Raw genomic sequence first — 56,920 nt, forward strand, 5'->3', positions numbered from 1 at the left:
AGGACTTCGGCGATGTCCGCCATGCCCATAGGGGCCCCCGGGTGGCCGGAATTTGCTTTTTGTACGGCGTCCATGCTGAGTGCGCGGATGGCGTTGGCAAGCTCTTTACGAGAAGACATGTTTTACTCCAGGTCGGATAAAAAAAGCAGTCAAGTTCCCTATTTTCTCAGACTCCACATCACAACGGCAATCCCTAATGCCAAATGAGAGCGAGTTCACCACTTATTAGCACGATTGGACGCTTTTTCGGAATAACACTATTCTCGCCTTAGCTGGCGTACACTAGGCTCTTGCGACAAGATTTCCTCAAAGCAAAATGACTCTTTTACCTTGTTACCTTCACAGGAAGATGGCGTTATGAAGATCCGTACCTCTTTGATTGCGTTGGGCATTGCCACCTTGGCAACCGGCTGTCAAAACCTGAATACCGAAACCTTGATGCAGTCCGGCGCGCAGGCGTTCCAGGCGGCGACCCTGAGCAACGACGACGTTAAGGCCCTGAGTGATAAATCCTGCGCCGAGATGGACAGCAAGGCACAAATCGCGCCGGCCGGCAGCACCTACGCCAAGCGTCTCAACAAAATCGCTGCGGCGCTGGGCGACAACATCAACGGCACCCCGGCCAACTACAAGGTCTACGTGACCAAAGACGTCAACGCCTGGGCGATGGCCAACGGCTGTATCCGCGTCTACAGCGGCCTGATGGACATGATGAACGACAACGAAGTGGAAGGCGTGCTGGGCCACGAAATGGGCCACGTGGCCCTGGGCCACACCCGTAAAGCGATGCAGGTGGCTTACGGTACCGTGGCGCTGCGCACCGCGGCGTCCTCCGCCGGCGGCGTCATCGGCTCGCTGTCGCAGTCGCAGCTGGCGGACATCGGCGAGAAACTGGTCAGCGCCCAGTTCTCGCAGAAGCAGGAAAGCGAAGCGGATGATTACTCGTTCGATCTGCTGAAAAAGCGCGGCATCGATCCGAACGGCCTGGCCACCAGCTTCGAAAAATTGGCCCAAATGGAAGCCGGCCGTCAGAGCAGCATGTTCGACGATCACCCGTCTTCCCAAGCGCGCGCGCAGCACATTCGCGATCGCATCGCGGCAGAGAAGTAACAACGAGAACGCCCGGCAACCGCCGGGCGTTTTTTATCGTCTCAATACAGGGTTTTCTGCGGCGGCCCGGCGAAGGTCAGCGGCCCGACCTGCTTCATGTCCACCTCGACCACCGACGGCCCCGGGTAGTTGATCGCCTCGGCCAATACGCCGTTGAACTGCGCCGCCGCCTCGACCTTCCAGGCTTTCAGCCCCATCGCTTCGGCTATTTGAGTAAAGGCCGGCGTATGCAGCTCGTTGTAATACTGGCGCCCGGCGAAATACTTGTCCTGAATGCCGCGCATCACGCCATAACCGCCGTCGTTCATGATCAGCAGGGTGATGTTCACCTGTTCCTGCGCCATGGTCGCCAGTTCCCCCAGGCCCAGCGCCAAACCGCCATCGCCCACCAGCCCCACCACCTTGCGCTGCGGGTTGGCGATCGCGGTGCCGATCGCCATCGGCAGCCCCATGCCGATAGCACCGGCCAGCGAGTGAATGTTGCACAGCGGCGAGATCGCGCGGAACAAACGGCTGCCCCAGACGCTGCCGGAAACGGTGATATCGCGCACCAGCAATCCGTCCTGCGGCAACGCGGCGTCGATGGCGTCGTTGAGTTTGGCGTATTCGCCGGACTGTTGACGCAACGCGCTCTCCGCCTGCTGCACCGCCCCCGCGATCTCGGCATCCCACTCGGCGTTAACCTTCTCGCCGGGGCTCAGCCGCGCCGCCAGCGCCGTCAGCAGCGCCGCACAGTCGCCGTTGATCTGCTCATCGGCCAGGTAGTTGCGGTTGGCCGCCGCCGGATCGATGTCAATCTGCACCAGCGGGCGCGGCAGCGGCAGCGTCCAGGTGCGGGTTTCATTACTGCGCAGGCGCGAACCAGCCACCAGCGTCAGGTCGCACTGCGTCAGGATCGCCTCGATGCTCGGCGAGTTGTGGAACGCCCGCAGGCTGCGCGGATGGCTGTCCGGCAGAATGCCGCGCCCGTGGGTGCTGGAGATCACCGCCACGCCGGCGTCCGCCAGCTTACGCACCGCGTCGCCGCAGGCCAAGGCGCCACCGCCTAACCACAGCAGCGGACGCTTGGCCTGTTTCAGCCGCTGATGCAGCCGCTCCACCGCCGCATCGTCCGCCTTCGGCAGCGGCGCCGGCGCCAACGCTTCGGTCAGCACCGAACGGGAAACCAGGCTACTTTGAATATCGATCGGGATCTCGACCGCCACCGGGCCACAGGGCACGGTTTGCGCATCCAGGATCGCCCGCTGGATCACCGCCACCGCCTGCTCCGGCGAATTGACCCGGTAAGCGCGCTTGGAGCAGGCGCGCAGGAAACCGAGCTGATCGCGGGTTTCATGAATAAAACCGGCGTCGGCGTCCAGATAGGCTTTTTCCACCTGGCCGGTGATATGCAGCAGCGGCGTGTTGGCGTTGAGCGCCTCAATCATCGCCCCCACCGCGTTGCCCGCGCCGGCGCCGGTGCTGGTCAACGCCACGCCCAGGCCGGAGAAGCGCCCGTGCGCGTCGGCCATGGTGACCGCGCCCGCTTCGCCGCGCGCCGGCACGAAGCGAATTTTATCGCGCTGCCCCACCGCATCGGCGATCGGCAGATTATGAATCGAAATGATGCCGTACATCGCCGACACCGCGTACTGTTCCAGAGTCCGGGCTATCGCCTCGCCAACCGTGATTTTATCGCTCATCATCTGCCTTCTTAGGGTAGTCGTTATTAGGGTTATGCGTAGAGGTGTCGGCCTAGTCGCTCCAGCGGTTCACCTGATGGCTCAGCGCCAGATACACGCTTTTCTGCTGCATGTAGGCCTTGATGCCGTTCAGGCCCTTTTCGCGGCCCAGCCCGCTTTCCTTGAAACCGCCGAACGGTGTAGAAATCGAGAACGTTTTGTAGGTATTGACCCAGACGGTGCCGGTTTCCAGCCGCTCCGCCAGCGCCATCGCCCGCGGGAAATCGCGGCTCCAGATGCCGGCCGCCAGGCCGTACACCGAGTCGTTGGCCTGTTCGATCAGCTGTTGCTCATCGTCAAACGGCAGCGCCACCAGCACCGGGCCGAAGATCTCTTCCTGGCAGACGCGGGCGTCATTGTTCAAGCCTTCAATAATGGTCGGCAGGTAATAGCTACCGCTCGCCAGTTGCGGATCGGCCGGCGCTTCGCCGCCGATGATCACCCGGCCACCCTCCTGCCGCGCCAGCGCCACGTAGTCCGCCACGCTTTGCCGATGTTTGGCGCTGATCAGCGGGCCGAGATGCACGCCCGGCACCAGCGGGTTGCCGATACGCAGCCCCGCCGTCAGTTCGGTCAAGCGCGCCAGCAGCGGCTGATACAGCGAACGATGCACGAACAGCCGCGAACCGGCGATGCACGCCTGGCCGGCGGAGCTGAAAATGCCGTAGCAGATGCCGCGCGCCGCCTGCTCCAGATCGGCGTCCTCCAGCACGATGGTCGGCGATTTCCCCCCCAATTCCAGCGAGGTGGGGATCAGCTTGTCGGCGGCGATGTGCGCCAAATGGCGCCCGGTACTGGTCCCGCCGGTAAAGGCGATCTTTTTCACCAGCGGGTGGCGCACCAACGCCTCGCCGATCACCGAACCTTTGCCCGGCAGCACGCTGAGCAGCCCGGCCGGCAGGCCCGCCTGTTCGAACAGTTCGGCCAGCTTCAGCGCCATCAGCGGCGTCGCTTCGGCCGGTTTGAGCACCACCGCGTTGCCCGCCGCCAGCGCCGGCGCTACCTTCTGCATTTCACTGGCGATCGGCGAGTTCCACGGCGTAATGGCGGCGATCACCCCCATCGGTTGATACTGGCTGAGCGTCATCACCTCGGCGCTGCGCGGGGTCGGCAGCTCACCTTCCAACACCTCGCAGGCGGCCGCGAAGTAGCGCGCGGTCGCCGCCGCGCTGGCCACCAGCCCGCGGGTCTCCGCCAGCGGCTTGCCGTTGTCGCGGGTCTGCAGCTCGGCCAGCTGTTCCTGCTGCGCCAGGATCAGGTTGCTGACGCGGTAGAGGATCGAGGCGCGTTGGTGCGGCACCAACCCACGCCACTCCGGCGCGCGCCAGGCGCGTTCCGCTGCCTCCACCGCCTCATTCACGTCCTCGACGTTAGCGGCACGCAGCCGCGCGTTGACGCTGCCGTCAGCCGGGAATACCGAAGCCATCTCTTCGCCACGCCCTTCGCGCCAGCGTCCGGCGACAAAAATATTCAATCGTTCCATGCTCCGCTCCTGCCGTTCAGGCAATAAAACCGCCGTCCACCAGACGGCGGCAGGCTTGTACCGCGCTCAGCGCCGCCAGGGTTGATGTTTTGGGATTGCTCGCCAGCGGGGTGCCGCTCAGCTCGATGTGAAACTCGCCAAAATCGCCGCACACCTGCAGGCGATGGGTATTGCGTCGGGTGGCGGGATCGACCTGCAGGCGTACCCGGGTGGCGTCCATCCCCAGGCCGTTGAGCGCAATGGTGGCCGCCACGTTGGCATTAGCCGGGAACAAACGCGCCGCTTCACGCGCCGACCCTTCAAAAAACACCTGCGCTTCACTCACCGCATCGAGATCGATCAACTGTTCCGCCGGGCTGCCGCGCCAGCTGGCCGGGCTTTTACTGGCCTGATAGGTCACGCTCTCCAGCCCGCCTTCGCGCGCCGACGCCAGCCCGTCCATCCCCGCCACCGCGCCGGACAGCACGATCAGTTGCCCGTGATGGCGGCGGCAAACCTGCTGCAGCCGCTGTTGCAATGCGGCGTCCGCCAGCGCGCCGGTCGAGATCAGCGCCAGCGGCCAGCCGCGCTGCAGCACCGCTTCGCCAAACTCCGCCACCGCCTGCTGGCTGGCGCACTCCAGCACCAGATCCGGCCGCTGCGAACACTGCCCAGGATGGGCCAGCGCCTGCACCCGCCCGCCAAAAGCCTCGGCGATCGCCGCATGATGAGCTGCGCGCGCCAGGATCCAACCGACCTCCACGCCTTCCGGCAAACGGGCGATCACTTCCTTCGCCATCGCGCCGTAGCCAATCATCATGATCTTCTTCATCTTTTTCGGCCCCTGCTACACATGGCGGTTAAAGCCGCCGGAAACGTCCAGCGCCGCGCCGGTGGTAAAAGAAGCCAGCGGCGAAGCGAGGAACAGCAGCGCCTGCGCCGGCTCCTGCGGCTTGCCCAGGCGCTTCATCGGGATGCCGCGCCGTTCGGCGATCGCCGCCGTCCACTGCTCCCAACTTTGATCTTTATCGCTGCGCTCTTCGAAACGGCGGCGCCACTGGCCCGACTCCACCATCCCCAGCAAGATCGAGTTAACGCGAATACCTTTGTCCACCAGCTCTTTCGATAGCGTCAGCGTCATGTTGAGCAGCGCGGCACGCGCCGCCGAGGTGGCGATCATGTGTTCTTCCGGCTGCAGCGCCAGCAGCGAGTTCACGCAGGTGATAGACGCGATCGCCGATCGTTCCAGCGCCGGTAAGAACGCCTGCACCGGGTTGATCACGCCGAACAGCTTCAGCTCGGCCTCATGCAGCCAGGCCTCGCGCGGCGTCTGGTCAAAATGGGCGACGAAGCCCTGACCGGCGTTGTTGATCAGCAGATCCACGCCGCCGAAACGCGCCGTCACCTGAGCGGCGAACTGCGCCACCTGCTGCGCATCCAGCACGTCGCAGCGCAGCGCCAGGATCTCCGCCTGCGGGAAGTCCGCGCGCAGGCTGGCCTCCGCGCCGGCCAGTTTGTCCGGATCGCGGCCGCAGAACGCCACCTTCGCCCCTTCGGCCAGCAGCAGCTTCAGAGTTTCGAAACCGATGCCCGACGAGCCGCCGGTCACCACCGCCACCCGATCCTCAAGCTGAAAATTCATCGTTGGATTGCTCCCGTAAAATCCCGCAGATAGCGGTTGAAACACGCCGGCGCGTCGAGGTAGCTGGCATGACCGGCGGCGGCGATCAGACGCAGCGTCGCGTCTTGCTCACGCGCCAGCTCGGCCGCCTTCTCCGGCGGCGTAATGCGATCCTGTTCACCGCACCACACTTCCAGCGGGCCGCGATAGCGCGCCAGATAGCGACCGATGTCGTCGTTGGCCAGCATCCAGGCGGCACTCAGAAAACCGTCGGGATCGAGCTGTTGCATGCCGTTGCGCACCCAGGCAATGTCCTGCGGATCCGCCTCTTCATGCAGCAAGGCCGCCGCCCGCTGCTCGCCGTAGCCCACCGGCCCCAGCGTCTCTATCATCTGTTGGCGCTGGCCGTATACCTGCCGGCGTTTTTCCTCCGGCGCCGTGGCATAGCCCTGCGCCGGATCCGCCAACACCAGCCCACATAGCCCGTCCGGATAGCCGGCGGCGTAGGCGCTGCCGATCAGCGCCCCCAGCGAATGGCCGACGATCAGGGGCTGCGCCAGCTGCAGCTCAGCAATCAGCGCCGCCAACGCCGCCGCATAACCGGCGGCATCGGCCTGCGGGTCCGCCAACGGCAGGCTGCCGCCGTAGCCCGGCGCGTCCCACGCCAACAGACGGTGACCGTCCGTCAGGCCGCTGTCGTTAAACTGCTTGATCCACGAGGCGGACCCGGAACTGATGCCGTGCAGCAACACCACCGGCCGCCCCTGCCCGGTCTCGCGCCAGCTCAGGGTGTACGCCCCGCAGCGCGCCAGTTGGCGTTGCGCCAGGCCGTTCATCAGTTGCGCTTCACTTTGGACAGCGGGTGATCCGCCGGATAGGTCGGGATCTCCGGCTTGGCGGTGCCGAGCATCACGCACATCAGCGCCTCTTCCTCGCCGTGGTTGAACAGGCCGCGGTACACGCCCGCCGGCACCGAGATCAGATCGCGCTCTTTCAGCCTGGTTTCGTAATACTCTTCCCCATCCTGGATCATCAGCGTGATGCTGCCTTTCAGCATGAAGAACACTTCTTCCACGTCGTCGTGCAGGTGCAACGGGCCCTCGCACTTCGACGGCAGCACCATGGTGGAAAAGGTGAAGTTGCCCGCCGGAATGGTGTTGGCGTCGCTGGCCACGCCGGTGGCGCCGGTGCCGATATAGCGCATCTGCGCGCGGCGGTATTTCGGGTCAAAGTCGGCCTGGAATTTCAGCGCGTTCCAGTCGTATTTGCGGCCCTCGAAACGGGCGATGCGCGACTCTACCCAGTTTTCCATCGACAGATCCTGCGGCTTGACGCCGGCTTTGTTCTCAACCTGAGACATGTTGTCACTCCTCTGTTGAATCAAATGGTTATCCCCTTCGTCTTTCACGCTGTGGCGTTGTTGGCTGCATTCGTTCACACCAGTCACTTACCGCAGTAAGCTCCTGGAGACTCACGAACTTGCCGCCTAGCCACAGCATGAAATCCATTGGGCTTAGCAATTGTTAATTCAGTACTTTCTCAGCAACGGCAGCAGAATGAGGCAGCCGACGAACGCCATCACCACCAGGAACAGCAGGCCGTTATCCATATTGCCGGTGGCGGCGATCAACGCCCCCATCAGCACCGGCGCCAGCGCGCCGGCAAAATTGCCCAGTCCGTTGAAAATGCCGCCGGCGGTGGCGCTGACCTTGCTGCTGGTCGCCTTCGCCAACAGCGCGAAAATATTCGGCGCGCCGGCGCCCCACATAAAGGTGCTGAAGGCCATGGCCGCAATCACGCTGTAGGTGCCCTGCAGGTGCAGCACCACCGCCAGGCCGAGGCCCGCGCCGCACAGCGACAGGAAGCAGGCCAGCGCGCGCCGATCCAGCTTGTCCGACAGCCAGGCGCCCAGCACTTCGCCGAGCAGCATGGCGATGAACGGCAGCGAAGAGAGGTAACCGGCATGCTCCAGATGAATGCCTTTGCCCTTGATCAGGTAGCTCGGCAACCAGCCGTTCATGCCCCACAGGTAGGTCAGGAAGGCGATATTGAACAGGCAAATCATCCAGAAATGCGGGCTGCGCAGCAGCTCGCGGCGGTGCTGTTTGCGTTCGGACACCGCCGGCTTGGCCGCCGCCGCCGGGCGCGAGACGTTCAGGTGGCGCATGCCGAACAGCACCAGCAACATCACCGGCAGCGTCAGAAACGCCATAAAGAAGAAGGTGGTCTGCCAGTCGAAGGTATTGAGGATGTACAGGGTGACCGGGAAGCCGAGCGCGGCCCCGAGCGGCGTGCCGAGCAGCCACAGCATGGTGGCGCGCGCCTGCAGCTGCGGCGGAAAGGCCTGACGAATAATGGCGTAGGCCATCGGCAGCAGCGGCCCTTCGGCGATGCCGAGCAGAATGCGCAGCGTCATCATGGCGTGATAGGAACGCACCAGCCCCATCAATACCATCAGCACGCCCCACACCACCATCATGCCAATCAATACTTTTACCGGGTTAAGCCGATCGCCGATGCCGCTGAGCAGCATCGAGGAGATGCCGTAGGAGAACAGAAACGCGCTCATCAGCAAGCCCAGCCGCGCCGGGTCAAAGCCGATCCCTAACGCCTGCTGAAACTCGGCGTCGGAAAACAGCGCCGCGATGCTGATCTTGTCGAAAAACGCCAGCAGCACGCAGGCGAACAGCGCGATCGGCACCGACCAGCGCACCCGTTGCTGCGGATTTTCGGCAACGGCTTCCCCCGCCCGTCCAGCGCGGGCGTCAATGTCTTGCGTAGTCATAAAACGCTCCCGAGGTTCGGGCGTTATTTCAACGCCATCAAAGAAAACTCCGCATCCGCCAGCTGCTGCGGATCCAGCACCCGGCCGCTCGCCAACCAGCGTTTGCCGAGCTTGATGGTGCGCGCGTCGTTGAACGCCACCATCTGCACCAGCTGCCGATCGGCGTTCAGCGTGAAGAACACCTGCGACTGCAGCGTGCGGCGCACCACATGGTGCACGCCGCCGCTCGGCACGCCGAGGATCTGGATATTGACGTCATATTGATCCGACCACAGCCAGGCCACGTCGTCATACGGAGCGGCAAAGGCGTCGAGCATCGCGCAGGCGGTGCTGATGGCCTGATTTTGCGCGTAGGCCCAGGACTGCAGGCACAGGCCAAGCGTCGGGTGGCGCGCCACGTCGCCGGCGGCGAAGATCGCCGGATGGCTGGTACGCCCTTGGCCGTCGACCACGATGCCGGACTCGATCGCCAGCCCGGCGCTGCGCGCCAGTTCGAGATTCAGCTCGACGCCGATCCCCACCACCACCAGATCGAAGGCCTGCGGATCGCTGACTTCGCTGCCGATCCAGGCGGCGCCGTCGCGATCTTCCAGCGAGATCTCGCCGCAGCCACACAGCACCGTGACGCCCTGCCGGCGATGCAGTTCGAGCAACGCCTGCGAGACATCGGCGCCGACGCTGCGCATGCATAGCGCGGGCTGGCGTTCAAACACCGTCACCTCGGCGCCGAGACGGCGCGCAGAAGCGGCGATCTCCAGCCCGATCCAACCGCCGCCGACGATCGCCAGACGGCGGCAACCTTGCAGGCCCTGCCGCAACCGGGCCGCATCGTCCCAGGAACGCAGCGTCATCACGCGCGGATGCTGCGCCCAGGCGGCGCCCGGCACACGCGGCCGCCCGCCGGTGGCGATCAGCAGCTGCTCGAACTGCAGCCGTTGCCCGTCGCTGAGCGTGACGATTTGCTGTTCAGCGTCGATGGACTCGGCGCGCAACGGGCGACGCCAGTCGATGTTCAGCTCCGCCACCGCCTGTTCGCTGAACAGTCGACTGAGGGGAGCCGCGGCATCCAGCAGCGCCGCTTTCGACAGCGGCGGCCGCTCGTAAAAATCGTAGGGCTCGTCGCTGACCACCGTCAGCCGGCCGCTGTAACCGCGGTCGCGCAGCGTCTTGGCCGCCCAGCCGCCGGCCTGGCCGCCGCCGACGATGACAATGCCCGTCTGTTCTGGCCGGTTCATAACGCTTGCGCCTTTTTATGCTGGCGGCGCGTGTCGTGATCGATGCCGCCCTCTACCGCCCATTCGGTGAAGGAGACCAGCGAATGCTCCAGCTCGCGCGGCTGCCAGTTTTCCGTCAGATAATCGTCGTTGGTGTAATACTCGAACGCACCGCCGGTCGGGCTGTTGACGTACCAGAAATAGGCCGAGGAAATAGGGTGGCGGCCGGGGCCGATAAAGGTGCTCCACTGCTCTTTGTTCATGGCGATGCCGCCGCCGATCACTTCATGGATATCGCGCACGGTGAACGCCACATGGTTCAGGCCGCGTGGGCGGTTAGGCAGCTTCAGCAGGAACAGGTTATGGTGGCCGCCGCGCGCCTGGGTGCGCAGGAAGACGGCGCGATCGATATAGCGATCGGAAACCTGGAAATCCAACAGCTCGCGATAGAAACGCTCGGTCGCCGCCAGATCTTCAACGAAGAACACTACGTGGCCAATATTGATCGGTTGCGCCTGCGAATAGACCGGGCTGGGTTGATCGATGCGGCGCACGTCGCCCCATTGGTTGATCGGCGTGACCGGCACCTCAACCGCCTGCTGGCGGCTGACGACGAAGCGCAGCGTCATGCCGTTGGGATCGAGGCATTCCAGCTCTTCTCCCACCTGACGGAAGCCGGGCATCAACGCCAAACGCGGCTGCAGGCGCGCCAGATCGGCGGGTGAGCCCACGCCCCAGGTCATGCGGCGCAGGGTAGAACCGCCTTCAAACGCCGCAGGCAGCGCCGCGCTTTGCAACGGGTACAGGACAACCTGCGCCCCGCTCAGGGTGGTGAATTCGCGCTGCGGTTCGCCCCAATGTTGCGTGGCGGGCTGCAGGCCGAAGTCTTGCATGAATTTTTCGCAGGTTGGCAGATTTTCGACGCCAAATTCCAGTTTTTCGATTCCGATTACGCTCATTGTTCAGCCTCACGTTCTCGCTGCATACGGTTTTCAGGCATGAGTGAACCCCGGCCCCTGTTTGCTGTGGGCCTTATCCCTGCCTGAGTGAAAGAGTCGGTCCTGTCGGTTAGCCGACGTTGGCCTGCGGCGGCGCGCCGAGGAAGCCAGAAATTTTCTCCGCCGCGTCGCGCACTTCCATGCGCAGCCGCTCGCGATCCGCTTTCGGGATCTCATCGGACGGCACCATGATGCTGACCACCGCCTCGACCCGCTGCTCGCGGTTGAAGATCGGGTAGACGATCGAGGAGATGCCGTGGCGGAAGAACGATTCGCCGATCACATAGCCGCGCGCCTTGTCTTGCTGCACCATCTGCCACAGCGTTTCGCGATCCGCCGGGGTGCCCGGCGCGTTGCCCGGCAGCTGCGCGTCCGGATAGAGTTGTTCGAACTCGCTGCGGGTGGCGCTGGTCAACAACATGCGGCCGAGCGAGGTTTGGTGCACCGGCAAGCGGGTGCCGACGCTGACCTGATTGATCTGTGAACCGGCGGCGCTGACGCGGGCGATATAGATCACGTCGCGCCCGTCGCGGATCGCCAGATGGCTGCTGCACTGGCTGCGATCGCGCAACTGCTCGATCACCGGCTGGCCGGCCTGCGCGACGTCCAGCGACGCGATGTATTCAAAACCGAGACGCAGCACCTTGATGCCGAGCGCAAAGGTGTTGGTGCGCGGATTGCGCTCCAGGAAGCCCAGGTGCTCGAGCGTCTGCACCACGCGGTAGGCGGTGGCCTTCGGCATATCGACCAGGCGATGCAACTCGGCGAAGGTCATTTCCTTATGCTGCTCGCCAAACGCCAGCAGCAACTGCAACCCGCGATCCAGTCCCGGGATCAGATACTTACATGCTTGCTCGTCCGCCATCTCTCGCTCCTGCGCTGTGCGCCAGCCCTGCGGGCCTCAGTTGAATACGAAGCCGCCGTTGACCGGCAGCAGTTGGCCGGTGACGAAATCCGCCAGCGACGACAGCAGATAAAGTACCGTACCGTTCACATCGTCCGGGTGCTGCGCCCCGGCCAGCGCGCGCCCCTGCTCGTACAGCTGATGGCGCTCGGCGGGCACATACTCAGTGGCTTCCACTCGCGTCAGGCCCGGCGCGATGGCGTTGACGCAGATACCCTGCGGGCCCAGCTCGCGCGCCATCGATCGGGTCATCGCGATCACCGCGCCTTTACTGGCGACATAGGCCATCAGGCGCGGCGCGCCCCACAGCGCGGTGTCCGACGCCACGTTGACGATCTTGGCGTGCGGATTGCGCGCCAGCAGCGGCACCGCCGCCTGGCTCACCAGCCAGGTGCCGCGCACGTTGACTTGCATCACGCGATCCCACAGATCGATATCGTATTCCATCATGGTTTTACCGCCGACGCCGGTCGCCAGCGCCGCGTTGTTCACCAGACCGTCGATCCCGCCGCCAGCGGCGATCTTCTCGAACGCCAAGCGGATCGAATCCGGTGAGGCCAGATCGATCGTCTGCGTTTCCACCCGAGCGCCCTGCTCGCGCAGCGCGGCGCCGCTCGCCGCCAGCTCATCCGCCAAGATGTCGCACATCACCACCTGCGCGCCGGCGGCGGCGATGGCGGCGGCAAAGCTGTAGCCCAGGCCGCGCGCCGCACCGGTGACCACGATGCGCTTGCCGTCCAGCAAGCCGTTCACTGCGCCGCCTCCCGCTCGCGCAGCGTCGCCAGCTGTTTCTGCGCCTCTTTCTGCATCAGGCGGCGCAGGCGAGAAAGACCGACGTCGTGCTGGTACAGGTATTCGCGGCCGCGGGCGTTAGGCGCCATGTTCTCGAGCACGATGCGATCCTGCTCGAGCACGTCCCAATGCAACGATTCCAGGCGATTACGGTACATGAAGCGCCACATGTCGCGCTGCCAGTCTTTGACCTTACGGATGCGCCAGAAGAACACCCGGCAGTGATCCTTGTCTTCCGGCACCACCATGCCGATGATCCAGAAGTGACCACCCGGCCCAAAGCGCTTCTTGTACGGGATCGACAGGCGCATCCAATACGCGCCGCTGCTGCCGAATTCCACCCAGTCGAAGTTAACCCCGATCTGTCCGTTCTTTTTGAAGATAAACCCGCTGTCGGTCGGCTCCAGCCCCATATCCGCCTTGCGATCCCCTTCCGCCATCGAGTGTGAGGAAGAGTGCAGGTAGGTGCCGTGCATCGGATCCATCACGTTTTCCAATGCGTACTGGTAGTTGCAGTCCCAGCTGGCGGTACACAGAAAATTACTGTACGACGCTTCGTCCGCCAGCTCTTGCGGGAAAGTCAGCACCGCCGGCGCTTCATCCGCCGTCACGCCGAAATAGAGAAACACTGCGCCGTAGGCTTCTTTGGCCGGGTAAGACCGCAGGCATTTTTGCCCCACCAGCGGGCAGCGATCCACCGCCGGCACGTCTTTCACCGTTCCGTCGCCGCCGACTTCCACCCCGTGATACCAGCAGGCGATACGATCGCCGAGGTTCCACCCCATGGAAAGCCGCGCGCCGCGGTGCGGGCAGCGATCTTCCAACGCGTGGATCTGGCCTTCACCGTCGCGCCACACCACGATTTGCTGCTCGAGACGGGTGATGCCGACCGGGTTGTTGCCCACTTCCCAACTGGCCAGCACCGGATACCACATGCCGCGCAATCCCTGGTCAAGATAGTCCTGCAGGCTCTGTTCGGAGGATGTTGTGTTTGCTGTCATTGTCTTCTCCCGGATGTGGCTCAGAAACCGTTAACGTGAAGGAATTCGCGGAACGTCGCCTCATTCCACGGTTGGCCGCTGCGATCGAACAGGCGGCGCTGATTCAACGCGCTGACGATCTGCTCCAGCTCTTCCGCCCCCTGATCGAAGATCGTTTCCAGCGCCGCCACCAGCGCGGTTTCGAAACCGTCCGGCACCCGGGCGCGGTTTTGCCAGATGACATTGCGGAACTGGCCCGGCTGATGGATTTGGCCGTTGCCGCCTTCGCGGGCCGGCGTCACCTGTTGGGTGTCCGGCAGCCAGGGATTGAAATCGGTGATGTGCTGCATGATTACTCCTCCGCGATAAAGGTGATCTGGATTTGGTTGTCGACCACCCGGGTGGGATAGGTTTGCAGATCGCGGCCGCCTGGCTCGCGCAGGCACTGGCCGGTGCGCACGTCAAACAGCGCTTCGTGCAGCGGGCACTCAACCTTACCGTCGTCTACAAACCCCTGGCTGAGCAAGGCATAAGCATGCGGGCAGACGTCTTCCAGCGCGTAGTAGTTACCGTCGAGCAGGTACACCCCGATCTCTTTTCCTTCCACTTTGCCGGAGAAAGGAAAATCTTCTTTCACCTGAGACACTTCGCACACATTCTTCCAGCTCATTGCTTTTATCCTCTATCTGATTGTTTCATATATGAAACTCAGTTTCTTATTTAATACAGCCACTATAAGTCTGGCGAAACTTTCGTCAAGCGAGCGGAACGGCAAATGTTAATGAAAGGTTGTTTAAAAATGACAAATGCGGGAGGGATCACGAAATCATGCACCGATATGAAAAACCTATGTCAGTTGTGCGCTCTTCCGCTAATTTATGGCAAAAAATGCGTTGATCCCGGCAGCGCATTGCGCGTAAAAGTGTTTTCTCACTGTCTTTTACACTCAATTTAATAACAATTAATTTACATTGATCAGCCTCGTCCCCCGCGTTTGCGCGTAATGGCCTCCGCGGGCGAGTTTACTGCTGCCTGAATTCGTCAACCGCTCGCACTGAGGAACGCGCCGTGCAACAACGTCAACGCTGGTTTGGGGTGATCGCCCTGCTGTTTCTGATCGTTATCGCCTATGCGGATCGGGTTAATATCGCCGTGATGTTGGTCAATCCCGACTTCCTGCAACACTTTCAACTCGGCGGCGACCGCGCCCATCAGGGCACGCTGATGACGGTGTTTTTACTCGGTTACGGCCTGTCCGCCATGTTGCTGACGCCGTTTCTGGAAACGCTGATGGGCTACCGCCGCGCGCTGACGCTGAGCGTGGTGCTGTGGGCGCTGCTCACCGCCGCCTCGCCGCTGGCGGGATCGCTGATGCTGCTGTGCGTAGTGCGCGCGCTGCTTGGCGTCAGCGAGGGGCCGCTGTTCTCGCTGAAGACCATGTACATCAGCGATCATTTCGCCGCCGACGAGCGCGGCAAGCCCAACGCGGTCAGCACGCTGGGCGTTTCATTGGGGCTGGTGCTCGGCTTTCCGCTGGTGAGTTTTCTGATGGCGCATTTCGGCTGGGTGATGTCGTTTCACCTGCTGGCGCTGCTCAACCTGCTGCTGGGGCTGGCGCTGGTGCGGCGGTTCGTTCATCCCCTCGCCCTGTCTTCACCCTCGCGCCCTGCTGCTCCGCAACCGGTGCTGAGCCGCGTCAGGCACACCTTTACGCTGGCCTGGCGCACGCCGATGCTCGGCTGGATCCTGCTGATCGAGATCGCCACGCTCAGCTATCTGTGGGGCTCCAGCTCCTGGTTGCCGGCGTATCTGACCGATGAAAAGGGGTTCTCCATCAAGCAGATGGGCTGGATGGCCGCGCTGCCTTTCATCGTCAGCATCGCCTCCAAATACCTCGGCGGCGTGTTGCTCGATCGTATCCGCCCTTATCAAGCGCCGCTGATCTTCGTCTGCGGCGGCGCAGCGACCGCGCTGTGCATCTATGGCGTGATGAACAGCCATCAGCTTGGCTGGATCGCCTTCTTCCTGCTGGCGGCCAATGCCTGTTGGGGCGCGCAGGGCGCGGCGATCCCTACCCTGCTGCAACATTATGCGCGGCCGGAGGCGGTCGGCAGCGCCTATGGGCTGATCAACGGCATCGGCAATCTATTCTCGGCGTTTGTGCCGATGGCGATGGGCATGGTGATGGCCAGCCAGGGCAAGGTGTCCTCGGGCTTTGCGGTACTGATTGCCTCACAGCTGCTGACGCTGCTGGCGGGCGGCGCGCTGTTTAGCCGCATGTTGCTGGCGCGCCAGGTGAAACGGGCATAAATCCGTTTCACCGTGTTCTACGGCGGCAAACCGAAAGCGTTGAGAGGGTGCTCATGGATCTGGACGCCAACAACCAGCAGACGGGGGCCCCCCCGTCGCCGGGTTGCCTTACCGTTCGGATTCGTAAGCCAAAATGGCCGCAACCTCCGTAGTGCCCGATCGGATCCGCAGCTCGCACAGCGTGCTGCGAGTTATCCATGCCAGTGATATTACCGTGGCACAAATAACCACCAGTTTTAACAGGCTCCGTTTGTTCGGCATCATGCCTTCTTCTCCTTGCCTCGCGGCGGGTAAGAGGCTAACTTAACGTTGCTGGCGTTAGAGTAGGCCTCGGGTTGATGAATATCGACTCGGGGCTTTTCTCTTTGTACCTTTCACGCAGGCTCTAGATACAAAGATCCAGAGCACCCGCGCGCAGTATATTCATCCTCCCCGTTATCCCGATTCCTTTTTACTGACTCCGTTTCATTTCTGCGCAAAATTGCGCAAAGGCGTTGCAACAGACTGAAAATCGCCGCACGGATGGCGAAAAATGAAATAAAAAAAGCGCCCCCCATACGATGAGAGCCGCTTTTTCAGCGAGGCGTGGCCAAGCGTCAGGCGTGTTTCTTGGCCGCCTGCAGGTACAGCATCTCCAGACCCAACGTCGCCGCGGCCAGCGCGGTGATCTCGGACTGGTCATAGGCCGGCGCCACTTCCACTACGTCCATGCCGACGATGTTCAGCGACTGCATGCCGCGTACCAGTTTCAGCGCGCGATCGGAAGTCAGGCCGCCGATCACCGGCGTGCCGGTGCCCGGTGCGAACGCCGGATCCAGGCAGTCGATGTCGAAGGTCAGGTACACCGGCATATCGCCGACGATGCCCTTGATCTGGGTCAGCAGGTCGTCCACGCTGCGATCGTTCACCTGCGCGGCGTCCAGCACGGTAAAGCCGTTGTCGTGATCGAACTCGGTGCGAATGCCGATCTGCACCGAGTGGTGCGGATCGATCAGACCTTCGTTCGGCGCATGATAGAACATGGTGCCATGGTCGAACTTGCTGCCGTTGGCGTAGGTATCGGTATGGGCGTCGAAGTGCACCAGCGCCAGCTTGCCGAAATGCTTGGCGTGCGCGCGCAGCAGCGGCAGGGTGACAAAGTGGTCGCCGCCGAACGATAGCATGCGCTTACCGGCTTTCAGCAGTTTCTCCGCGTGCGCCTGCAGCTTGTCGCTCATGTCCTGCGCATCGCCGAAGTTGAACACGATGTCGCCGCAGTCAACCACGTTCAGGCGATCGCGCAGATCGAAGCTCCACGGCCAACGGTTGCCTTCCCAGGCCAGGTTGGTGGACACCTGACGGATGGCCGCCGGGCCATGGCGGCCGCCGGCGCGACCGGAGGTCGCCATGTCAAACGGAATGCCGGTGATGACCCACTCTGCATCGCTGTCGTAAGGCATGAAGTTCAGCGGAAAGCGCAGGAAACCAAAGGCGTTGGACACTAATGAATTATCGGACTGATGGCCTAAGGTGCTCATAGTAAACCCTCGTAGTTCAACAAGTTGCCGGGCGCAGACGCCGGGCCGTTACAAAAAAAAATCCCTCCCGCGTCGTTAGCCCGACGAGAAAGGGATTTATTCGATGTGTGTTTCGGTGCTACCGATACGGCAGATTATGGCCGCATTTTGTTCATGCTTCAAGGGGGTCAACAGCGCCCCCCTGAAGAGGGCGGTTACTCGTCTTCCAGATACGTATAACCGTACAGACCGGCCTCAAACTCTTCCAGGAACTGCGCCTGCAGCTCGCTGTCCAGATCGGTTTCTTTGACCTGATCGCGGAACTTGGACAGCAGCGCGCTCGGATCGAGCTGCACATACTCCAGCATGTCCGCCACGGTATCGCCCTCGTCGGACAGCTCGGTCTCGACGCTGCCGTCCGGGAACACGTACACATCAACCGAGGCGGTGTCGCCGAACAGGTTGTGCATGTTGCCAAGGATCTCCTGGTACGCGCCGACCATGAAGAAGCCCAACGCCGGCGGGTTCTCCGGATCGTACGGCGGCATCGGCATGGTGGTCGCCACGCCGTCGCCGTCGACGTAATGATCGATGGTGCCGTCGGAGTCGCAGGTGATGTCGAGCAGTACCGCACGGCCTTCCGGCGGCTTATCCAGCCCTTCCAGCGGCAGCACCGGGAACAGCTGGTCGATGCCCCATGCATCCGGCATCGACTGGAACAGCGAGAAGTTGACGTAGAACTTGTCCGCCATGCGCTCTTGCAGTTCGTCGATGATAGGACGGTGCGCGCGGTTGCTCGGATCGAGCTGCTGCTGGATCTTGTTGCAGATGTTCAGATACAGCTGCTCGGCCCAGGCGCGCTTGGTCAGGTCCAGCATGCCGTGCGCGTATTGGGTATGCACGTCGTGCAGATCCATCTGGCTGTCGTGCAGCCATTCGCGCAGCGAGCGGCGGTTCTCCGGCTCGTTCATTTCCAGCCAGGTTTCCCACATGCTTTCCAGCGCGCGCGGCGCGTCGGCTTCCGGCGGCTGCGGTTCGCTGAACTCGTTGCGCTCGACGCCAATCACGTTGGAGACCAGCACCGTGTGGTGCGCGGTCACGGCGCGACCGGACTCGGTGATCACCGTCGGGTGCGGCAGGCCGTGTTCGTTACAGGCGTCGCCGATGCCCCAAATCACGTTGTTGGCATATTCGTTCAGGCCGTAGTTGACCGAGCAATCGGACTGCGAACGGGTGCCTTCGTAGTCGACGCCCAAGCCGCCGCCCACGTCGAAGCACTGAATGTTGACGCCCAACTTGTGCAGCTCAACGTAGAAGCGCGCCGATTCGCGCACGCCGGTGGCGATGTCGCGAATATTGGCCAGCTGCGAACCCAAATGGAAGTGCAGCAGCTGCAGGCTGTCGAGGCGGCCCGCTTCACGCAGGGTCTCCACCAGCTTCAGCACCTGCACCGCCGCCAGACCGAACTTGGATTTTTCGCCGCCACTCGACTGCCATTTGCCGGAGCCTTGCGATGCCAGACGCGCACGCACGCCCAGGCGCGGTATGACGTTCAGCCGCTCGGCCTCTTCCAGCACCAGGTTGATCTCGGACATCTTCTCGATCACCAGGTACACCTTGTGCCCCAGCTTTTCCCCGATCAGCGCCAGACGAATATATTCACGATCTTTATAACCATTACAGACGATCACCGAGCGGGTCATGCCGGCATGCGCCAGCACCGCCATCAGTTCGGCCTTGGAGCCGGCTTCCAGCCCCAGCGGTTCGCCGGAGTTCACCAGCGATTCAATCACGCGGCGGTGTTGGTTCACCTTGATCGGATACACCAGGAAATAACCGCCCTGGTAGCCGAAGGATTCACGCGCGCGTTTGAACGCGGCGTTGATAGAGCGCAGGCGATGCTGAAGGATCTGCGGGAAGCAGAACAGCGCCGGCAGACGTTGGCCGTCTTGCTGGCGCGTTTTCACCAGTTCTGCCAGATCGACGCGCGCCTGCGGGACATCCGGATCCGGGCACACGCTGATATGGCCCAGCTCGTTGACGTCATAGTAATTGTTGCCCCAGTAGGCGACGTTATAAGTACGCAGCATCTTGCTGGCATTACGATCATTCATGGCAACCTCCTGCATGGAGCGCAAAGATAAAGACTCGCCCGCAACCGGCGGACGGTGAATCAACAGATCATCAGACATGGTTCGCCTCACATTCCCTACTGACGAAACCGTCAGCCACTATCGCAGCTACAACCCGCGAGAACAACCCAACAAGCCGCGCCGGCGGCAGCGAAGAGAACTGCCGTTCGCGGTCAGCGATCGGTTTATCACTCATATAATTGTAAGACACCCTGTTCAAACCTCGTGAATCGGGCCAAGAAACATCCCACAGGAAGGCTGCAGGCTACCCTTGTTCAGTTCTTCAGACGACCGTTAGCCGGCCCGAGAATCCTGAGTAGCGGCCAAGTGTTTATCGCACCTGGTAAGTGACAGAGAGACAAGACGGGAAATAGCAGAAGAATGTGCGCCAGAACGGCACTGCTGTTGAGAACCAACAACCGGTAGACAACGGATCATTAATCCAACCACCTCCACGCGCGCCGTTCGGAGTGAACGACCCAGCCTCTAAATATAGTGTAAGAACGTGACCGTTCGATGAAGCGGCGAACGCCCGCGACGGATAATAGCGCAACGCTGGCGAATGCAAAGCGGAAGTTTATCGCTCCTTCCCCCACGCCAGACCGCCGTACTGTGCAGCAAATGAACCGCGCGCGCAGTTTATACCGGTAAGCAGGTGAAAAAGCAAAATGAAAATTCGCCGAAAACTGTTTCAAGCGATGAAAATGGCGCCAACCCGTTTGCGCAAAAGAGCGAAAGCGCAAAAAATTACTGGCAATCTGGCTAAACCCTGACCTAAAATAGACGTCCAGATGTTAATCCATCTATACTGGTTAACTGATAAACTGCTTAACGGCTTTGCCTGAGGGGCGTTGCAGGATGCATCTCGCGCCATCAGCGGAAGACCCTTCGCTTCGATGCCGGATCTCCAGCGCTGTGCAGTAATTTCTAACCCGTCTTATGCAAGGTAAAGAACACAATGGCTAAACACCTCTTCACGTCCGAATCCGTCTCCGAAGGACATCCCGATAAAATCGCCGACCAGATCTCCGATGCCGTCCTCGACGCCATCCTGGAACAAGATCCGAAAGCGCGCGTCGCCTGCGAAACTTACGTGAAAACCGGTATGGTGCTGGTCGGCGGTGAAATCACCACCAGTGCCTGGGTCGATATCGAAGAGATTACCCGCAAGACCGTGCGCGAGATCGGCTACGTTCATTCGGACATGGGCTTTGACGCCAACTCCTGTGCAGTCTTGAGCGCCATCGGCAAACAATCCCCGGACATCAATCAGGGCGTTGACCGTACCGATCCTCTCGAGCAGGGCGCCGGCGATCAGGGCTTGATGTTTGGCTACGCCACCAACGAAACCGACGTGCTGATGCCTGCACCGGTCACCTACGCGCACCGTCTGGTGCAGCGCCAGTCCGAAGTGCGCAAAAACGGCACCCTGCCGTGGCTGCGCCCGGATGCGAAGAGCCAGGTGACCTTCCAGTACGACGACGGCAAAATCGTCGGCATCGACGCCGTGGTGCTGTCCACCCAGCACTCAGAAGACATCTCGCTGAAAGATCTGCAAGAAGCGGTGATGGAAGAGATCATCAAGCCGGTACTGCCGGCGGAATGGCTGACGGCGGGCACCAAATACCACATCAACCCGACCGGCCGTTTCGTTATCGGCGGCCCGATGGGCGACTGCGGCCTGACCGGCCGTAAGATCATCGTCGACACCTACGGCGGCATGGCTCGCCACGGCGGCGGCGCCTTCTCCGGTAAGGATCCGTCCAAGGTTGACCGTTCCGCGGCTTACGCGGCGCGCTACGTGGCGAAAAACATCGTTGCCGCCGGCCTGGCCGATCGCTGCGAGATTCAGGTGTCTTACGCTATCGGCGTAGCGGAACCGACCTCCATCATGGTGGAAACCTTCGGTACCGAGAAAGTGCCAACCGAACAGCTGACGCTGCTGGTGCGCGAATTCTTCGATCTGCGCCCATACGGCCTGATCCAGATGATGGATCTGCTGCAGCCGATCTACCGCGAAACTGCCGCCTACGGCCACTTCGGCCGCGAGCACTTCCCGTGGGAAGCGACCGACAAAGCCGCACTGCTGCGCGATGCCGCCGGCCTGAAATAAGCCCCGACATCAACATGAAAACGGCGAGCCTGGGCTCGCCGTTTTTTTTGAGCAGATGGGTGCTCCTGGATCAACGCATCGACTGCCGGCCAGCGGAGGCAAAGCCCCCGCCGCCGGGTTGCCTTACCGTTCGGATTCGTAAGCCAAAATGGCCGCAACCTCCGTAGTGCCCGATCGGATACGCAGCTCACACAGCGTGCTGCGGGTTATCCATGCCAGTGATATTACCGTGGCACAAATAACCACCAATTTTAACAGGCTCCGTTTGTTCGGCATCATGCCTTCTTCTCCTTGCCTCGCGGCGGGTAAGAGGCTAACTTAACGTTGTCGTGCGTTAGAGTAGGCCTCGGGTTGATGGATATCGACTCGGGGCTTTTCTCTTTGTATCTTTCACGCAGGCTCCAGAGACAAAGATCCAGAGCACCCGCCCGCAGTATATTCACCTCCCCCTCTCTTCCCGCGTTCCTTTTCACGTTAAATGTCTTTCTTGCGTAGCGGCACGCAACGCCTTGCAAGGCGTTGAAAAAAGGCCCAGCAACGCTGGGCCTTTGATGGCGGAGAAAGCAAAGTAGGGCTGAAGCTTACGACGTCTGCTTACGCAACAGATAAACGAAGTACGGCGCACCGATAAAGGTCGCCAATAACCCGGCGGGGATCTGATACGGGAACAGCAGCATACGCCCGCACCAGTCGGCAAACACCATCAGCAAGCCGCCCAGCAGCGCGGCGATCACCATCTGCGGCAGCGCGCGGCGGAAGCCCAGCATACGCGCCATATGCGGCGCCATCAGCCCGACAAAGCTCAGCGGCCCGACGGTCAGGGTCGCCATGGCGGTCAGGGTGGCAGCCAGCAACAAAATGGTCAACCGCGCCGGCGTCAGCGCAATGCCCACCGAGCGGGCGGTGGCGCCGCCGAGCGGCAGGATGGTCAACCAACGGCGGCACAGCGGCGCCAATACCATCAGGCCGGCGGCCACCAGAGCGGTACGCAGCGCCTGCGCCGGCTCCACCGAATAGGTCGAACCGGAGAGCCAGGTCAGCAAGCCCCCCATACGCGGATCGCCGCTGGCCAACAGCAGGAAGATGACGGTAGTAAAGGCGGTGCTGAGCGCGATACCGGCGAGCAGCATGCGTTCCGTCGAGAAACCGCCGCGGCCTGCGGCGATCATGATGATCAGCAGCGTAGCGGCCGCTCCCAAACTGCCGGCGGGCAGCAGCCAAACGAAGGCGTCGCCCGGCACCATAAACAGCATCATCACGACGCCAAAAGCGGCGCCGGAGCTGATCCCCAACACTTCCGGGCTGGCCATCGGGTTGCCGGTCAATTTCTGGATCAACGTGCCGGCGACCGCCAGCATCATGCCCGCCGCCAGCGCCGACAGCACCCGCGGCCAGCGCCACGGCAGCAGGGAATCCAGCTCCGCACCCAGGCTCCAGTGCCAACCGCCGGCATTTTTGCCCAGCATCAGCGCCAGCGTCAGACCGATCAGCAATACGAGGCCACCCAGCAGGATCCAGCCGGACAGATTCCCGCGCTCGGCAGGCACCTTGTCGCCAAGGTTCATCGGCGGCGGCGTGGTGGCGCTGCGCAAACGCGGCAACAGCCACAGCAGCAGCGGTGCGCCGAACAGCGCAGTGGCCGCGCCGGTCGGGATCTCACGCCACACCTGCGTCACCCCGAGCATCACCTGATCGGTCAGCCACAGCAGCAGCGCCCCCAGCAACGGCGCCAACATCATGCGGTGCGCCAGGCGGCGCGCGCCCAGCATCTTCGCCATCAGCGGCGCAAACAGGCCGATAAAGCCGATAATGCCCACCGCACTCACCAACATGGCGCTGAAGATAATGGCCAGCCCCAAGGCGCAGAAGCGCGCCATCGATAGCCCCAACCCCAGGTTGCGCGCCACGCCGTCGTCCAGCCCCAGCAGCGTCAGCGGGCGCAGCAACAGCGCCGCCAGCAGGCCTGCCACCAGCAAACGCGGCAGGAGGAACTGTACGGCGCTCCAATCCTGTTGGTTCAGCGCACCGGTGCCCCACAGGAACATGCCCTGCAGCTGATCGTAATGAAACAGCGCCAACAAGCTGTTGACCGCGCCGCAGTACAGCCCCAACACCAGCCCGGCCAGAATCAGCGTCACCGGCGACATCCGCTTGCCCCAGGCGACGCCGAACACCAGCCCGCCCACCACAATCGCACCCACCATAGCGGCCAGCTGGCGGGTAAATTCGCCCCCCGGCAGCACCCACAGCGTGGCGATGGTCAGGCCGAGCTGCGCACCGGCGGCCACGCCGAGCGTCGACGGTTCCGCCAACGGATTGCGCAACACCTGCTGGAACAGCACGCCGACCAACCCCAGGCCGGCGCCGGCCAACAGCGACACCGTCAACCGAGGCAGCAGGCTGTAATGGAACAGCATTTGCCGCACGTCGTCGATGTCCGGCGCGCTGAGCGCCCGCGCCCATTGCGCCGGCGGCAGCTGCTGCGTCAGGTTGTATATCGTCAGGCCACCTGCCGCCGCCAGCAACAGCAGGATCAGCGTCAGCGGCAATTTCCGGATGCCCGCATTCATGACGCACTCTCCTGAGCCTGTGCCAACAGGCGGCAAAACCGCATCGTCGACAGCGTAGCACCGTAGAACCACACCGCCGGCACCTGCCACAGCTGGTTTTGCCGCACGAAGGGCAATGACTGCCACAGTGGCGTCGCGCTGACCTTGTCCATCATCGCCTGATTGCCGTGATCGAGATAGATGACTCGGGCGTTACGCACCGTGGCCAACCGTTCAATCCCCACCACCGCCGTGCCCCAAAAGTCGGTTGGCTCCTGCCAGGCATTGCGGATGCCCAGTTGGTCCATCGCTTCCTGGAACAGGCTTTTCTGGCCGATGATCAACGCATGGCGCGTGTCTATCAGGGAAAACAGCAGCAACGGTTGGCGGGTGTAGCTTTGCAGGCGCTGACGGGCGTCCTGCATAAAGCGGTCGAACTGCGCCAGGTGGTTTACCGCCCGGCTTTCTATGCCCAACCGCTGGCCCAGCGCCAGCAGCGACTGGCGGGCGACGGTCAGCGGTTTGCCGCTGCCGTCGTTGAAGCCGAAGCTCATGGTTGGCGCGATGGGTTGGATTTTTCGCGGCGTCGGGCCATAGCCCTGCGACAGCAACACCAGCGAAGGCTGGAGCTGCTGCAGCAGTTCGAGATTCGGTTCGGTGCGCTGGCCGACGTCGACCACCTTCGCCGGCAGCTTCGGCTCCGCCACCCACAGGTTGTAGTTATGCACATCGGCCACCGCCAGCGGCGTCACGCCCAATGCCAACAGCAGCTCGATCGGCAGCCATTCCAGCGCCGCAACGCGCGCGATATCCGGCGGCGCCTCCGCCGCCCGCCCGGGCAACGAACCCAACAGCGGCGACAGCGCGAGCGCCATCAACAAACGGCGGCGCAGCGGATCGTGAGAAGAAGTGAATGCAGAGGACATCAGTAGACAAAACTCACCGGCGCGCCGCCGCTCGGATGCGGCAACGTGCCCATAGGAATACCGTAAATTTGCTCCAGCACCGGCCCCTGCATCAGCTCCAGCGGGCCGCCCTGGGCGATCATTTCACCGCCGCGCAGTGCCACCAAATGGTCGCAGTAGCGCGCCGCCATGTTGATGTCGTGCAGTACGGCGATCACCGTGAGATCGCGTTCGCGGCTCAAGCGCTGGATCAGCGCCAGCACCTCGACCTGGTGCGCGATATCCAGCGCCGACGTCGGTTCGTCAAGCAGCAGGCAGCGGCTGTCCTGCGCCACCATCATCGCTAACCAGGCGCGTTGGCGCTCGCCGCCGGACAGGCTGTCCACCAGCCGATTGGCGAACGGCTTCAAGCCCACCAGCGCGATGGCCTCTTCCACCTGTTGACGATCGTTGGCGCCAAAACGCCCCAGCGCGCCATGCCACGGATAACGGCCGACGGCCACCAGCTCGCGCACCGTCATGCCTTCCGCCGCCGGCAACTGCTGCGGCAGGTAGGCCACCTGGCGGGCGAAGGATTTGCTGTCCCACTGCGCCAACGGCTGCCGATTGAGCAAGACCTGGCCGCCGCTGGGCGCATGGTGCCGCCCGAGCAGTTTCAACAGGGTGGATTTACCGGAACCGTTATGGCCGATCAGGCCGCAGACTTTGCCCTGGGGAAAACTGAGCGACAGCGGTTGCAGCAGCACCCGGCCGGGGACGGCGAAGCTGGCGTTATCCAGCGCAAAGGCCGCGCCGGGATTAAGAAGTTTGTCCTGCATAGATCCTGCTTTGTCCGGGGCGACGCGGCGCCGCCCCGGCTATCCGGTTAGAAACGGAAGGTTGCGGTGGCGACCACCTGGCGTTCTGCGCCCCAGAAACAACCATATGTAGCAAAGCAACTGGACACATATTGCTTATCAAACAGGTTGTTCACGTTAAGAGCGATCGAAGAACCCGGCAAGTTAAAACGAGCCAAGTCATACTTAAGTACGGTATTCCACACGGTAGAAGCCGGTACTTTAAAAGTATTGGCTTCATCACCGAATGATGACCCCGTATAACGAACACCCGCACCAAAGGTTAGACCGCTCAACGCCGTCTCATGGAAAGTATAATCTCCCCACAGAGATGCCATATGTTTAGGAATGATAGCTGGCGTATTACCTTTATTCGTGGTGTCCTCGGTATACTCTGCATTGGTATAAGTATATGAAGCCAATAGGTTAACGTTGGCATTCAATGCAGCTTTGCCTTCCAACTCAAGGCCCCGTGAACGAATTTTCCCCGTTTGCTGCTGATACCAGCCTTCATTGGCGTGTTGAACGTCCGTTACCAGATTGTTCGACTTAGTCAGTTGATAGATCGCGATGGTTGCAGAAACTGGTTTATCTTTAGGCATGAACTTCAAGCCAGCTTCATATTGCTCCCCTTTGGATGGAACAAAAGCTTTACCGCCATATGCAGCTCCCACGTTTGGCTCGAAGGACTGTGCATAGCTGACATATGGAGAAATGCCATTATCGAATAGATAGTTAAGACCAATACGGTTTGTAGACTGGTGATCTTTTTGCTTACTGTAACTGTCTGCGACACGATCTTCGACCGTACTTTTGGCCCAATCGTAACGAGTGCCGGCTGTCAGAACCCAATTATTCCATTCGGCCTGCTCTTGCATGTAAATACCGATTTGCTGTTGCCCATCGACTTTACTAGTACGATTCAATGCACCTTTTGTATAATTACCGAATTGTGGGTTGGCAAGGTTAAGCGTACTTGCAACACCCCAACCGCCCTCAATATCATTGCTCATGCGCATGAAATCTACGCCACTCAGTAACGTATGTTCCACCTGGCCTGTAGCGAACTTAGCCTGAGCTTGAGTATCCACACTGAAGTTGTTCAGCCGCTCATTAGAAACGATATAGTTACGGTTTAAAGTAACGTTATCGGCTGCAACTCCATTACCATAGACATTATTTTGATTGGTATGCAGTTGCATATACCGTAAGTTTTGACGCACAGTCCAAGTATCATTTAAGTCATGATAGAAACTGTAACCAAACATTCGCGTCTGGCGGGAATAAAAGTTGCTCTTCTCACCCTCATTGAAATTAGTGGGCAGCTTGCCATAAGGTGCAGGTTGCACCGTTCCTTGCATTGGCAGCCAACCGTAGTAGCCCATATTAGGATCGTTTTGCAGGTAAGAATATAAGGTTAAATTAGTATGATCATCTGGCTGCCAACTGAATGATGGTGCAACAGCATAGCGTTTGACTTTAGCCATGTCCTGCTGGTCATTAGCATCTTTCGCCAATCCAGTCAGACGGAACGCATATTTGCCCTCTTCATCTAACGCATCGCTGAAGTCGAAACCAGTTTGGAACAGGCTGTCAGTGCCCATTTTAAACTGCACTTCACGAATAGGCTCATTCGTTGGACGCTTACTCACTAGAGAAACGATTCCGCCAGGGCTGCTCTTACCATACAACACAGAAGAAGGGCCACGTAAAACTTCTGCACGCTCCAGGAAATAGGGATCAATAGAGGCTTCGTTAAAGTAGTCCCCCTGCAGCTTCAATCCATCCAGATATTCATTCTGGTTAACTGAACCAAAACCGCGAATGTAGACTGCATCATATACGTTGGAACTACCGCGGCTACCGACCATCACCCCAGGTGTGTACCCCAGAGCTTCCTTGACGGAGGTTGGCTGTAAAATGTCCATCTGCTCACGTGTCACAACCGACACTGACTGCGGTGTTTTTACCAACTGCGTATCGGTTTTGGTGCCGGTGGCGCTGTGTTTGGCGACATAGGTGCCGACCGGCCCCCAGGCGCTTTCCTGCTGGGCGGTGTTGCTACCGCCCACAACGGTAATCGTGTCTTCCTTGGCGGCCGGCTTGGCGTCGGCGGAAAAAGCCGGCATCGCCAGCGTGCCCAACGCCGCAGCGACGGTGATCGCTAACGCGCTGACGGGGGTGCGGCCCTGCTTGGCCGCGGATGATGAAAGACGCTTGGTCGGCATAGTTGATTTCTCTGATGAATAATTAAATGACGAATGTAAACGATAATAATTATTATAAGCGTCGCATTTTATGCAGAAGCCAAATTAAACTGCAAGCCGAATTCATAGGGCAAATAGGTTAAGGATTAGGCGCTTAGCCATGTAGTTAACAGGGAAATAAAACGAGCGGAAAAACAAAAAAGCCCGCAACCACGGTTACGGGCCTAATAACAAAGAAAAAATTTTCACCGGGGCCGACGCCCCGGTAGCGATTACTGACCGAACATATCCTTGATCCAGCCGGCGACGCCATCGCCATCTTTTTGCTCACCCGCCGCCGGTTGCTGCTGTTGCTGCACCGCCGCCTGGCTGGCCTGGCACAATCCCTGCGGATTGTCGGTCCAGACCGGGATGGTGCGCCAGCTGCCGCCGCCGCAGATAAAGTTGCCGGCAGAGTCGATGCTCATCTGGTTTATGCCTTCCGGCGGCTGCAGCATCAGCGGCAGCGGCGTCTGGTTTTCCAGATAGCGGCGATACAGGGTCAACGCGCCGTTGGCGCCGGTCAGCTTGGCCGGGCCGTTGTTGTCGCGCCCCACCCAGGCGATCGCCACTTCCTTGCCGTCGATGCCAGCGAACCAGCTGTCGCGCAGATCGTTGGTGGTACCGGTTTTCGCCGCCAGGTTGTAGTTCGGGAACTTCACCGACAGCGAGCGGGAGGTCCCGCGCGCCACGCCCTGCTGCATCGCGTACAGCGTCAGGTAAGCGGCCTGCGCCGGCACCATGCGCTCCGCCTGCGGGAAGCTCTGGTACAGCACCGTGCCGTCTTCGGCGATCACCGAACGCACCGCCGACAGCGGCGCACGGTTACCGCCGCTGGCGATGGTCTGGTACTCCTGCGCGACTTCCATCGGCGTCAGGCCGATCGCCCCCAGCAGCATCGAAGGCACCGGATTGATCTCCGCTTTCGGGATCCCCAGGCGTTGCAGCGTGGCGCTGATCTGATCCAGCCCGACCGACAGGCCGAGGTTCACCGTCGGCACGTTCAGCGAGTTGGCCAACGCATCCACCAGCATCACCTGACCGCGGAATTTACGGTCATAGTTGTTCGGCTGCCAGACGGCGCCGTTCGGCTGTTTCAGCGACAGCGGCGCATCCGCCAGCCAGGTGTTGAGGCGGTATTTATCCGGTTCGGACAGCGCGGTCAGGTACGTCGGCGGCTTGGCCAGCGAGCCGACCAGGCGTCGCGCCTGCATGGCGCGGTTGAAGCCGGCGAACTGCGGGTTGGCGCCGCCGACCATGGCGCGTACTTCACCGCTGAAGCGATCGACGATCACCATCGCCGCTTCCAGATCCTGCAGGTGACGCGCAGCGCGCAGCGCCGGGATGCCGTCTTCGACCGCTTTTTCCGCCGCGTCTTGCGACACCGGATCCAGCGTGGTGAAGATCTTCACGCCGGACAGGTCATTGACCTTATCGCCCAGCTTGGTTTGCAGTTCCTGACGCACCATCTGCATAAACGCCGGCTGTGGCGTAATGACGCCGCCTTTCGGCTGCACGCCCAGCGGACGCGCGCTCAGCATGTCATACAGCTCGCCGTCGATCACGCCCTGGTTCTGCAACAGTTTGAGCACCAGGTTGCGGCGCTCCAGCGCCAGTTTCGGGTTGCGCCACGGGTTATACAGCGACGCGCCCTTGACCATGCCGACCAGCAACGCCTGCTGATCGAGGCTCAGCTCGTCCACCGGACGGCCGAAGTAATACAGGCTGGCCAGCGGGAAGCCGCGGATCTGGTCGCTACCGCTCTGGCCGAGGTACACCTCGTTCAGATACAGCTCCAGGATGCGGTCTTTGCTGTAACGGTAATCCACCAACAGCGCCATATAGGCTTCGTTGGCCTTACGCCACAGCGAACGTTCGTTGGTCAGGAACAGGTTCTTCACCAGCTGCTGCGTCAGGGTACTGCCGCCCTGCACCGCACGACCGGCGGTCAGGTTGGCCAGCACCGCGCGGCCGATGGAGTACGGGCTGATGCCGTCATGCTCATAGAAATGGCGGTCTTCCGTGGCGATCAGCGTGTCTACCAACAGATCCGGGAAACCGGAACGCGGCACGAACAGGCGCTGTTCACCGTTAGGCGACTGCAGCATGGTGATAAGACGCGGATCGAGGCGGAAGAAGCCGAAGCTGCGGCCGCTGTCCAGATTTTCGATCTTCGCCAGGCGGTTGTTCTGGAAATCGAGGCGGGCGCGGATCTGCCCTTCTTTACCATCCGGGAAGTCGAACGGGCGGCGCAGCATTTCGATGCTGTTGGCCTGCACGGTAAACTCGCCCGGGCGCGTCATGCGGCTGACCTGGCGATACTGCATGCCTTCCAGCAGGTTGACCATCTCCTTCTTGCTGTACGGCATACCCGGTTCCAGGTTGACCATGCGGCCGTACACCGCCGCCGGCAGTTGCCAGACTTTACCGTCGATGCGGCTGCGGATCTGCGAGTCCAGGTAGACGCCATAGATTGCCAACAGAACGGCGATCACCAGGATCAGTTTGATAAACAGGCCGAGCCAACGGCGTTTTTTACGCGGCGGAGTCGCTTTTACCTTACGCGGCATGCGTTCCTCCTCCTCTTCATACTCATCATCGTCATACTCGTCTTCTTCGTAATCGTCATAATCGTCGTCTCGGCGACGGCGCGGCGGCTTGCGCGACGCGGTGCTTTTTGGTTGTTTTCCTTTGCGCCCGATGGGCTCGCGGTCATCCCCAGCCATGGCTGTTGTTCTCCGAGCTTGCCGACACTGCCGGCCATGATTAGTCGCTTAATCTGTGCCTACGCCGCAGCGCTGACCAGAAGAAACATCTGAATTCCAAACCTTAAATGATCGCGACCTACTGATATTTCTTCGTTCGGCGCGTCGGTACCGCCGTGGCCGGATCGTCCGGCCAAACGTGTTTAGGGTAGCGGCCCTTCATCTCTTTTTGCACCTCGCGATAGGCGCCTTGCCAGAAGGCCGCCAGATCGCCGGTGATTTGCAACGGCCGGTGCGCCGGTGAGAGTAACTCAAGCACCACCGGGATGCGACCCTCCGCCAACATCGGGCTGCGCTGCTCGCCGAACACCTCCTGCAAACGCACCGCCAGCGCCGGCGGTTTACCCGCCTCATAACGGATCGGTAAGCGGCTGCCGGTCGGCACAGTGTAATGAGTGGGTAGCGCATTATCCAGCCGCTGCTTTTGCTGCCAGTCCAGCAGACGGGACAGCGCCTCGGCGATGTTGACCTGCTTCAATCCGCGCAGATCGCGCACGCCGTTCAGCGACGGCAACAGCCACTGCTCCAGCGCCGCCAGCAGCGGCTCTTCATCCATCGCCGGCCACTCCGCCTCCGGCAGCCAGGCTTGCGCGCACTGCAGGCGCACCCGCAATTGTTCAGCGGCCCCCTCCCAGTTGAGCACCGCCAACCCCTGTGCGCGCACCCAGTCGAGCAGCGCCTGCTGCAGCTCTTCGTCCGCCGGTTTGGCCAGCGGCTGAGCGCGCAGCGTCAGACGACCGATCTGCTGGCGCTTCCAGGCGCGCAGCGTGCCCTTCTCTTCATCCCATTCCACCGCCGTGCGCTGCGTGACGATCGCCGGCAGCTGCGCCGCCAGGGCTTCGATGTCCGCCGGCAGCGCCAGCAGGATACGCGCATCGGGGCTGTTGTGGCTCTGCAACAGGCTGGGAACAATAAGCCAGGGGGCGCGCGACAGCGCCTCGTCCTGGTTCATCGCCGCGCCCAGGCCGTTGGCCAGCAGGTAGCGGCCGTCCTGGCCACGGCGCTGGGCGATGCGATCGGTAAACGCCTGCGCCAACAGGCGCGGCGCCAGATCGACGTCGACTTGCCCCGCACGTTGCGGCAGGCGTTTGGTCAACTGCGCGGCGCGCTGCCGCCAGTTCGGTTGCGGGCGGCTCAGCCAGTAGCCGATATCCATCTGCCCGCCGCGCGGCGGTTCTTCCAGCAATGCCGCCAGCAACGCCGCCGTCGCCAGGCCGTCGGCGCTCAGTGCCGCCCCGGCGACCAGCATCGCCGCCAGCCGCGGCTCGCACCCCAGCGCGGCCATCTGGCGCCCCGGCGCGGTAAGTTTGCCGCCGTCATCCGTGGCTCCCAGCCGGTGCAACAGTGCCCTGGCCGCTGCCAATGCCGCCGCCGGAGGCGCATCAAGCCAGGTCAGCTGCGCCGGATCATGGCACCCCCACTGCAACAGCTCGAGCCAGAAGCCGGTGAGATCGCTCTGTAAAATTTCCGGTTCGGCATGTTCCGCCGCGCGCTCCGCCTGTTCTTTGGCGAACAGATGCCAGCAAATGCCCGGCTCCAGGCGCCCGGCGCGCCCGGCACGCTGCACCATTGAGGCCTGACTGATGCGCTGCGTCGCCAGCCGCGTCAAACCGTTGCGCACGTCGTAACGCGCCACGCGTTCCAGGCCGCTGTCCACCACCAGCCGGATACCCTCGATCGTCAGGCTGGTTTCGGCGATGTTGGTCGCCAGCACCACCTTGCGGCGGCCAGGTGCCGCCGGCTGAATCGCTTTTTGCTGTTGCGCCAAAGGCAGGGCACCATACAGCGGGCAAAGATCGGTATCGCTCGCCACCTCGCCGGTCAATCGCTCCAGCACCCGATTGATCTCCGCTACGCCCGGCAGGAACAACAGCAAAGACCCCGGCTGTTCGGCCAGCAGACGCTTCACCGCCGCCGCTACGCCATCCTCCAGCCGCTGATGGCTGGCCAACGGCTGATATAAACGTTCAACCGGAAAGCTGCGTCCCTCTGACACCACCACCGGTGCCTGCGGCAACAGCTGCGTCATACGGACGTTGTCCAGCGTGGCCGACATGATCAGCAGTTTCAGATCGTCGCGTAGCCCTTGCTGCACGTCGAGCAGCAGCGCCAGCGCCAAATCGGCCTGCAGACTGCGTTCGTGAAATTCATCGAGGATCACCAGCGACACGCCCTGCAGCTCGGCATCCTGCTGCAGCATGCGGGTGAGAATGCCTTCCGTCACCACTTCCAGCCGGGTCTGCGGCCCGCTTTTACTTTCGGCGCGCATGCGGTAGCCCACGGTCTGGCCTGGCTCCTCCCCCAGTTGCTGTGCCAGGCGGTAAGCGACGTTTTTCGCCGCCAGCCGCCGCGGCTCCAGCATGATAATGCGCCCCGGCAATCCGGCCTTAGCCAGGATCTGCAGCGGCAACCAGGTGGATTTACCAGCGCCGGTCGGGGCGTGCAACAGCACCTGAGGAGCGGACTGCAGCGCAGCCAGCAACTCATCAAGCACCGCGCTGACGGGCAATGAAGACACTGAACTCTCCGTGGTGGTTAACGTTAAACGGCGTACAGTGTAGCATTAGCTTTGCCCCCGTAGCCTTTCAAACTGCGGCGTCGTTAGCTATAGTACGGAGCTCATCCATGCGCCCCGCTTCGCGCGAGACCGTTGCAAACCGCATTCAAGTCTGTTCCTGACGGATTTGTCATTATTTACCGAGCCCCCATGTCCAATTCGCGCCGCCTGTTTTTCGCCCTGTCTTTGCCTGATGCCCTGCAACAGCAGGTGATCCGCTGGCGCGCCGAGGCGTTTGCGCCGGAGGCCGGCCGACCGGTGGCGGCGGCCAATTTGCACCTGACGCTGGCGTTTCTTGGCGAGGTCACCGCGCAGAAAGAGCTGGCGCTGCGCAAACTGGCCGGCCGCATCGTTCAACCCGGCTTCAGCATGCGGCTCGACGATCTCGGCCATTGGCCGCGCCCCGGCGTAGTCTGGCTCGGCACCCGCCGCGCACCGCGCGGGCTGCTGCAGCTGGCCGAGCTGCTGCGTTCGCAGGCCGCCCGCAGCGGCTGCCACCAAAGCGCGCTGCCGTTCCATCCGCACATCACGCTGTTGCGCGCCGCCACCCAGCCGGTGGCCATCCCGCCGGCGACGCCGGGCTGGGCGTTCAGCGCCGACGCCTTTTCCTTATATGAGTCGGTGTTCGAAAACGGCCGCACCCGCTATCAACACCTCGAACAGTGGCCGCTGGCCAAGCAGGCATCCGCATGATTTTCTCTCCACCGCTGCGTTCCGCCACGCTGATCAAACGTTACAAGCGCTTTCTGGCGGACGTGATCACCCCGGAAGGGGAAACCTTTACGCTGCACTGCGCCAATACCGGCGCCATGACCGGCTGCGCCACGCCCGGCGATACCGTTTGGTACTCCACCTCGGACAACCCCAAACGTAAATACGCCCACAGCTGGGAGCTGACCCATACCCAACAGGGACACTGGATCTGCGTCAACACCCTGCGCGCCAACGCGCTGGTGCGCGAGGCGATTGAACACAATTTAATCAATGAATTATCCGGTTACAGTAAAATTAGTGGCGAAGTGAAATACGGCGGTGAAAACAGCCGTATCGATTTGTTATTACAGGCAGAAAATCGGGTTAACTGCTATATTGAAGTTAAGTCAGTCACATTACTGCAACAACAACGTGGTTACTTTCCTGATGCGGTAACGCTCAGAGGGCAAAAGCACCTGCGTGAGTTGCTCAGCGTGGTTGAAAGCGGGCAACGGGCGGTGTTGTTCTTTGCCGTGTTACACAGCGGTATTGAGCAGGTCGCACCGGCACATCATATAGATGAGCGCTATGCGGCGCTGTTGGCACAGGTCCGGCAGTTGGGAGTGGAAGTGGTTTGCTATGGGGCAAAATTATCACCTGACGGTATTTATCTCTGCGATAAGCTGCCGTTTTTTATCGATTAGCGCAGTCGGGTCCCTATAAATAGACAACCGGCCAGCACGATCGCCAAATACGCCCTCCTTCACACGATTGTCAAGCGGGCGACAGGAATAATTGCCAACCTACCTTCCTTCTGTTATTTATAGCGGCCTGTTTTTCCCCCGCATTGGGGATTCGATAGTGCGTGTGTATGTAGGAGAAGCAACATGCAAGAAGGGCAAAACCGTAAAACCTCGTCCTTGAGCATTCTCGCCATCGCTGGGGTGGAGCCGTACCAAGAGAAGCCGGGCGAAGAGTACATGAACGACGCCCAGTTGTCGCATTTCAAGCGCATTCTTGAAGCGTGGCGCAACCAGCTCAGGGACGAAGTGGACCGTACTGTATCGCATATGCAAGAAGAGGCAGCCAACTTCCCTGATCCGGCCGACCGCGCTACCCAGGAAGAAGAGTTCAGCCTTGAACTGCGTAACCGTGACCGTGAACGCAAACTGATCAAAAAGATCGAGAAAACGCTGAAGAAAGTGGAAGACGATGATTTCGGCTACTGCGAATCTTGTGGCGTGGAGATCGGCATTCGTCGCCTCGAAGCGCGTCCGACCGCCGATCTGTGCATCGACTGCAAGACACTGGCTGAGATCCGCGAAAAGCAGATGGCCGGCTAATACCGTTGTTACCGCTGCGGCGTGCGCACCTGCGTGCGCCGCACAGAGAAAAGGGAACCTCTCCCCTCTGATATGCAAGAAAGTCATTATGTGGGGCGCTTTGCCCCATCGCCTTCCGGGGATCTGCATTTCGGTTCGCTGATTGCCGCTCTGGGAAGCTACCTTCAGGCTCGCGCCCAACGCGGGCAGTGGCTGGTTCGCATCGAAGATATCGACCCGCCGCGCGAAGTCCCCGGCGCCGCCGCTCGCATCCTGTCCGCGCTGGAACATTATGGTCTCCACTGGGACGGCCAGGTTATCTATCAATCCCAACGTCACGACGCCTATCGCGCCGCGCTGGATCTGTTGCAGCGCCAGGGGCTCAGCTATTACTGCACCTGCACCCGCAGCCGCATCCAGCACATCGGCGGATTGTACGACGGCCACTGCCGCGATTTGCAGCTCGGCCCGCAGGGTGCCGCCATCCGCTTGCGTCAGACCGCCCCCGTTTACCGGTTCCACGATCGCCTGCAGGGAGAATTGCACGCCGATCCGGCGCTGGCGGGGGAAGACTTTATCATTCGCCGCCGCGACGGGCTGTTCGCTTACAATCTGGCGGTGGTGATCGACGACCATTTTCAGGGCGTGACCGAGATTGTCCGCGGCGCCGATCTGATCGAACCGACGGTGCGCCAAATTGCCCTTTACCGCCAGCTGCAGGCGCCGGTGCCCACTTATGTGCATCTGCCGCTGGCGCTGGGTGCCAACGGCATCAAGCTGTCGAAGCAAAACCATGCGCCGGCATTGCCCGCTGGCGATCCGCGGCCGGTGCTGATCGCCGCGCTGAAATTTCTGCGCCAACCGCTGCCGGAAAGCTGGCAAGATCTTGACCTGCCATTATTATTGAGCTGGGCGATCGAACACTGGCGGTTGGAAAACGTGCCGCGTCAGGAGGCTATCCCTCTGGATGAAAACACGCCGGCATTCTCAAAGGAGCCATGGTGAGCTATGATTAGCCGCTATTTTTTGTTAGCTCCATTTTTATCAGTCACTATCGAGGTGTACCATTTTTACCCGAGTAGCCAACTTCTGTCGTAAGGTACTGACCCGCGATGACAAGCTGCCCCGCGACGACGCGGCGGCCGGCGATAAAAACGTAGTCCGCGAAGAGCGTGCCGCGGCGCCAAGCCGCCCTGCGCCGCAGCCGCGCGCCGCCGATAACGGCAGCAACGCCCCTGCCCGCCGCTCAACGCCGCGCAAGCGTCCGCCTTTTCCTATCGCCGAGAGCAACGACTCGATGACCGTGATCCCGCGCGAACAGCACTCGATCTCCCGTAAAGACATCAGCGAAAATGCGCTGAAAGTGCTTTATCGCCTGAACAAGTCCGGCTACGAGGCCTATCTGGTCGGCGGAGGGGTGCGCGATCTGTTGCTCGGCAAAAAGCCGAAAGACTTCGACATCACCACCAACGCCACGCCGGAGCAAGTGCGCAAGCTGTTCCGCAACTGCCGCCTGGTCGGCCGCCGTTTCCGCTTGGCGCACGTGATGTTCGGGCCGGAGATCATCGAAGTGGCCACCTTCCGCGGTCACCACGAACAGAATCAGGAATCCGACAAGAACTCGTCTCAGCAGGCGCAAAACGGCATGCTGCTGCGCGACAACATCTTCGGTTCGATCGAGGAGGACGCCCAGCGCCGTGATTTCACCATCAACAGCCTGTACTACGGCGTGGCGGATTTCACCCTGCGCGATTACGTCGGCGGCCTGAACGATCTGAAGCAAGGCGTGATCCGCCTGATTGGCGATCCAGAAACCCGCTACCGCGAAGATCCGGTGCGCATGCTGCGCGCGGTGCGCTTCGCCGCCAAGCTGGATATGCGCATCAGCGAAGAGACCGCCGAGCCGATCCCGCGCCTGGCCTCGCTGCTGCACGAGATCCCGCCGGCGCGCCTGTTCGAAGAATCCCTCAAGCTGCTGCAGGCGGGTTACGGTTTCCAGACCTACCTGAAGCTGTGCGAATACCAGCTGTTCCAACCGCTGTTCCCGCTGATCGCCCGCAACTTCACGCCGAACCACGATACGCCGATGGAGCGCATTCTGGCGCAGGTGCTGAAGAACACCGATCACCGTCTGCAGAACGACATGCGCGTCAACCCAGCCTTCCTGTTTGCCGCCATGCTGTGGTACCCGCTGCTGGAGCACGCGCAGAAGCTGGCGCAGGAAAGCGGCCTGGCGTACTACGACGCCTTCGCGCTGGCGATGAACGACGTACTCGACGAGCAGTGCCGCTCGCTGGCGATCCCGAAACGCATCACCACGCTGGTGCGCGATATCTGGCAGCTGCAGCTGCGCCTGTCCCGCCGTCAGGGCAAACGCGCGCACAAACTGATGGAACATCCGAAATTCCGCGCCGCCTATGATTTGCTGGCGCTGCGTGCGGAAGTGGAAGACAATCAGGAGATGCTGCGTCTGGCCGAGTGGTGGGGTGAGTTCCAAGACGCCACGCCGGCGCGGCAGAAAGCCATGCTGAGCACCCTGGGTGACGATCCGGCGCCGCGCCGCGCGCGTCAACGCCGTCCTCGTCGCCGGGCACCGCGTAAAGAAGGGGCATAATGATCCGCGTTTATATCGCGCTGGGCAGCAACCTGGCGCAGCCGCTGCAACAGGTTAACGCCGCGCTGGAGGCGCTGGAGCATCTCCCGCGCACCCGGCTGGTCACCTGTTCTTCGTTTTACCGCACCAAGCCGCTGGGGCCGCAAAACCAGCCGGACTTTCTCAACGCGGTGGTGGCGCTGGATACCCTGTTGCCGCCCGAACAGCTGCTCGACCATACCCAGGCGATTGAACGCAATCAGGGGCGCGTGCGCAAGGATGAACGCTGGGGGCCGCGCACGCTCGATTTGGACATCATGCTGTACGGCGACAAGGTGATCCATACCGATCGCCTGACCGTACCGCATTACGGCCTGAAAGAGCGCGAATTCATGCTCTACCCGCTGGCGGAAATCGCCCCCGACCTGATTTTCCCTGATGGCGAACCGCTCGCCAGCTGCCTCAAGCGCGTGCCGGAAAACGGCATGGCGCTGTGGCACTCGCCAAAACCGAAATCCTGACCTACCTACAGCGCCAACCGCGCAACGAATCCCCCCGCCGAGCGATTGGCGAAACTGATCTGTAAACCATGCAAGCCGGCAATACGCTGCACGATAGATAACCCCAGCCCGCTGCCGGTTTGTTCCTGTCCCGGCGGGCGATAGAAACGTTCTCCCAGCCGCGCCAGATGCTCCGCGGTCACCCCCGGGCCGTCATCCTCTACCGTCAGCGAACGTTCGCTCAGCGTCACGGTGACGACGCCGCCCTGCGGGGTATAGCGCACCGCGTTGTCCAGCAAGTTGCGCAATAGCAGCGACAACAGCAAGGTTTCCCCCTGACGCGGCGGTGGCGTTCCCCGATGTTCATAGCGCAGCGTCACACCCGCCGCATGGGCTTGCCGATCCTGTTCCGCCAGGGTCATCGTCACCAGATCGTTCCAGTCGATAGGCGCCAGCTCGGCCAGATCCGACAGCGAATCCAGCCGCGACAGCGTCAGCAGTTGATCCACCAGCCGGGTCGCGCGATCGATGCCGACCGTCAGATTGTCCAGCGCGTGCTCGCGCATCGGCGCATCATCCCCCGCCAACTGCACCACTTCGGTCTGCACCCGCAATGCCGCCAATGGGCTGCGCAATTCGTGCGCGGCATCGGAGGTGAAGCGTCGCTCTCGCACCAGCAAAGCGTTGATGCGAGCGAACAGCGCATTGAGCGCATCCACCAGCGGGCGCACCTCGGTCGGCACCTGGCGCGCATCCAGCGGCGTGGCGTCATCGGGTGCACGCCGACGCAAACCGGCGGCCACCGCACGCAGCGGCCGCAGCTCGCGCCCAACCATCAGCGCGATCAGCAGCATCAGCACCGGCAGCGTCGCCAGCCAGGGCACCAGCTGGCCCGTCACCATGCCCAGCGCCATATCGCGCCGGTAATCCCACTCCTGCCCCACGACAATGCGATAGCGCCCGTCGGGGCTGGTCAACCATACCAGGCGCCAGCTGTCATCATCGCCTTTGCGCTCACCGTCGGTAAAACCTTCACGCTCCCCGTCAAACAGGAAATCAGCGCCGTTCTCACCGTCGTTGAGCAGCATCTTGCCGTCGCGATCGAAGATGGCGAACGCCAGCGCGTCGTCGTCCTGCTCGCCGCGCTTGCCATGATGCACCAGCTTCTTGGTTTTCGGCAGGCTGCGCGCACTTTCATCGGCCAGCAGATCGCCGAGGTTGGCGGTCGCCAGCCGTTTGGCGAACAGCATCTGTTGGGTGTCGAACACTTCGTTGATGGTGTTGCGCGACATCACCCAGGCCACCACGCTGGCGGTGCTCCAGGTCAGCAGCGCCAGCAGGCTGAAGATCAGGATCAGGCGCAGCCGCAGGCTGAGACGCTTCACGGCGCATCCCCCAGCGTATAACCCACGCCGTGGATGGTACGGATGAAGCCGTTGCCCAGCTTGCGCCGCAGGTGGTGAATATGTACCTCCACCGCGTTGCTGCTCACCTCGTCATCCCAGTTGTACAGCTTCTCCTGGATCAACGGCCGCGCCAGCACCCGCCCCTTGTTGTGCAGAAACAGCTCCAGTACCGCCAATTCGCGCGGCGTCAGCGTCACCGGCTCGCCGTTGCAGCTCACGCTGCGGGTGGCGCTGTCGAACACCACGTTGCCGTGCGTCAGCTGTGGCATCAGTTGGCCGTGGCGACGGCGGATCAGCGCCTGCAGGCGCGCCGCCACTTCGGCCAGCGCGAACGGCTTGCACAGGTAATCGTCGGCGCCGCTTTGCAGCCCGCTAACCCGCTGCTCCAGCGCGTCGCGGGCGGTGAGGATCAGGACCGGCACGTCCTGCCCGGCCTGGCGCCATTGGCGCAGCAGATCCAGGCCGTCGAGGCCCGGCAGGCTGAGATCGAGGATCACCGCGTCGTACGGCGCACTGTCCAGCGCATTTTTGCCGACGGCGCCGTCGGTGAACCAGTCCAGATTGAAGCCGAGTTTGGTCAGCCCGGCCTTGATGCCGTCACCGATCAGTTTGTCATCTTCGATCAACAGAATTCGCATGAGTATCCCTTTTGAGTCTTGGCGCCATTGCACCACAAGGTTCTTAAGAACCGCTTAAGCATGGCGATCCGCGCTACCCACCCCGATCGGGTTACAGTAGAATGGCTGCACTTTTTTGCAGCCTGGGCCTGCGTAAGCCGCACGGCCCGTTTCAGGAGACGTTGTGATGAAACCCACCACCGTGACCCATTTGCGCCAGTGGAAACAGGAGCAGCGCAAGTTTGCTACCCTTACCGCCTACGATGCCAGCTTTGCCAAACTGTTTGAAGAGCAAGGCATCAAAGTCCTGTTGGTGGGCGATTCGCTGGGCATGACGCTGCAGGGCCACGACTCCACGCTGCCGGTCACCGTCGCCGACGTGGCCTACCACACGCGCGCCGTGCGCCGCGGCGCGCCGGCCTGCCTGCTGCTGGCCGATCTGCCGTTCATGAGTTACGCCACCCCGGAACAGACCTTCGCCAACGCCGCCGAGCTGATGCGCGCCGGCGCCAACATGGTGAAACTGGAAGGCGGCAGTTGGCTGTGCGACACGGTGAAAATGCTCGCCGAGCGCGCGGTACCGGTGTGCGGCCACCTGGGCCTGACGCCGCAGTCGGTCAACGTGTTCGGCGGCTATAAGGTGCAAGGGCGCGACGAACTGGCCGCCAAACAGCTGTTGCAGGACGCGCAGAATCTGGAACTGGCCGGCATTCAACTGCTGGTGCTGGAATGCGTGCCGACCGAGCTGGCGCGCCAGATCACCGAAGCGCTGTCCATTCCGGTCATCGGCATCGGCGCCGGCAACGGCACCGACGGCCAGATCCTGGTGATGCACGACGCCTTCGGCATCACCGGCGGCCACACGCCGAAGTTCGCCAAGAACTTCCTGGCGCAGAGCGGCGATATCCGCACGGCGGTACAGCACTACATTCAGGAAGTGGAGCAAGGCCTCTACCCGGCGGCTGAACACTCTTTTAACTAAGCGATGGTTCCAGGAGTCACCCAATGATTATTATCGAAACCCTGCCGATGCTGCGTCAGCAGATCCGCCGCTGGCGCCAGGAAGGCAAACGCATCGCGCTGGTGCCGACCATGGGCAACCTGCACGACGGCCACATGACGCTGGTCGATGAAGCGCGCGCCCGCGCCGACGTGGTGGTGGTGAGCATCTTCGTCAACCCGATGCAGTTCGATCGGCCGGACGATCTGGCGCGCTACCCGCGCACGCTGCAGGAAGACAGCGAGAAGCTGACCCGCCGCGGCGTCGATCTGGTGTTCGCGCCGGCCCCGGCCGCGGTCTATCCGCAGGGGCTGGAGCAGCAGACCTACGTCGACGTGCCCGGCATCTCCAGCATCCTGGAAGGCGCAAGCCGGCCGGGCCACTTCCGCGGCGTTTCCACCATCGTCAGCAAGCTGTTCAACCTGGTGCAGCCTGATTTGGCCTGCTTCGGCGAGAAGGATTACCAACAGCTGGCGCTGATCCGCAAAATGGTGGCGGACATGGGTTACGACATCGATATCGTCGGCGTGCCGACCGTGCGCGCCAAAGACGGCCTGGCCCTCAGCTCGCGTAACGGTTACCTGACCGCCGAAGAGCGCAAGATCGCGCCGCAGCTGAGCAAGATCATGAACGCGCTGGCGCAGCAGTTGGCCAATGGCGAACGCCATGTTGAAACGCTGTTGGAGCAGACCGCCGAGCAACTGCGCGCCGCCGGCTTTACGCCGGATGAGCTGTTTATTCGCGACGCCGATAGCCTGCAGCCGCTGACGGTAGATAGCCAGCGGGCGGTGGTGCTGATGGCCGCCTGGCTGGGCAAGGCGCGTCTTATCGACAACCAGCAGGTTGACCTGACGCTATAAGCCGTTTTTTATACTGTCGTCACCATGAAGCCTTGGCCATTGGTAGACAATGGCGGAGCAATCGGTGACGATAGAGATTGCAGGGATGCAGGAGAGATGTTCAACCCCAGCGCCTGTGAAGGCCGATATTCAGTTAGGTAAAGCTATGATACGTACTATGCTGCAAGGCAAGCTGCATCGCGTCAAAGTCACTCAGGCTGACTTGCACTATGAAGGATCCTGCGCCATCGACCAGGATTTTCTGGAAGCCGCCGGCATTCTGGAATATGAAGCGATCGATATTTACAACGTGGATAACGGCCAGCGCTTCTCCACCTACGCCATTGCCGCCGAGCGCGGTTCGCGCATCATTTCGGTCAACGGCGCCGCCGCGCGCTGCGCCTGCGTGGGCGACAAACTGATCATCTGCTCCTATGTGCAAATGACCGACGCCGACGCCCGCCAGCACCACCCGAAAGTCGCCTATTTCGAAGGTGACAACAACCTGCAGCGCAAGGCGAAAGCCGTGCCGGTTCAGGTCGCCTGACAATAAAACGGGCGCCTTACGCGCCCGTTCTTCCCTACTGCACCACCACCGTACCCGGCTTGTTGGCTATCCGATCCGCCATGGTCTGGATCGAGTCGGTGCGCAGAATATACAGCCGCTTCAGCGTATAGGGGTTATCCCCCGGCTTCACCTTGCCCTGCACCGTGGTCACCGCCAGATGGAACCCGGCGTCCTGCGCCGCCTGAATCGCCCGTTGGTTATAGCCGCCGAACGGGTAGGACACATACAGCACGTGCGGGTTGAACTGCGACAGCGCGCGGCGCGAGCGCTCAAAATCGAACTCGATATTGTGCAACGAACGGCTCAGCAAAATCGGCTGGCGGTTGCCGTCGGTGCGGTGCAGAAAATGGGTATGCGACTGCACGTCGAACACGTCCTGAATCTGCTTGAGCTCCGAAACGCTCATAAACTGCAGCGAGTCCGGGTTCCATTTCTGCGGGTGGCGTTTGATGCGCGAAGAGATGATGAACGCCGTGGCGCGGAAACCGTAATCCTTCAGCACCGGGTAAGCGTAGCGATAAACCGACTTCAGCCCGTCGTCGAAGGTCAGCACGATCGCCTTGCCCGGCAGGTTGATCTGATTTTTCAGGTAGGCTTCCAGCTGATACAGCGAAATGGTGTCGTAGCCCGCCTGCTTCAGATAGGTCATTTGGTTGCTGAACGCCACGTCTGAGGTGGTGGTCGAGGTGTGGCGGAAGCGTTTGTTCTCTTCGTTTTTCAGCAGGTGGTGGTAAGTCAGTACCGGTATGCCGTTATCGATCTCGCAGTCCAACTCATTAATGAACCCCAGCCGCTCGCCGATGTTGACCTCGTACCAGGTGTTGTTCAGGCGATCTTTCAGCTTGCCGATGATGGGATAGCGCAGGTTGCCTTCCAGCGTGCCCAAGACCTCGCTGTCCTTGTCCGCTGCGGTGTATACGTCTATCGTTTTTTGCGTGATCAGATTCTGGTTGGTCAGCGGTTTGTTCAGCTCGCCCAAATCGTCTTGCACCTTGCGCGACTTCTTCAATTCACGCACGTCGTCTTTATCGATAAAGCCGGTACCGTGCCCGAATTTGAATTCGTAGTATTCCGCATCCGCCGGGAAGACTTGGATCAGCTGCCCGCGCTTCACTTCCCCTACCGGGATCACATGCTCGCCCACCAACGCATAAACTTCGCTATCGCGCTGCGCTTCCATGTATTCAGATTTAACCGCGCCGTCTTCCGACAGCAGATTAGCCAGGCTCACAGGGGAAACCAACGACATCAGAATGCCGAGTAACCCAGCCGTTAACGTGTATTGAGACCGCATGATGATGTTCTGCTTACGAGTGCGTAATGACAAAAGTGAAGGAAATGTGGAGCGCCAGCATAGCACGATTTGAACAGCGGGGAACTAGCGGTTATTTGAGCAATTCTATTGATTTACGCGCCGCCTGCGCCAAATCAAGAAAGGCGCTCCCGCCGGGAAAGCGGGAGCGTGATATGATCAGCTGCGCAGGCCGCGGCCGCGCTCGATCAGATACCAGGACAGCAGATAGAACACCGCGATAAACGCCACCAGCACCGCCATGGTGAACGCCAGCGGCACATCGTTGATGCCGAGGAAGCCGTAGCGGAAGCCGCTGATCATATAGACGATCGGATTCAGCTTGGACACCGCCTGCCAGAATGGCGGCAGCAGCGACAGCGAGTAGAACACCCCGCCCAGGTAAGTCAGCGGCGTCAGCACGAAGGTCGGGATCAGGCTGATATCATCGAAAGTGGTGGCAAACACCGCGTTGATCAGCCCCGCCAGCGAGAACAAGATCGCCGTCAGCAACAGCGTCAGCGCAATCACCCACCAGGCGTGTACCTGCAGCGGCACGAAGAACAGCGAGATGATGGTCACCAGCACGCCGACGCAGATACCGCGGGCCACGCCGCCGCCGACATAGCCGGCGATCACCACGTGGGTCGGCACCGGCGCCACCAGCAGTTCCTCAATGTTGCGCTGAAACTTGGCGCTGAAGAACGACGAGGCGACGTTGGCATAGGAGTTGGTAATGACCGCCATCATGATAAGGCCGGGCACGATGAACTGCATGTAGCTGAAGCCGTGCATATCACCGATACGCGAACCGATCAGGTTACCGAAGATGATGAAGTACAGCGTCATGGTGATCACCGGCGGCACCAGGGTCTGGATCCAGATGCGTGCGAACCGGTTTACCTCTTTGGCCCAGATGCTTTGTAAGGCCACCCAATACAAACGCGTCATGCTTTTTCTCCATTGCCGTTAACCAGGGTGACAAACAGCTCTTCCAGGCGGTTCGCCTTATTGCGCATGCTCAGCACCTGCACGCCCTGCGCGCTCAGCTGGGCGAACAGGCCGTTCAGCCCCTGCTCGCGCATCACCTCCACTTCCAGCGTCGAGGTATCCGTCAGGCGGCTGTGGTAACCATCCAGCTTCGGCAGCGGGCTCTTCGCCGCCAGATCGAGGATGAAGGTTTCCGACTTCAGCTTGGCCAGCAGCCCCTTCATCGAGGTGTTTTCCACCAGTTCCCCGTTCTGGATGATGCCGATGTTGCGGCACAGCATTTCCGCCTCTTCCAGATAGTGGGTGGTGAGGATAATGGTGGTGCCCTGGGCGTTCAGCTCTTTCAGGAAGCCCCACATCGAGCGACGCAGTTCGATATCCACCCCGGCGGTCGGTTCATCGAGGATCAGCAGCTTCGGTTGGTGCATCAACGCGCGGGCGATCATCAGGCGGCGCTTCATGCCGCCGGACAGCATACGGGCGCGCTCGTTGCGCTTGCCCCACAGATCCAGCTGATTGAGGTATTTCTCTGCGCGCGCCATCGCTTCACGCCGCGTAACGCCGTAGTAACCCGCCTGGTTCACCACGATCTGCAACACGGTCTCGAACGGGTTGAAGTTGAACTCCTGCGGCACCAGGCCGAGCTGGCGCTTGGCGTTGACGATGTCTTTATCGATGTCATAACCGAATACCCGCACGCTGCCGGCGGTTTTGTTCACCAGCGAGCTGATGATGCCGATGGTGGTGGACTTTCCGGCGCCGTTTGGCCCCAGCAGGGCATAAAAGTCCCCCGCTTCGACGCTCAGGTCGATGCCGCGCAGCGCCTTGACGCCACCGGCGTAAGTCTTGGTCAGCTGCGCTAATTCCAGTGCATAATTCATATGTAAAATAGTACCTTATGACGATGAGTATGCCGCCGCGCCCCTGTTTGCGAGGCTTGAAACACTAACGATAATCCTAGCATCGACGGCGTTTTCACTGCGTCGAATCCGTGCGGTAAATGAGGTTGCACCACTGTTCCGATTTCCAAATTGTGACGCTTACCCTATATTACTCCAACGCAATCTGTTCGTTACGGGTCAATCACCTTCATGAAAGAAATCGAAGAGCTTATCGCCAACAACCAGGCCTGGTCGGCCAATATCAGTCAGGAAGACCCGGAATTTTTTGAACGTTTAGCCCAGGCGCAAAAGCCCCGCTTCTTATGGATTGGTTGCTCTGACAGCCGCGTTCCCGCAGAACGCCTGACCGGCCTCGAGCCGGGTGAACTGTTCGTCCATCGCAACGTGGCGAACCTCGTTATCCACACCGATCTTAACTGCCTGTCGGTGGTGCAGTATGCGGTAGATGTGCTGGAAGTCGAACACATCATCATCTGCGGCCACCTGGGCTGCGGCGGCGTGCAGGCGGCGGTGGAAAACCCGGAACTGGGGTTGATCGACAACTGGCTGCTGCACATTCGCGATCTGTGGTACAAGCACAGCTCGCTGCTGGGCGAGCTGCCGCCGGAACAGCGTTTCGACATGCTGTGCGAGATCAACGTCATTGAGCAAGTGTACAACCTGGGCCACTCCACCATCATGCAGTCCGCCTGGAAGCGCGGCCAGAAGGTGATGATCCACGGTTGGGTGTACGGCATTCAGGACGGCCGTCTGCGCGATATGGAAGTGCTGGCGACCAGCCGCGAGAGCCTGGAGATGGGCTACCGCAAAGCGATAGCCAAACTGAAGCAGGATAAAGGCGTATAACCCCGCCGCGGGCGCGGCTTGCCGCGCCCCACATCCAATTACTCGTCCAGCAGCACCACTTTGCCGACGTACGGCAGGTGACGGTAGCGCTGAGCGTAGTCGATGCCATACCCCACCACGAACTCATCCGGGATCGAGAAGCCGACATATTCGACCGGCACCTGCACTTCACGGCGCTCAGGTTTGTCCAGCAAGGTACAAATCGCCAGCGATTTCGGCCCGCGCAGAGCCAAAATCTCGCGCACTTTGTTCAGCGTGTTGCCGGAATCGATGATGTCTTCCACGATCAGCACGTCTTTGCCGCGAATGTCTTCGTCCAGATCCTTGAGGATCTTCACGTCGCGGGTGGTGGACATACCGCTGCCGTAGCTGGAGGCGGTCATAAAGTCGACTTCGTGCGGCACGTCGATCGCGCGGCAGAGATCGGCCATGAACATGAAGGAGCCGCGCAGCAGCCCGACCAGTACCATGTCGCTGCCGCTGTCGCGGTAATGTTCGGTGATCTGGCGGCCAAGTTCGGCGATACGGGTCTTAACTTCCTGCTCGGAAATCATTACGTCTACAGTGTGTTTCATAGTATTCAGGTCAGTTGCCGGAAGAAAGGCGCAGAGTTTAGCATAGGCCGTTACGACTTGCCTCTCTCCCGGACAGGGGAGTTTTCTTTATTAAGGGTATTCCTGACGAGCGTGCAGGACACTCACTATTTCAATATGTGCAGCCAGCACGCGGTAAACCACAATGTAATTAGGATGAACAACCATTTCACGAGTCCCGTTCACCCTGCCAGGCCGGAATAGATAAGGATGTTCCGCTAACGGGATAACCGACTCTTCGATACGTTGCAACAAAGCCTCAGCGGCAAGTGGATTTCGCTCAGCGATAAAAGCCAGCAGCGTATATAAACCCGTTTTTGCTTCGTCAGTCCATTTAACGGTTAACATAAGGGTCAGGCCGATTTTCTTTTGGCTTTCGCCTGCTCGATAATGTGACGAGCACCAGCCATGACTTCATCATGGGGGATACGGGGGGTGTCGCTATTGACGGAAGATTCCACGGTGCTTCTGAACCAACGATCGTAGCTATCAGCCTGTTCTTGAGTCTCAAACTCAGAGACGATGGGATCCAATTTTGTCGGCATGACGCGCTCCTCAACAGCTGATATTTTAATCAGTATAACGGCTTCCTTTCATTGAACCAAGCGGTGGCGACGCGAGCGCACCGCCACCTGAGCGATGAACCGCGATCAGTCGTCGACGGTAAAGCCCATCATCATGCCGGTATCTTCATGCTCCAACAGGTGGCAGTGGGCCATATACGCATGTTCGCTGCTTGCCGGATGATCGAAACGCACCAGCACTTCGCTGCGCCAACCTTCGACGCGCACCGTGTCCTTCCAGCCGCTGCGATGCGCCGCCGGCGGTTTGCCGTTTTCCGAAAGGATACGGAACTGGGTGCCGTGAATGTGGAACGGGTGCAGCATCATGTCGCCCTCACCGGAAATGGTCCATTTTTCATACTGGCCCCGTTTGGCGGCAAACATCGGTTTGTTCATGTCGAAGGCCTTGCCGTTGATCATGTTGCCGTGGCTGAAATCGAACGGTTTGGCTTTGCTCTGCGCGCCGCCGTGATCCATCCCGGCCATCTTGCCATGATCCATGCCCTTCATGTTGCCGTGGTCCATGCCCTGCATGCCGCCCTTCTCCATGCCTTTCATGTCTCCAGCGCCCGTCGCGCCATGATTCATGCTCATGCCGGCCATCGCCTGGTGACCATAACGATCCATCAGCGCCTGCATGCCGAGCATATCCAGCTGCGGATCCATCATCAGCTGCAGCCAACGCTCCTGGATACCAGTGGTGGCAGGCAATGTCGGCAGCTTCACCAGGCTGTCCGGCATGGTTTTGATACCCTGTGCCAACGACGGCTGAATGCGCAACACCGGCAGCGGCTGATCGAACGGAGCCAGCGTCATGCCCATCTGTTTCACCGGCAGCGTCACGATATCGAACGCTTTCCCGTCGGAGGCATCCACCAGCACTTCAAAGCGTTCGCCCATCAGCATCGGCAGCTCGGTCAGCTTCACCGGCTCAGCCAGGAAACCGCCGTCGCTGGCGATAACATACAGCGGACGGTTGTCACTGGCCGCCAGATTCAACGAGCGGGCGTTGCAACCGTTGAGAAAACGCAGACGCAGCCAGCCGCGCGGCGCCAGATGTTGCGGATACTGCGCGCCGTTGGTGAACATGCGATCGCCAAACCAGCCTACCGCCGCGCTCATCACGTCCAGGCGGTATTCGATCTGCGCGTCTTTACCCAGCCGCTTATCCTGCAGGATCACCGGAATATCATCCTGCCCCCAGGTTTTCGGCAGCGGCAGTTTGGCGCTTTCATCGTCTTCCAGCAGCACCAACCCCGCCAGCCCCATCATCACCTGGCTGCCGGTTTTACCGTGCGTGTGCGGGTGGAACCAGCAGGTAGCGGCCGGTTGTTCGACGGTGAAATTCACCGTGCGCGTCGCGCCGGGGTGGATCAGCGCCTGCGGGCCGCCATCGACGTCGCCGGGAATTTCCAGCCCGTGCCAGTGGACGGTACTGGCCTCCGCCAGGCTGTTTTTGATATCGACCGTCACCGGCTGGCCACGCTGCAGCTTCACCGCCGGCCCGAGCAGCGCGCCGTTGAATCCCCAGGTTTTGGTGGCGGCACCGGGCAACCAGCGGGTTTCACCCGCCTGCAGCGCCAGCGCAATCTTTCCCTGCGCGTCCGGCATCAACAGCGGCGGTACCGGCAAGGCCGGCCGATCGGCCGCCCAAGCGGCCCTGCTCCATAACGGCAATGCGCTCGCCGCGCCCAGCGCAGCGGTTAATTTAATAAAATCACGGCGTAACATCGCTGACTCCCTTTTCTCAGTGACATAACTCAATGCCGTCAGCCTAAACCTTCCCCCAGGCGGAAGGTCAAGCCTTTCCTGGCGGTATTTTAAGCTATGCCTCACAATCAAGAGAGTATGACCGGCACGCGCGACGCCGGCCCGGCAGCAATAAAATTTGGTGCCTTTACAGGCAAGTGTGGTAACGTCAGCAGACGACAAACAGGCCTATTTCATGATGAAAAAAACAACGTTATCGATGCTGTTGCTGGCGATGCTGGGCTTCTCCAACGCCAGTCTGGCGCTGAATGAATCCGAGGCGGAAGATCTGGCCGATCTGACGGCGGTATTTATTTATTTGAAAAATGATTGCGGCTACAACGATTTGCCAAATGCGCAAATCAAACGCGCCATTGTCTATTTCGCGCAACAAAACCGCTGGGATTTGAGCAACTACAACAGCTTTAACATGAAGGCGCTGGGCGAAGACAGCTATCGCGATCTCAGCGGCATCGCCATTCCAACGCCTAAGAAGTGCAAATCGCTGGCGCGCGACTCTTTGAGCCTGCTGGCCTACGCCAACTAATTCCGCCCCTCTCCCCCACCCGCCTTTCGCTCTCTCTGTCTGAAATTCAACCGTGCATCGCCAGACAGAGTTAGCTATGATGTTGCGCCGATTTTTCATGGCTGTTATTACGGAGTTTCCCGCACATGACCCAGAAAGAAATTTGGTACGAAACGCTGCATACGGGCTTCGGCCAGTATTTCTCGGTAGAGAAGGTGCTGTACCGCGAGAAGACCGATCATCAGGATCTGGTGATCTTCGAGAACCCGGTCCTGGGGCGCGTGATGGCGCTCGACGGCGTGGTGCAAACCACCGAGCGTGACGAGTTCATCTATCACGAAATGCTGACCCACGTGCCGCTGCTGGCGCATGGCCAGGCGAAGAAAGTGCTGATCATCGGCGGCGGCGACGGCGGCATGCTGCGCGAAGTCAGCCGGCATCCTGGCGTGGAGCAGATCACCATGGTCGAGATCGACGCCGGTGTCGTCGAGTTCTGCCGCCAATACCTGCCCAACCACAGCGCCGGCGCCTATGACGATCCGCGCTTCAAGTTGGTGATCGACGACGGCGTCAACTTCGTGAATCAAACCGACGAAACGTTCGATGTGATCATCTCCGACTGCACCGATCCGATCGGCCCCGGCGAAAGCCTGTTCACCTCAGCGTTTTATGAAGGCTGCGCCCGCTGCCTGAATAAGGGCGGCATTTTCGTTGCGCAGAACGGCGTCTGCTTCCTGCAACAGGACGAGGCAATCAACAGCCACGCCAAACTGAGCCGCTACTTTACCGACGTCAGCTTCTATCAGGCAGCGATCCCGACCTATTACGGCGGCATCATGACCTTTGCCTGGGCGAGCCAGAACCCGGCACTGCGCCAGATCGATCTGCCGACTCTGCAACAGCGCTTTAACCAAAGCGGCCTACACTGCCGTTATTACAACCCGGCAATTCACGTCGGCAGCTTTGCCCTGCCGCAATATTTGCTCAATGCCCTGAACGTAACACGTTAAGCGAGAAGATAAAGGAGGTGGCCTAAATTGCATAAGCTAAAACTGCACGGCTTCAACAACCTGACCAAGAGCCTGAGTTTTTGTATTTACGATATTTGTTATGCCAAAACCGCGGACGATCGCGACGGCTATATCGCCTACATAGACGAACAATATAACGCCAACCGGCTGACCGAGATCCTAAGCGAGACCTGCTCGATCATCGGCGCCAATATTCTGAACATCGCGCGTCAGGACTACGAGCCGCAGGGCGCCAGCGTCACCATCCTGGTCAGCGAAGAGCCCATCGATCCGAAAGACGTCGATACGTCGGAACACCCAGGCCCGTTGCCGAATACGGTCGTCGCGCACCTGGACAAAAGCCATATCTGCGTACATACCTACCCGGAAAGCCATCCGGAAGGCGGGCTATGCACCTTTCGCGCCGATATCGAGGTCTCGACCTGCGGCGTCATTTCGCCCCTCAAGGCGCTGAACTACTTAATTCACCAGCTGGAATCCGACATCGTCACCATGGACTATCGCGTGCGCGGTTTTACCCGCGACGTGAACGGCGTGAAACATTACATCGATCACGAGATCAACTCGATCCAGAACTTTATGTCGGAAGACATCAAGGCGCTGTACCACATGATGGACGTGAACGTTTACCAGGAAAATATCTTCCATACCAAGATGTTGCTGAAAGATTTCGATCTGAAGCACTACCTGTTTAACGCGGAGCCGGAGGCGTTGAGCGCAGCCGAACGCAAGCAGATCACCGATCTGTTATGGAAAGAGATGCAGGAAATCTATTACGGCCGCAATATTCCGCATCTGTGATGGAAAGGGCGCGGCACGCCGCGCCCTGATGCTTAGTACTTCAGCATGAAAGAACGATAGGCCTTCAACACCAGCAGGAAGTCCTCAACGCCGCAGAATGAGAGGCTTTCTTCGTCGTAGTAGTTCATCCCCTCTTCCATTTCATCGCCCTCGAACTCCAGCTGATTGGCACGGATCATCACTTCTTCACCATCCATCAGCAGCGTATATTCATGGCCTTCCAGCTGCCATTGACGCTCGCTGCCTTTGACCTCGGCCGCACCGGCTTCAATCCGGTCCAGCAGGTTGAAATCGCCTTTAACTTCTTCGTTGATCCAGTGGCCAATCGCTTCATGCCCCATCGAAAATCTGACGATCACCTGACCGGTGACGTCACGCAGAAATTCGTAATCCATAGCATGCCCTCCTGAGCCCTTTTTCTTAGTGTAAACATAAATGGCGGACTAACTCAGTGAGCGCTCGCAAAGTTGGCAACTGAGCAAAATAAAACGGGAGGCCAAGGCCTCCCGTTAAACAGTTGCGCAATATAGCGGCTTACACGGCGGTTTGGAAGATCACGCCGTCGGCTTTTTCGGTGTACTGCCCCAGCTGGTCAAAGTTCAGGTAGCGGTAGGTATCCGCCGCCGTCTTGTCGACCTGCGCCATATAGGTCTGGTACTCGTCCGGCGTCGGCAGGCGGCCCAACAGGGACGCTACCGCGGCCAGTTCGGCAGACGCCAGATAGACGTTGGCACCGGTGCCCAGACGGTTCGGGAAGTTACGGGTCGAGGTGGAGACCACCGTCGCGCCGTCCGCCACGCGCGCCTGGTTGCCCATGCACAGCGAGCAGCCCGGGATCTCGATACGCGCACCGCTCTTGCCGAAGACGCTGTAGTAGCCTTCTTCGGTCAGCTGAGCCGCATCCATCTTGGTTGGCGGCGCCACCCACAGACGGGTCGGCAGCTGGCCCTTGTGCTGATCCAGCAGCTTGCCGGCCGCGCGGAAGTGGCCGATGTTGGTCATGCAAGAACCGATGAACACTTCATCGATTTTGCTGTTGGCCACGTCGGACAGCAGGCGTGCATCGTCAGGATCGTTCGGCGCGCACAGGATCGGCTCTTTGATCTCGTTCAGATCGATGTCGATCACCGCTGCGTATTCCGCATCCGCATCGCCTTCCAGCAGTTGCGGATCCGCCAGCCATTTTTCCATGCCCTGAATACGGCGCTCCAGCGTACGGCGATCGCCGTAGCCTTCGGAGATCATCCACTTCAGCAGCACGATGTTGGAGTTCAGATACTCTTCGATCGGCGCCTTGTCCAGCTTGATGGTACAACCGGCGGCGGAACGTTCGGCGGACGCATCGGTCAGCTCAAACGCCTGCTCGACCTTCAGGTCCGGCAGGCCTTCGATCTCCAGAATGCGGCCGGAGAAGATGTTTTTCTTGCCCTTCTTCTCGACGGTCAGCAGCCCTTGCTGGATCGCGTAGTAAGGGATGGCGTGCACCAGATCGCGCAGGGTGATGCCCGGCTGCATTTTGCCTTTGAAGCGCACCAGCACCGACTCAGGCATATCCAGCGGCATCACGCCGGTCGCGGCGGCAAACGCCACCAGGCCGGAACCGGCCGGGAAGGAGATGCCGATCGGGAAGCGGGTGTGGGAATCGCCGCCGGTGCCGACGGTGTCAGGCAGCAGCATACGGTTCAGCCAAGAGTGGATCACGCCGTCGCCCGGACGCAGCGAGACGCCGCCGCGGTTCATGATGAAGTCAGGCAGCGTGTGGTGCGTGGTCACGTCGACCGGTTTCGGGTACGCGGCGGTGTGGCAGAACGACTGCATGACCAGATCGGCGGAGAAGCCGAGGCAGGCCAGGTCTTTCAGTTCATCGCGGGTCATCGGGCCGGTGGTGTCCTGAGAACCGACGGAGGTCATCTTCGGTTCGCAGTATTCGCCAGGGCGAATGCCGGCGACGCCGCAGGCGCGGCCGACCATTTTCTGCGCCAGCGAGAAGCCTTTGCTGCTCGCGGCAACCGGTTTGGCGATACGGAACACGTCGCTGTGCGGCAGGCCCAGCGCTTCGCGCGCCTTGGTGGTCAGGCCGCGGCCGATGATCAGCGGGATACGGCCGCCGGCGCGCACTTCATCCAGCAGCACGTCGGTTTTCAGCTCGAAGTTGGCGATCAGCGCACCGGTCTCGTGGTTGCGTACTTCACCTTTGTACGGGTAAACGTCGATCACGTCGCCCATGTTCAGCTCGGACACGTCCACTTCGATCGGCAATGCGCCAGCATCTTCCATGGTGTTGAAGAAGATAGGTGCAATCTTGCCGCCCAGCACCACGCCGCCGCCGCGCTTGTTCGGCACGTGCGGGATGTCATCACCCATGAACCACAGCACCGAGTTGGTGGCGGATTTACGGGAGGAACCGGTGCCGACCACGTCGCCGACGTAGGCCAGCGGGAAGCCTTTCTTGTTCAGCAGCTCGATCTGTTTGATCGGGCCAACGCTGCCCGGCTGATCCGGCACGATGCCTTCACGTTCGTTTTTCAACATCGCCAGCGCGTGCAGCGGGATGTCAGGACGCGACCAGGCGTCCGGCGCCGGAGAAAGGTCATCGGTGTTGGTTTCGCCGGTGACTTTGAACACGGTGACGGTGATCTTTTCCGCCAGCTCAGGGCGCGACAGGTACCATTCGGCATCGGCCCAGGACTGCATGATCTGCTTGGCGTGCGGGTTACCGGCCTTGGCCTTATCTTCCACGTCGTAGAAGTTGTCGAACATCAGCAGCGTGTGGGACAGCGCTTTGGCGGCGATAGGCGCCAGCTTTTCGTTGTCCAGGGCATCGATCAGCGGATGAATGTTATAACCGCCCTGCATGGTGCCTAACAGTTCAATGGCTTTCTCGGGGGTAACCAGGGGGGATGTCGCTTCGCCTTTGGCGATGGCCGCCAGGAAACCTGCTTTAACGTAGGCGGCTTCGTCGACGCCCGGTGGAACACGGTTAATCAGCAGGTCTAACAGGAATTCTTCTTCGCCTTTTGGCGGATTCTTCAGTAGTTCGACCAGCGCGGCCATTTGGGTGGCGTCTAGCGGCTTAGGGGCGATGCCCTCAGCAGCACGCTCGGCTACGTGCTTACGGTATTCTTCTAGCACGACGTTCTCCTCGCTCTCATTGTCATTTATTGTGCCTGGCGTATATGCAAACCGGGTTTATACCCTTGGGGTTTCACTCTGTGGCTAGGCGATCGGCCCGTAAAGGCCCCGAAACGGTGATTGGGGCAAACAAGCACGGTCAAACAGCGTTACAGCATGAAAGACTGATGGGTAGAGCGCACGGCGATATTGATGCCATCTATCCTGACGGGGCACTGCTGTCGATGTCCTGGACTGTAAGGTACAGTGCCCGGTTCCGCTCAGCCAGCATATCAGGATTTGAAACGGTTGTTAATTCGTTCACATAAAAGCAACATTAAATCTTTGCTGAATCGTTGAGCGCAGCGTAATCGGCTGCCGGACTAGCAGGGCATTATATCCATACAATTAAAATGGATATAAGCATGAGGATCGGAATTTGGCGCAGCGGCCACAAAAATACCGCTTGGTGCATCTGAGCAAAAAAAAACGGCCCCTTCTCAGGAGCCGCTTGTTAACCGGTCAAACCAGCAGAATTACTTCTTCTTGGCTTTCGGGTTAGGCAGGTCGGTGATGCTGCCTTCGTAGATTTCCGCCGCCAGGCCCACGGATTCGTGCAGGGTCGGGTGAGCGTGGATGGTCAGCGCGATGTCTTCCGCGTCGCAGCCCATCTCGATAGCCAGACCGATTTCACCCAGCAGTTCACCGCCGTTGGTGCCGACAATCGCGCCACCGATGATGCGGTGAGTTTCTTTGTCGAAGATCAGTTTGGTCATGCCGTCTGCACAGTCGGAAGCGATCGCACGGCCGGAAGCCGCCCACGGGAAGGTGGAGGTTTCGTAGCTGATGCCTTTCTCTTTCGCTTCTTTCTCGGTCAGACCCACCCATGCCACTTCCGGCTCGGTGTAAGCGATGGATGGGATCACTTTCGGATCGAAGTAGTGCTTCATGCCGGCGATAACTTCTGCGGCAACGTGGCCTTCGTGCACGCCTTTGTGCGCCAGCATCGGCTGACCGACGATGTCGCCGATAGCGAAGATGTGCGGCACGTTGGTACGCAGCTGTTTGTCGACGTTGATGAAGCCACGCTCGTCAACTTCAACACCGGCTTTGCCGGCATCCAGCAGTTTGCCGTTCGGCACGCGGCCGATCGCCACCAGCACCGCGTCGTAACGCTGTGGTTCTGCTGGCGCTTTTTTACCTTCCATCGTGACGTAGATGCCGTCTTCTTTGGCTTCTACCGCGGTCACTTTGGTTTCCAGCATCAGGTTGAACTGCTTGCTGATACGCTTGGTGAAGACTTTCACCACGTCTTTATCTGCCGCCGGAATAACCTGATCGAACATTTCAACGACGTCGATCTGTGAACCCAGTGCATGGTATACGGTGCCCATTTCCAGGCCGATGATGCCGCCGCCCATAACCAGCAGACGCTCTGGGACGGTTTTCAGCTCCAGCGCATCGGTGGAATCCCACACGCGTG

The 56,920-nt window shown here is 60.7% G+C and carries 53 protein-coding genes (1 of these 53 cut by a window edge); 16 read left to right on the plus strand and 37 right to left on the minus strand.

Annotation, left to right across the window (positions count from 1 at the left end; all coding sequences use genetic code 11):
• On the minus strand, positions 1–119 hold a 119-nt coding region (locus ACJ8J5_RS13425), incomplete at its 3' end, for a hypothetical protein (RefSeq protein WP_154648380.1).
• A 238-nt stretch (positions 120–357) separates the two neighbouring features.
• On the opposite strand from ACJ8J5_RS13425, the gene ACJ8J5_RS13430 reads away from it, so the two are divergent.
• Positions 358–1,110 (plus strand): M48 family metallopeptidase, encoded by a 753-nt coding sequence (locus tag ACJ8J5_RS13430; protein ID WP_016930039.1) that lies wholly within the window; start codon positions 358–360, stop codon positions 1,108–1,110.
• A gap of 41 nt (positions 1,111–1,151) precedes the next feature.
• Here the strand turns inward: ACJ8J5_RS13430 and ACJ8J5_RS13435 are convergent, their stop codons facing one another.
• The 14 genes from ACJ8J5_RS13435 to ACJ8J5_RS13500 form a co-directional block, all read right to left on the minus strand.
• Entirely contained in the window at positions 1,152–2,792 is a 1,641-nt protein-coding gene (locus tag ACJ8J5_RS13435) for a thiamine pyrophosphate-binding protein (protein ID WP_147823306.1), read from the minus strand.
• 52 nt (positions 2,793–2,844) lie between these two features.
• On the minus strand, positions 2,845–4,314 hold the full coding sequence (locus ACJ8J5_RS13440) for an aldehyde dehydrogenase (RefSeq protein WP_060434489.1): 1,470 nt from the start codon (positions 4,312–4,314) through the stop codon (positions 2,845–2,847).
• Between the two features lie 16 nt (positions 4,315–4,330).
• Positions 4,331–5,125, minus strand: coding sequence for an aspartate dehydrogenase (locus tag ACJ8J5_RS13445; protein ID WP_025304196.1), 795 nt, complete (start codon positions 5,123–5,125; stop codon positions 4,331–4,333).
• Between the two features lie 15 nt (positions 5,126–5,140).
• Positions 5,141–5,935, minus strand: coding sequence for an SDR family oxidoreductase (locus tag ACJ8J5_RS13450; RefSeq protein ID WP_043141245.1), 795 nt, complete (start codon positions 5,933–5,935; stop codon positions 5,141–5,143).
• Positions 5,932–6,750 carry an alpha/beta fold hydrolase gene (locus ACJ8J5_RS13455; RefSeq protein ID WP_060448080.1) on the minus strand — a complete coding sequence of 273 codons (819 nt, stop codon included), beginning with the start codon at positions 6,748–6,750 and terminating at the stop codon, positions 5,932–5,934. The genes ACJ8J5_RS13450 and ACJ8J5_RS13455 overlap by 4 nt, the downstream gene beginning before the upstream one ends.
• Positions 6,750–7,274 (minus strand): cupin domain-containing protein, encoded by a 525-nt coding sequence (locus tag ACJ8J5_RS13460; RefSeq protein WP_004937634.1) that lies wholly within the window; start codon positions 7,272–7,274, stop codon positions 6,750–6,752. The genes ACJ8J5_RS13455 and ACJ8J5_RS13460 overlap by 1 nt, the downstream gene beginning before the upstream one ends.
• 168 nt (positions 7,275–7,442) lie before the next feature.
• Positions 7,443–8,699: an MFS transporter gene (locus ACJ8J5_RS13465; protein ID WP_049208796.1), complete on the minus strand. Its 1,257-nt coding sequence runs from the start codon at positions 8,697–8,699 to the stop codon at positions 7,443–7,445.
• A gap of 23 nt (positions 8,700–8,722) precedes the next feature.
• Positions 8,723–9,934 (minus strand): NAD(P)/FAD-dependent oxidoreductase, encoded by a 1,212-nt coding sequence (locus tag ACJ8J5_RS13470; RefSeq protein WP_414104525.1) that lies wholly within the window; start codon positions 9,932–9,934, stop codon positions 8,723–8,725.
• The gene (locus ACJ8J5_RS13475) at positions 9,931–10,872 is read right to left on the minus strand and encodes a VOC family protein (RefSeq protein WP_060434495.1); all 942 of its coding nucleotides are present in this window, start codon (positions 10,870–10,872) and stop codon (positions 9,931–9,933) included. Before ACJ8J5_RS13475 ends, ACJ8J5_RS13470 begins: the two co-directional genes overlap by 4 nt.
• Before the next feature lie 109 nt (positions 10,873–10,981).
• The gene (locus ACJ8J5_RS13480) at positions 10,982–11,776 is read right to left on the minus strand and encodes an IclR family transcriptional regulator (RefSeq protein ID WP_004937625.1); all 795 of its coding nucleotides are present in this window, start codon (positions 11,774–11,776) and stop codon (positions 10,982–10,984) included.
• Between the two features lie 36 nt (positions 11,777–11,812).
• Entirely contained in the window at positions 11,813–12,568 is a 756-nt protein-coding gene (locus tag ACJ8J5_RS13485) for an SDR family oxidoreductase (RefSeq protein ID WP_025304203.1), read from the minus strand.
• Positions 12,565–13,608: a Rieske 2Fe-2S domain-containing protein gene (locus ACJ8J5_RS13490; RefSeq protein ID WP_414104526.1), complete on the minus strand. Its 1,044-nt coding sequence runs from the start codon at positions 13,606–13,608 to the stop codon at positions 12,565–12,567. Before ACJ8J5_RS13490 ends, ACJ8J5_RS13485 begins: the two co-directional genes overlap by 4 nt.
• A 20-nt stretch (positions 13,609–13,628) precedes the next feature.
• Positions 13,629–13,937 (minus strand): recombinase-like helix-turn-helix domain-containing protein, encoded by a 309-nt coding sequence (locus ACJ8J5_RS13495; protein ID WP_004937617.1) that lies wholly within the window; start codon positions 13,935–13,937, stop codon positions 13,629–13,631.
• 2 nt (positions 13,938–13,939) lie between these two features.
• Positions 13,940–14,257: a non-heme iron oxygenase ferredoxin subunit gene (locus ACJ8J5_RS13500; protein WP_004937614.1), complete on the minus strand. Its 318-nt coding sequence runs from the start codon at positions 14,255–14,257 to the stop codon at positions 13,940–13,942.
• Between the two features lie 398 nt (positions 14,258–14,655).
• On the opposite strand from ACJ8J5_RS13500, the gene ACJ8J5_RS13505 reads away from it, so the two are divergent.
• Positions 14,656–15,897: an MFS transporter gene (locus tag ACJ8J5_RS13505; protein ID WP_197781671.1), complete on the plus strand. Its 1,242-nt coding sequence runs from the start codon at positions 14,656–14,658 to the stop codon at positions 15,895–15,897.
• Between the two features lie 108 nt (positions 15,898–16,005).
• On the opposite strand, the gene ACJ8J5_RS13510 is transcribed toward ACJ8J5_RS13505, so the two are convergent.
• From ACJ8J5_RS13510 to speA, 3 genes are all read right to left on the minus strand, one after another.
• Entirely contained in the window at positions 16,006–16,158 is a 153-nt protein-coding gene (locus ACJ8J5_RS13510; RefSeq protein WP_004937610.1) for a Hok/Gef family protein, read from the minus strand.
• Between the two features lie 335 nt (positions 16,159–16,493).
• Positions 16,494–17,414, minus strand: a complete 921-nt coding sequence (gene speB / locus ACJ8J5_RS13515; RefSeq protein WP_004937606.1) for an agmatinase — start codon at positions 17,412–17,414, stop codon at positions 16,494–16,496.
• A 194-nt stretch (positions 17,415–17,608) separates the two neighbouring features.
• The gene (gene speA, locus ACJ8J5_RS13520) at positions 17,609–19,585 is read right to left on the minus strand and encodes a biosynthetic arginine decarboxylase (RefSeq protein ID WP_004937600.1); all 1,977 of its coding nucleotides are present in this window, start codon (positions 19,583–19,585) and stop codon (positions 17,609–17,611) included.
• A gap of 898 nt (positions 19,586–20,483) precedes the next feature.
• Between speA and metK the strand changes: the two genes are divergently transcribed.
• Complete coding sequence (gene metK, locus ACJ8J5_RS13525) at positions 20,484–21,638, plus strand: methionine adenosyltransferase (RefSeq protein ID WP_016926681.1); 1,155 nt, start codon at positions 20,484–20,486, stop codon at positions 21,636–21,638.
• A 123-nt stretch (positions 21,639–21,761) separates the two neighbouring features.
• Here metK and ACJ8J5_RS13530 read toward each other — a convergent pair whose 3' ends face one another.
• The 7 genes from ACJ8J5_RS13530 to hrpB all read right to left on the minus strand — a co-directional run bounded on the left by ACJ8J5_RS13530 (position 21,762) and on the right by hrpB (position 33,457).
• Complete coding sequence (locus ACJ8J5_RS13530; protein ID WP_004937610.1) at positions 21,762–21,914, minus strand: Hok/Gef family protein; 153 nt, start codon at positions 21,912–21,914, stop codon at positions 21,762–21,764.
• Positions 21,915–22,219: 305 nt separating this feature from the next.
• The gene (gene fhuB, locus ACJ8J5_RS13535) at positions 22,220–24,208 is read right to left on the minus strand and encodes a Fe(3+)-hydroxamate ABC transporter permease FhuB (RefSeq protein WP_442520482.1); all 1,989 of its coding nucleotides are present in this window, start codon (positions 24,206–24,208) and stop codon (positions 22,220–22,222) included.
• The gene (fhuD, locus tag ACJ8J5_RS13540; protein WP_414104528.1) at positions 24,205–25,113 is read right to left on the minus strand and encodes a Fe(3+)-hydroxamate ABC transporter substrate-binding protein FhuD; all 909 of its coding nucleotides are present in this window, start codon (positions 25,111–25,113) and stop codon (positions 24,205–24,207) included. The genes fhuB and fhuD overlap by 4 nt, the downstream gene beginning before the upstream one ends.
• Positions 25,113–25,910, minus strand: coding sequence for a Fe3+-hydroxamate ABC transporter ATP-binding protein FhuC (gene fhuC / locus ACJ8J5_RS13545; protein ID WP_099817512.1), 798 nt, complete (start codon positions 25,908–25,910; stop codon positions 25,113–25,115). The genes fhuD and fhuC overlap by 1 nt, the downstream gene beginning before the upstream one ends.
• 47 nt (positions 25,911–25,957) lie before the next feature.
• Complete coding sequence (gene fhuA / locus ACJ8J5_RS13550) at positions 25,958–28,156, minus strand: ferrichrome porin FhuA (protein ID WP_197781674.1); 2,199 nt, start codon at positions 28,154–28,156, stop codon at positions 25,958–25,960.
• A 251-nt stretch (positions 28,157–28,407) separates the two neighbouring features.
• Complete coding sequence (gene mrcB / locus ACJ8J5_RS13555; RefSeq protein WP_025304218.1) at positions 28,408–30,900, minus strand: bifunctional glycosyl transferase/transpeptidase; 2,493 nt, start codon at positions 30,898–30,900, stop codon at positions 28,408–28,410.
• 118 nt (positions 30,901–31,018) lie between these two features.
• Complete coding sequence (gene hrpB, locus ACJ8J5_RS13560) at positions 31,019–33,457, minus strand: ATP-dependent helicase HrpB (protein ID WP_195892397.1); 2,439 nt, start codon at positions 33,455–33,457, stop codon at positions 31,019–31,021.
• Between the two features lie 189 nt (positions 33,458–33,646).
• Here hrpB and thpR point away from each other — a divergent pair, with 189 nt between their 5' ends.
• The 6 genes from thpR to folK all read left to right on the plus strand — a co-directional run bounded on the left by thpR (position 33,647) and on the right by folK (position 38,625).
• Positions 33,647–34,189, plus strand: a complete 543-nt coding sequence (thpR, locus tag ACJ8J5_RS13565) for an RNA 2',3'-cyclic phosphodiesterase (protein ID WP_025304220.1) — start codon at positions 33,647–33,649, stop codon at positions 34,187–34,189.
• Positions 34,186–34,893, plus strand: a complete 708-nt coding sequence (sfsA, locus tag ACJ8J5_RS13570) for a DNA/RNA nuclease SfsA (RefSeq protein WP_004937572.1) — start codon at positions 34,186–34,188, stop codon at positions 34,891–34,893. Before thpR ends, sfsA begins: the two co-directional genes overlap by 4 nt.
• Before the next feature lie 183 nt (positions 34,894–35,076).
• Positions 35,077–35,532, plus strand: a complete 456-nt coding sequence (gene dksA / locus ACJ8J5_RS13575) for an RNA polymerase-binding protein DksA (RefSeq protein WP_004937569.1) — start codon at positions 35,077–35,079, stop codon at positions 35,530–35,532.
• Positions 35,533–35,604: 72 nt separating this feature from the next.
• A complete protein-coding gene (gluQRS, locus tag ACJ8J5_RS13580; RefSeq protein ID WP_025304222.1) occupies positions 35,605–36,516 on the plus strand; it encodes a tRNA glutamyl-Q(34) synthetase GluQRS in 912 nt (303 codons plus the stop codon).
• 61 nt (positions 36,517–36,577) lie between these two features.
• Positions 36,578–38,125, plus strand: a complete 1,548-nt coding sequence (gene pcnB / locus ACJ8J5_RS13585; protein WP_071826146.1) for a polynucleotide adenylyltransferase PcnB — start codon at positions 36,578–36,580, stop codon at positions 38,123–38,125.
• A complete protein-coding gene (gene folK / locus ACJ8J5_RS13590; RefSeq protein ID WP_004937558.1) occupies positions 38,125–38,625 on the plus strand; it encodes a 2-amino-4-hydroxy-6-hydroxymethyldihydropteridine diphosphokinase in 501 nt (166 codons plus the stop codon). The genes pcnB and folK overlap by 1 nt, the downstream gene beginning before the upstream one ends.
• Before the next feature lie 5 nt (positions 38,626–38,630).
• Here the strand turns inward: folK and qseC are convergent, their stop codons facing one another.
• Together qseC and qseB are read right to left on the minus strand one after the other, a co-directional pair.
• Positions 38,631–39,989 carry a quorum sensing histidine kinase QseC gene (gene qseC / locus ACJ8J5_RS13595; protein WP_049205553.1) on the minus strand — a complete coding sequence of 453 codons (1,359 nt, stop codon included), beginning with the start codon at positions 39,987–39,989 and terminating at the stop codon, positions 38,631–38,633.
• Positions 39,986–40,648, minus strand: a complete 663-nt coding sequence (gene qseB / locus ACJ8J5_RS13600; protein ID WP_004937550.1) for a quorum sensing response regulator transcription factor QseB — start codon at positions 40,646–40,648, stop codon at positions 39,986–39,988. The genes qseC and qseB overlap by 4 nt, the downstream gene beginning before the upstream one ends.
• A 166-nt stretch (positions 40,649–40,814) precedes the next feature.
• Here qseB and panB point away from each other — a divergent pair, with 166 nt between their 5' ends.
• From panB to panD, 3 genes are all read left to right on the plus strand, one after another.
• Positions 40,815–41,609: a 3-methyl-2-oxobutanoate hydroxymethyltransferase gene (gene panB, locus ACJ8J5_RS13605; protein ID WP_004937548.1), complete on the plus strand. Its 795-nt coding sequence runs from the start codon at positions 40,815–40,817 to the stop codon at positions 41,607–41,609.
• Between the two features lie 23 nt (positions 41,610–41,632).
• Positions 41,633–42,487, plus strand: a complete 855-nt coding sequence (gene panC, locus ACJ8J5_RS13610) for a pantoate--beta-alanine ligase (RefSeq protein WP_049296228.1) — start codon at positions 41,633–41,635, stop codon at positions 42,485–42,487.
• Between the two features lie 145 nt (positions 42,488–42,632).
• The gene (panD, locus tag ACJ8J5_RS13615) at positions 42,633–43,013 is read left to right on the plus strand and encodes an aspartate 1-decarboxylase (RefSeq protein ID WP_004937544.1); all 381 of its coding nucleotides are present in this window, start codon (positions 42,633–42,635) and stop codon (positions 43,011–43,013) included.
• 34 nt (positions 43,014–43,047) lie between these two features.
• On the opposite strand, the gene ACJ8J5_RS13620 is transcribed toward panD, so the two are convergent.
• The 3 genes from ACJ8J5_RS13620 to ACJ8J5_RS13630 form a co-directional block, all read right to left on the minus strand.
• On the minus strand, positions 43,048–44,328 hold the full coding sequence (locus ACJ8J5_RS13620; RefSeq protein WP_025304228.1) for a polysaccharide deacetylase family protein: 1,281 nt from the start codon (positions 44,326–44,328) through the stop codon (positions 43,048–43,050).
• Between the two features lie 177 nt (positions 44,329–44,505).
• Positions 44,506–45,276, minus strand: a complete 771-nt coding sequence (locus ACJ8J5_RS13625) for an ABC transporter permease (protein ID WP_004937535.1) — start codon at positions 45,274–45,276, stop codon at positions 44,506–44,508.
• Positions 45,273–46,196: an ABC transporter ATP-binding protein gene (locus tag ACJ8J5_RS13630; RefSeq protein ID WP_015379030.1), complete on the minus strand. Its 924-nt coding sequence runs from the start codon at positions 46,194–46,196 to the stop codon at positions 45,273–45,275. The genes ACJ8J5_RS13625 and ACJ8J5_RS13630 overlap by 4 nt, the downstream gene beginning before the upstream one ends.
• A gap of 210 nt (positions 46,197–46,406) precedes the next feature.
• Between ACJ8J5_RS13630 and can the strand changes: the two genes are divergently transcribed.
• The gene (gene can / locus ACJ8J5_RS13635; protein ID WP_016930066.1) at positions 46,407–47,063 is read left to right on the plus strand and encodes a carbonate dehydratase; all 657 of its coding nucleotides are present in this window, start codon (positions 46,407–46,409) and stop codon (positions 47,061–47,063) included.
• A 38-nt stretch (positions 47,064–47,101) separates the two neighbouring features.
• Here the strand turns inward: can and hpt are convergent, their stop codons facing one another.
• The 4 genes from hpt to cueO form a co-directional block, all read right to left on the minus strand.
• A complete protein-coding gene (hpt, locus tag ACJ8J5_RS13640) occupies positions 47,102–47,638 on the minus strand; it encodes a hypoxanthine phosphoribosyltransferase (RefSeq protein ID WP_048234659.1) in 537 nt (178 codons plus the stop codon).
• A gap of 90 nt (positions 47,639–47,728) precedes the next feature.
• On the minus strand, positions 47,729–48,004 hold the full coding sequence (locus ACJ8J5_RS13645; protein ID WP_049208401.1) for a type II toxin-antitoxin system RelE/ParE family toxin: 276 nt from the start codon (positions 48,002–48,004) through the stop codon (positions 47,729–47,731).
• 5 nt (positions 48,005–48,009) lie between these two features.
• Positions 48,010–48,201, minus strand: a complete 192-nt coding sequence (gene relB / locus ACJ8J5_RS13650) for a type II toxin-antitoxin system RelB family antitoxin (RefSeq protein WP_049208400.1) — start codon at positions 48,199–48,201, stop codon at positions 48,010–48,012.
• Between the two features lie 105 nt (positions 48,202–48,306).
• Positions 48,307–49,950, minus strand: coding sequence for a multicopper oxidase CueO (gene cueO, locus ACJ8J5_RS13655; protein WP_025304229.1), 1,644 nt, complete (start codon positions 49,948–49,950; stop codon positions 48,307–48,309).
• Positions 49,951–50,167: 217 nt separating this feature from the next.
• Here cueO and ACJ8J5_RS13660 point away from each other — a divergent pair, with 217 nt between their 5' ends.
• The 3 genes from ACJ8J5_RS13660 to speD all read left to right on the plus strand — a co-directional run bounded on the left by ACJ8J5_RS13660 (position 50,168) and on the right by speD (position 52,326).
• On the plus strand, positions 50,168–50,515 hold the full coding sequence (locus ACJ8J5_RS13660) for a YacC family pilotin-like protein (RefSeq protein ID WP_004937515.1): 348 nt from the start codon (positions 50,168–50,170) through the stop codon (positions 50,513–50,515).
• A gap of 125 nt (positions 50,516–50,640) precedes the next feature.
• A complete protein-coding gene (speE, locus tag ACJ8J5_RS13665; RefSeq protein ID WP_197836168.1) occupies positions 50,641–51,504 on the plus strand; it encodes a polyamine aminopropyltransferase in 864 nt (287 codons plus the stop codon).
• Positions 51,505–51,531: 27 nt separating this feature from the next.
• Complete coding sequence (gene speD, locus ACJ8J5_RS13670; RefSeq protein WP_004937510.1) at positions 51,532–52,326, plus strand: adenosylmethionine decarboxylase; 795 nt, start codon at positions 51,532–51,534, stop codon at positions 52,324–52,326.
• Between the two features lie 32 nt (positions 52,327–52,358).
• Here the strand turns inward: speD and yacL are convergent, their stop codons facing one another.
• From yacL to lpdA, 3 genes are all read right to left on the minus strand, one after another.
• Positions 52,359–52,721: a protein YacL gene (gene yacL / locus ACJ8J5_RS13675; protein WP_004937507.1), complete on the minus strand. Its 363-nt coding sequence runs from the start codon at positions 52,719–52,721 to the stop codon at positions 52,359–52,361.
• Positions 52,722–52,860: 139 nt separating this feature from the next.
• Positions 52,861–55,458 carry a bifunctional aconitate hydratase 2/2-methylisocitrate dehydratase gene (acnB, locus tag ACJ8J5_RS13680; RefSeq protein ID WP_038872455.1) on the minus strand — a complete coding sequence of 866 codons (2,598 nt, stop codon included), beginning with the start codon at positions 55,456–55,458 and terminating at the stop codon, positions 52,861–52,863.
• 515 nt (positions 55,459–55,973) lie between these two features.
• Positions 55,974–56,920, minus strand: partial view of a dihydrolipoyl dehydrogenase gene (gene lpdA, locus ACJ8J5_RS13685; RefSeq protein WP_004937500.1) — the 3' portion only. It continues 478 nt past the right edge of the window; the window shows 947 of its 1,425 coding nt (coding positions 479–1,425); its start codon lies beyond the right edge, outside the window — the gene reads right to left on this strand; it ends in the stop codon at positions 55,974–55,976.

This window comes from Serratia sp. CY43202, from assembly GCF_052168755.1.
Taxonomy (GTDB): domain Bacteria; phylum Pseudomonadota; class Gammaproteobacteria; order Enterobacterales; family Enterobacteriaceae; genus Serratia; species Serratia bockelmannii.

Excerpts from the sequence above, each read along its gene's own strand:
- speE (WP_197836168.1), top strand. The coding sequence starts at position 50,641 with ATGACCCAGAAAGAAATTTGGTACGAAACGCTGCATACGGGCTTCGGC.
- can (WP_016930066.1), top strand. The coding sequence starts at position 46,407 with ATGAAAGAAATCGAAGAGCTTATCGCCAACAACCAGGCCTGGTCGGCC.
- ACJ8J5_RS13465 (WP_049208796.1), bottom strand. The coding sequence starts at position 8,699 with ATGACTACGCAAGACATTGACGCCCGCGCTGGACGGGCGGGGGAAGCC.
- fhuB (WP_442520482.1), bottom strand. The coding sequence starts at position 24,208 with ATGAATGCGGGCATCCGGAAATTGCCGCTGACGCTGATCCTGCTGTTG.
- ACJ8J5_RS13620 (WP_025304228.1), bottom strand. The coding sequence starts at position 44,328 with ATGCGGTCTCAATACACGTTAACGGCTGGGTTACTCGGCATTCTGATG.
- ACJ8J5_RS13480 (WP_004937625.1), bottom strand. The coding sequence starts at position 11,776 with ATGGCGGACGAGCAAGCATGTAAGTATCTGATCCCGGGACTGGATCGC.
- ACJ8J5_RS13530 (WP_004937610.1), bottom strand. The coding sequence starts at position 21,914 with ATGCCGAACAAACGGAGCCTGTTAAAATTGGTGGTTATTTGTGCCACG.
- ACJ8J5_RS13500 (WP_004937614.1), bottom strand. The coding sequence starts at position 14,257 with ATGAGCTGGAAGAATGTGTGCGAAGTGTCTCAGGTGAAAGAAGATTTT.
- thpR (WP_025304220.1), top strand. The coding sequence starts at position 33,647 with ATGTCCAATTCGCGCCGCCTGTTTTTCGCCCTGTCTTTGCCTGATGCC.
- metK (WP_016926681.1), top strand. The coding sequence starts at position 20,484 with ATGGCTAAACACCTCTTCACGTCCGAATCCGTCTCCGAAGGACATCCC.
- ACJ8J5_RS13435 (WP_147823306.1), bottom strand. The coding sequence starts at position 2,792 with ATGAGCGATAAAATCACGGTTGGCGAGGCGATAGCCCGGACTCTGGAA.
- ACJ8J5_RS13495 (WP_004937617.1), bottom strand. The coding sequence starts at position 13,937 with ATGCAGCACATCACCGATTTCAATCCCTGGCTGCCGGACACCCAACAG.
- panC (WP_049296228.1), top strand. The coding sequence starts at position 41,633 with ATGATTATTATCGAAACCCTGCCGATGCTGCGTCAGCAGATCCGCCGC.
- dksA (WP_004937569.1), top strand. The coding sequence starts at position 35,077 with ATGCAAGAAGGGCAAAACCGTAAAACCTCGTCCTTGAGCATTCTCGCC.
- speA (WP_004937600.1), bottom strand. The coding sequence starts at position 19,585 with ATGTCTGATGATCTGTTGATTCACCGTCCGCCGGTTGCGGGCGAGTCT.
- ACJ8J5_RS13625 (WP_004937535.1), bottom strand. The coding sequence starts at position 45,276 with ATGACGCGTTTGTATTGGGTGGCCTTACAAAGCATCTGGGCCAAAGAG.
- ACJ8J5_RS13460 (WP_004937634.1), bottom strand. The coding sequence starts at position 7,274 with ATGTCTCAGGTTGAGAACAAAGCCGGCGTCAAGCCGCAGGATCTGTCG.
- ACJ8J5_RS13470 (WP_414104525.1), bottom strand. The coding sequence starts at position 9,934 with ATGAACCGGCCAGAACAGACGGGCATTGTCATCGTCGGCGGCGGCCAG.
- sfsA (WP_004937572.1), top strand. The coding sequence starts at position 34,186 with ATGATTTTCTCTCCACCGCTGCGTTCCGCCACGCTGATCAAACGTTAC.
- ACJ8J5_RS13450 (WP_043141245.1), bottom strand. The coding sequence starts at position 5,935 with ATGAATTTTCAGCTTGAGGATCGGGTGGCGGTGGTGACCGGCGGCTCG.
- speB (WP_004937606.1), bottom strand. The coding sequence starts at position 17,414 with ATGAGCACCTTAGGCCATCAGTCCGATAATTCATTAGTGTCCAACGCC.
- fhuA (WP_197781674.1), bottom strand. The coding sequence starts at position 28,156 with ATGCCGACCAAGCGTCTTTCATCATCCGCGGCCAAGCAGGGCCGCACC.
- fhuD (WP_414104528.1), bottom strand. The coding sequence starts at position 25,113 with ATGTCCTCTGCATTCACTTCTTCTCACGATCCGCTGCGCCGCCGTTTG.
- ACJ8J5_RS13440 (WP_060434489.1), bottom strand. The coding sequence starts at position 4,314 with ATGGAACGATTGAATATTTTTGTCGCCGGACGCTGGCGCGAAGGGCGT.
- ACJ8J5_RS13510 (WP_004937610.1), bottom strand. The coding sequence starts at position 16,158 with ATGCCGAACAAACGGAGCCTGTTAAAACTGGTGGTTATTTGTGCCACG.
- folK (WP_004937558.1), top strand. The coding sequence starts at position 38,125 with ATGATCCGCGTTTATATCGCGCTGGGCAGCAACCTGGCGCAGCCGCTG.
- hpt (WP_048234659.1), bottom strand. The coding sequence starts at position 47,638 with ATGAAACACACTGTAGACGTAATGATTTCCGAGCAGGAAGTTAAGACC.
- yacL (WP_004937507.1), bottom strand. The coding sequence starts at position 52,721 with ATGGATTACGAATTTCTGCGTGACGTCACCGGTCAGGTGATCGTCAGA.
- gluQRS (WP_025304222.1), top strand. The coding sequence starts at position 35,605 with ATGCAAGAAAGTCATTATGTGGGGCGCTTTGCCCCATCGCCTTCCGGG.
- qseB (WP_004937550.1), bottom strand. The coding sequence starts at position 40,648 with ATGCGAATTCTGTTGATCGAAGATGACAAACTGATCGGTGACGGCATC.
- mrcB (WP_025304218.1), bottom strand. The coding sequence starts at position 30,900 with ATGGCTGGGGATGACCGCGAGCCCATCGGGCGCAAAGGAAAACAACCA.
- ACJ8J5_RS13660 (WP_004937515.1), top strand. The coding sequence starts at position 50,168 with ATGAAAAAAACAACGTTATCGATGCTGTTGCTGGCGATGCTGGGCTTC.
- ACJ8J5_RS13645 (WP_049208401.1), bottom strand. The coding sequence starts at position 48,004 with ATGTTAACCGTTAAATGGACTGACGAAGCAAAAACGGGTTTATATACG.
- ACJ8J5_RS13630 (WP_015379030.1), bottom strand. The coding sequence starts at position 46,196 with ATGAATTATGCACTGGAATTAGCGCAGCTGACCAAGACTTACGCCGGT.
- ACJ8J5_RS13475 (WP_060434495.1), bottom strand. The coding sequence starts at position 10,872 with ATGAGCGTAATCGGAATCGAAAAACTGGAATTTGGCGTCGAAAATCTG.
- relB (WP_049208400.1), bottom strand. The coding sequence starts at position 48,201 with ATGCCGACAAAATTGGATCCCATCGTCTCTGAGTTTGAGACTCAAGAA.
- ACJ8J5_RS13445 (WP_025304196.1), bottom strand. The coding sequence starts at position 5,125 with ATGAAGAAGATCATGATGATTGGCTACGGCGCGATGGCGAAGGAAGTG.
- fhuC (WP_099817512.1), bottom strand. The coding sequence starts at position 25,910 with ATGCAGGACAAACTTCTTAATCCCGGCGCGGCCTTTGCGCTGGATAAC.
- ACJ8J5_RS13430 (WP_016930039.1), top strand. The coding sequence starts at position 358 with ATGAAGATCCGTACCTCTTTGATTGCGTTGGGCATTGCCACCTTGGCA.
- ACJ8J5_RS13490 (WP_414104526.1), bottom strand. The coding sequence starts at position 13,608 with ATGACAGCAAACACAACATCCTCCGAACAGAGCCTGCAGGACTATCTT.
- panB (WP_004937548.1), top strand. The coding sequence starts at position 40,815 with ATGAAACCCACCACCGTGACCCATTTGCGCCAGTGGAAACAGGAGCAG.
- cueO (WP_025304229.1), bottom strand. The coding sequence starts at position 49,950 with ATGTTACGCCGTGATTTTATTAAATTAACCGCTGCGCTGGGCGCGGCG.
- ACJ8J5_RS13455 (WP_060448080.1), bottom strand. The coding sequence starts at position 6,750 with ATGAACGGCCTGGCGCAACGCCAACTGGCGCGCTGCGGGGCGTACACC.
- panD (WP_004937544.1), top strand. The coding sequence starts at position 42,633 with ATGATACGTACTATGCTGCAAGGCAAGCTGCATCGCGTCAAAGTCACT.